This is a genomic window from Nucisporomicrobium flavum (assembly GCF_016464385.1).
In the GTDB taxonomy this organism is placed as follows: domain Bacteria; phylum Actinomycetota; class Actinomycetes; order Mycobacteriales; family Micromonosporaceae; genus Actinoplanes; species Actinoplanes flavus_A.
Window position 1 is genome coordinate 393,109 of sequence record NZ_JADMLH010000004.1, and the last position, 57,122, is coordinate 450,230.

Below are 57,122 nucleotides of genomic sequence, written 5' to 3' on the forward strand. Positions count from 1 at the left end.
GGGGGGGGCGCATGGACTCCCACCCGGTCCCGCCTTGCCCGCGGGTGGGATGGGCGCGCCGCCGGGGTGGGTCGGCGCGCCCTCAGAGGGGTACGGCCGGTGCTACGCGGTGAAGCGGATCCTGCGTCGGCGGGCGGTGATGAACAGCACCGCACCGGCGATCAGCAGCAGGGCCGCGCCACCCGCGATGCTCCCGGCCACCGGGCCGGTCACGGGCAGGCCGGGCTCGTCACTGTCGCCACCACCGGCGCCGCCGCCGTTGTCGCAGTCCAGCTTCTCGAGCGTCGCCTTGATCGGCTCGACGTCCAGGCCGGGGAACTCGACCGTCGCGTACGTCGCCTTGCCGGCGTCGAACGTGACCTTCTCCGACTTGCCGGCCGCCACGGTCACGGTCTCCGACTTCCCGCCGTACGTGATCTTCGCGGTCGCCGGGGTGACGCCCTCCGGGTTCTCGACCGTGATGGCCACGGTGTCGCAGTCGTTCTCGACGATGACCGTGGGCAGCGCGCAGTCCTCCGGCGCCTTCCAGTCGTACGTGACATCGTCCATGCCCTCGGCGCTCACCGTGACGGTGCCGGCGCCGGCCGGGACGGTGACGGTCTCGCCCTTGCCCGGCTTCACGGTGACGGTCTGAGAGAAGTCGCCGGCCTTGACGGTGAAGTCGACGGCGTAGCGGCTGATCTCGCCGGTGTTGCTGAGGTTGAGCTGCACGGTGCCGTCGCACTGCGACAGGGGCTCGACGGCCGGGGTCTGGCAGCCCTTGCCGCCGCCGTTGTACCAGCCCTGCGGGCCCTTCGAGCGGCCGCCGGGGCCGCCGTTGCTGCCGAGCTTCTTGTCGCCGTAGCGGGGGCCGCCCTCGGTGATCTCACCGATGATGTCGTCCTCGCCACCGAAGAAGAGGTCGACCTGCGTGTTGCAGTCGGGCACGTCGACGTTCAGCGTCACCGAGCGGTGCTCGTTGTCGATCGAGCCGGTCTCGCTGTCGTACTTGTACTGCGGCACGGCGAACTGCGGCTTGGGCGCGAAGTACGACACCAGCGTGACCGGCTCGCCCTCGCACAGCTTCACGCCGTCGTCGAGGCTCACGGTGGCCGTGGAGCCCTTCTCCGTCACGCCGAACCTGTGGTGGAAGCTCGCCTGGCCGGCCTCGACGCAGGGCGTCTCCGCGGGGGCGCACGGCTCGCTCAGGTCCACCTTGGCCGAATTGTCCTGGTCCTCGTACCCGTCGGAGGACCAGATGGACCGGAAGGAGATGGCGGCTTCCTTCGCGTCCCCGGTCACCTGCTGGGTGAGCGTGAGCTCACCGTTGCTGCGGCCCTGCGCGTGCGGGATGACGAGGTTGCCCTCGGCGGACTTCTCGACCTCGGTGGGCGTGGTCTTCAGGTCCGCCACGGTGGCGTCGGTGGGGTAGTCGTTGGTCAGCGTCCAGGTGACGATCCGCGTACCGGTGGCGGTGTCGCAGACGGCAGCGCCGCTGACGTTCGAGGCGTGGGCGCTGGCCGGAGCCGTGACGGCCGCGGCTCCACCGAGGCCGATGAGTGCGCCGGCGAGGACGGTCGCCGCGCGGCGGAGCGGGGAGTTCAACTTCACGCGTACTCCTGGGGGCGGTGTAGCAGAGGGGGAAACGACCAGGAAGACGGGACCGGCGCCGGGCGAGGGACGGGCCGGGGACGACGCCTCCCCAGGTCGTCGAGCCGATAGCGTTTCGTCGGCGGGCCTGACCTTAGCGATTGCTAGGGATCTGGGAAGAGGCTCAGAACGGCTTAAGGCTCTTGTTGCGTATCCGAGACCATCGCTGCACCGACGGCATCAGGGTCGATGCGCTGTGTTGTCATCCATCGAATCAACCGTCACCGGAACGAGCGAGGGGCGCGCCGACCGTGACGGTCCGCGCGCCCCTCGGGCGTCCTGCGATCAGGCGGTGGGGATCACCGCGATCAGGCGGTGAACTTCACCTTGCGACGGCGGGCGAAGAAGAACAGCGCCACACCCGCGGCGAGCAGAACGCCCGCGCCGGCGGCGATGCTGCCCGCGGCGGCGCCGGTCAGCGGCAGCGACGGCTCGTCGCTGCTACCGCCGCCACCGTTCGCGCAGCCCTCGGGGGCCTCCCAGGCGATGGTCTCGGCCTGGTCCTCGTAGCCCTCCAGGTAGATCTTCAGCTTGAAACCCTCGGAGGCCTTGAACGTCGCGGTCTTCTTCTCGCCCGGCTTGACGACGAGGGTCCGCTTCTCGCCCTTGCTGGGCTCGAGCACCAGCGGGATCTCGACGCCGTCGGCGGGGTTGTCCAGGCCCACGGTCATCGAGTCACAGGTGATCTCGAAGATCGGCTCGGCCTCGCCGTAGCTGGGCGTCGGCTCGGGGCTCGGGGCGGACGCGCTCGGCACCGGGGTGGACTCGCTGGGGGTCGACTCGCTCGGCGTCGGCTCGCTCGGGGTCGACTCGCTGGGCTCCGGCTCGGCGCTCGGGGTGGTGGAGGCGCTCGGCTGCGGGGCGGGGGCCGCGCAGCTCTCCGGCTTGGCGACCGAGGCGGTGGCGTCGCGGACGAAGTTGTCGTCCCACTTCAGCGAGACCTTGAGGCCGGCCGTGCCGTCCGAGGCCTCGAGGACGCTCGTGCCGACCAGCGGGTTGCTGTAGTTCGGGGCGACCCGCTCGCCGATCTTGATCGCGCCGTCCGGGGCGGCGGCGTTGGAGGTCTCCACCTCGCGGACCGTGGCCCAGACGCCGTAGTCGTTCGCGACGGACCAGTCGACCTTCCACTGGCCGTTGGCCTCGGCGCAGCTGACCGTGCCCTTGATGACGGGCGCGTGCGCGCTGGCCGGGCCGGTGAGGGCGACCGTGCCGGCGAGGCCGAGGAAGGCGCCGGCCACGATCGCGGTGGTGCGCCGGAACGGGGACTTAAGCAGGTTCACGCCTACTCCTGTGAAGGGGACCGGGGGGAACGGCACAGGGCAGGCTGAAGGCGGCCCGTCGCGCGGTCATGAGCGTCCGCGAGGGCCCGCGACGACGCCTCCCCGCATCGTCGAGCCGACAGCGTTTCGTCGGCGGCCGGTCGACCATAGCGACTGAGGCGAGTCTGAAAAACGTCCCAGGCTTCGCTAAGCGGGTTGATGCGCATTCGTGATCTTCCCTATACGGATCGCACCGAAGTGGATGCGATCAGTGTCGATCTGCCCGTTTCGGGAGGGGAAAAGTTCACTCCGCAGTGGTCGGTGCTTTGTGGTGGCGTAGCGTCACAGCGTGCTACTCGAACGTGTTCTCGTGGCGGATCCTCGGCGACGGGCGGCCGGATGACCCGGATCATCGCGGGTGCGCACGGCGGCCGCCGGCTCTCCGCACCGCCCGGTGCTCTGACCAGGCCCACCGCCGACCGGGTACGCGAGGCCTACTTCAGCGCCCTCGGCACCATGACCGACCTCGAGGGCGCCCGCGTCGCCGACCTGTACGCGGGCTCCGGCGCGATCGGCCTGGAGGCGCTGTCCCGGGGTGCGGCGTACGCGCTGCTGGTCGAGGCCGACGCCAAGGCCGCCCGGGTGATCCGGGACAACATCGTCACGCTGCGCGCCGGCAACGCCGCCCGGCTGATCACCGGCAAGGTGGCCCAGGTGCTCGCGTCCCCGCCCGAGGGTGGCCCGTACGACGTGGTGTTCGCCGATCCGCCGTACGCGGTGGCCGACGACGAGATCGACGAGGTGCAGCGCGCGCTGATCGACAACGGCTGGCTCGCCGAGGACGCGGTCGTGACCTTCGAGCGGTCCACCCGCACGGCGGTTCGCGGCGCGCCTCTGAACTGGGTGGACGGCATCACCGCCGAACGCAGCCGGCGCTACGGCGAGACCACACTTTGGTACGGTCGCCGATCATGAGACGAGCGGTCTGTCCCGGCTCCTTCGATCCGGTCACCAACGGCCACCTCGACATCGTCGGGCGGGCCAGCCGGCTCTTCGACGAGGTGATCGTCGGCGTGCTGATCAACCACTCCAAGACCGGCCTGTTCACGGTCGAGGAGCGCATCGAGATGCTGGGCCAGGCGACGGCCGCGTACGGCAACGTCCGGGTCGAGTCTTTCCACGGCCTGCTCGTCGACTTCTGCCGCGCCCAGGGCGCCGCCGTGGTCATCAAGGGCCTGCGCGCGGTCAGCGACTTCGACTACGAGTTGCAGATGGCGCAGATGAACATCGGGCTTTCCGGGGTGGAGACATTGTTCATGCCGACGAACCCGCTCTATTCCTTCCTCTCTTCCAGTCTGGTCAAGGACGTGGTCAAGTGGGGCGGGGACGCCTCGCCGTACGTCCCGGACTTCGTGGGGGAGCGACTCGTGACGAGGCTGCGGCAAAACTGACGGCGTGGCCTTCGCGGTCCCGTCGTCGGGTTCGGCAGTAACGTGATCGCACCACTCAGCGTGAGTGCGAGCTGACAGGAGTGAGGCGCCGGTGGATCCGCTCGACCGCATCGACGAGATCATCTCCATGGTGGAGCAGGCACGGTCCGTCCCGATGTCCCGGACGAACTTCATGTTCGACCGGGCCGAGATGGTCGCCCTGCTCGACGAACTGCGCTCCGAGCTCCCGGGCGACCTGCGCCGCGCCGTCGCCCTCCTGGAGGAGCGCGACAAGATCATCGATGCCGGCAAGCGCGAGGCGGACCGGATCATCAGCGAGGGCGAGACCGAGCACGCCCGCCTCGTCTCGGTGAACGAGATCACGGTCTCGGCGGAGCACGAGGGCGCCCGGATCATCGCGGAGGCCCGCGCGGAGGCGCAGCGCCTGCGCGAGGAGGTCGATGACTACGTCGACACGGCGCTGGCGAACTTCGAGCAGTTCCTCACCCGGGCGCTGGCGTCGATAGAGCGTGGCCGCGACAAGATGCACGCGCTGCGCGAGATCGGCACCTTCCAGGGCGAGGACAGCGAACGACCCCTGCCCTTCTGACGCGAGGGGGCGATTCGACGCTACGCCCCCTGCTCAGGTAACCTTTCCAGTCGGCCTTCCCAAGGCTGAGGATTCACGATGCCCAAGACCTTGCAGAACCACCTCGATCCCAGGCAGCCGCTGGTCGTCGACACGACGAAGCTCCCGCGCCAGCCTGGGGCGACGCGTGCCTTCAAACGGGTCGTCCCGGCGCCGGCGGACCTCGGCCTTGAGTTGATCTCGGCACCCGAGGGCTCCGACCTCGAGCTCGATCTGAGCCTGACGTCGGTCTCCGAGGGTGTGTACGTCAGCGGCACCGTCCGTGGCTCACTCTCCGGTGAGTGCGGGCGTTGTCTCAACGAGATCTCCGAGCCGTTCGAGGTCCCCCTCGCGGAGCTGTACGCCTACGCGGACAGCACCACCGAGGAGACCACGGACGAGGACGAGGTGGGCCGGATGCAGGGCGATCTGATCGACCTGGAGCCGGCGGTGCGGGACGCGGTGGTGCTGACACTGCCGACCAACCCGGTCTGCCGGCCGGACTGCCCAGGGTTGTGCCCCGAGTGCGGGGTGCACTTCGACGACCTCCCGGCCGATCACAGCCACGAGGAAGCCGACCCGCGCTGGGCCGCTTTGCGCAACCTGTCTCACCCCGAGCAGTCCGCGGCGGCTTCGCCGCAAAAACCGCAGAAAATGATCGAGGAGTAGGTACCGTGGCCGTCCCCAAGCGCAAGATGTCGCGCAGCAACACCCGGTCCCGCCGGGCGAACTGGAAGGCGACCGCGGTGCAGACCGTGGCGTGCCCCCAGTGCAAGTCGCCGCACCTGCCGCACACCGCCTGTGGGGTCTGCGGCACCTACAACGGCCGTCAGGTCCTCGAGGTCTGAGCTTCACTTAAGTGACGCGCCCGATCATCGGGCGGGTCGAGTCCGACCGGCATCCGTCCGGTGCCCGGAGCCACACGCAGGACGGCCGCGAGGCCGGTGCTGCCACGGAGCCGGGCACCGCGCGGATCGCCGTCGACCTCCTCGGCGGGGACCAAGCTCCCGCCGTCGTGGTTGACGGCGCTCTGCGCGCCTGTCAGGCCGATCCGGCCCTCTCACTCCTGCTCGTCGGCCCGACCGAAGCGGCCGACGCGGTTCTTGCTGCCCTGGGCCCCGAGTCCCGGCACCGCGTCCACGCCGTTGCCGCCCCGACCGGCCCGCACGGTCACGAGCGCGACATCAGCAGCGTCGAGTCCGGCGTACGGACGGCGGTGCTCGCCGTGGCGCAGGGCCGCGCCGACGCCGTGATCTCCGCGGGCAACACCGGCGCCACGGTCACCTCCGCCGCGCTGGGCCTCGGCCGCTGGCCGGGGATCCGCCGCCCGCCCCTGGCCGCCGTGCTGCCCAGCGCCGCCGGCCGCATCGTCCTTCTCGACGTGGGTTCCTCCGTCGATCCGGACGAGCACACCCTCGCCATGCACGCGCGGCTCGGTTCCGCGTACGCCTCGGTCGTGCACGGTGTTTCCGCCCCGCGCGTCGGCCTCCTGACCATCGGCACGGAACGCGGCAAGGGCGACCGCCTGCGCCGCGCCGCGCCCGCTGTCCTGGCCGGGCTCGAGCTGCCCGGCGGGGGACGCTACGTCGGCCTGGTCGAGGGCAACGACGTGGTCACCGGTGCCGCCGCCGACGTCGTGGTCACCGACGGTTTCACCGGGAACGTGCTGCTCAAGGGCCTGGAGACCGCGTACGCCCTGATCGGTTCCCCCGCGCCGCAGCCGCCCCTGCCGCGCGCGGCCGTCCTGCTCGGCGTGGCCGGCACCGTGGTCGTGTGCCACGGCGCCGCCTCGGGCGAGGACCTGGCCGCCGGCATCGGGTTCGCCGCTACGCTGCACCGCCGGGCCGCCGTCCCGGCCATCGCCGACTTCATCACCGGTCCCGCGGGCCGGACTCCCGAGGATCCGCTGAGCGCAAGAGGTGGTCATGAGCAGTAACGACAGGCGTCGGGTACGGCCCTCCACGGAGCCGCTCGAGGAGGCCTTCGGCGTCCCGCTGGAGCCGGAGCTGCTCGAGCGGGCGCTGACCCACCGCTCGTACGCGTACGAGAACGGCGGCCTGCCCACCAACGAGCGGCTCGAGTTCCTCGGCGACTCGGTGCTGGGCGTGGTGATCACGTCGGCGCTGTTCCACAACCACCCGGACCTGCCCGAGGGTCAGCTCGCCAAGCTCCGGGCCAGCGTGGTGAACATGCACGCGCTCGCCGACGTGGCCCGCACGCTGGGCCCGGGCGGCCTCGGCCCGCACCTGCTGCTGGGCAAGGGCGAGGAGACCACGGGCGGCCGGGACAAGGCGAGCATCCTGGCCGACACGCTGGAGGCGCTGCTCGGCGCCATCTACCTGGAACACGGCCTGGACACCGCCGGCGAGGTGATCCACCGGCTGTTCGACCCGCTGATGGCGGAGTCGGCCGGGCGCGGCGCGGCGCTGGACTGGAAGACCAGCCTCCAGGAGCTGACTGCGGCGTTGGGGCTGGGAGTGCCCGACTACGTCATCGACGATGCGGGCCCGGACCACGCCAAGACGTTCACCGCCTGGGTCGTCGTGGCCGGCGAGCGCTACGGCGGTTCCGACGGGCGCAGCAAGAAGCAGGCCGAGCAGCGCGCGGCCGCGGCGGCCTGGCGCACGCTGACCGAGCGCGCCGAGGAGAAGACACCGCCTCCGGCCGTCGCGGGCGGCGGCCACGCCGACCTCGAACAAGCGGACGCCACGAACGCGGCCGCCGCAGCCGACGCGAAGGACGCCGGCGCGGCCGACGTCACCGCGGCGGCCGACGCTGCCGCAGCCGCGGCGAAGAACGCAGCCGACGACAGAAGCGCCGCCGGCCGGTGAGCGTGACGGCGTCGGAGTCCGGCGGCGTGGCGCCGGTCATCGAGGAGTACGCGCCGCCCGGGCCCGGCGAGCGCCTGTGGGACGCCGCCGGCCGCTGGCACGGGGTCCTGATCGCCGCCGGCATCCTGGCCGCGACGCGCATCGTGCAGCTGGTCCTGCTCGTGTGGCTCGACCGGGCCACCGAGGAGCCGATGGGCCTGCGCAACAACCTGCTGATCTGGGACGGCGGCTGGTTCCGCCGGGTGGCGGAGGGCTACCCGCACGGATACACGTACGGGCAGACCGGCGCGCTGGAAGGCAACGAACTGGCCTTCTTCCCGCTGTACCCGATGCTCATCCGGGGCCTGTCCGCGCTCGGCCTCGACTCGGGCACCGCCGCGCTGACCGTCAGCTGGCTCGCCTCCGTCGCCGCGGCCGTCGCCCTGCACCTGCTCGGCACCAGCCTGTACGGCCGCCGCGCCGGCTGGGCCCTGGTCGCCATCTGCTGTTCGGCGCCCATGTCGGTGGTGCTGTCGATGGCGTATTCGGAGAGCCTCTTCCTGGCGCTGCTCGCCGGGATGTTCGTCGCCGCGCACCGCAAGGTGTGGTGGGCGGCGGGCCTGCTCGGCCTCGGCTGTGCCCTGACCCGCCCGACCGGCGCCGCGGCCGCGGTCGCCCTGGCTGTTGCCGCGGTCATCGCGGTCCGTCGTGACCCGGCCGCCCCCAAGTGGCCGCCGCTCGCCGCGGCCGGCCTGGCGCTGGCGGGCGTGCCGGCGTTCCTGTGGTGGGTCGGCCGGCGGGTCGGCGAGCCCGACGCCTGGTTCAAGATCCAGACGGCCGGCTGGGGCACGTCGTTCGACTACGGCCGCAGCACGCTCACGTTCCTGCACGACACGCTGACCGTCGGCGACGGCTGGGTCCCCATGAGCGTCGCGCTGATCCTGCTGGTCGCGGCCGCCGCGGCAGCCGTCGCCATGACCGGCCGCCCGTGGCTGCCGCTCGCCGTGTACGGCGTGGTCGCGATGGTGCTCGTGTACGGCCAGGCCGGCTATTACCACTCCAAGCCGCGGCTGCTGCTGCCCGTACTGTTGACTCTGCTCCCCGCGGTCGTCGCCGCCGCCCGTGCCCGCCCCCGCGTCGCGATCCTGGCCATCACCGCCTGGGCCGCGTTCGGGCTCTGGTACGGCGCCTACCTCGTGGCCGTCTGGCCGTACACCATTTAGGGTTGCACGATGCCCGAGCTTCCCGAGGTCGAGACCGTCCGGCAGGGCCTGGCCAAGTGGGTCGCCGGCCGCCGCATCGAGGCGGCCGAGGTGCGCCACCCCCGGGCGATCCGCCGGCACCTGCCGGGTGACGTGCACTTCGCGGCCGTCCTCGCCGGCCGCACCATCACGGACGTCTCCCGGCGCGGCAAGTATCTCTGGCTGCCGCTGGACTCCGGCGACGCGATCATCGCCCACCTCGGCATGAGCGGCCAGCTGCTGATGCAGCCCGCCGAGGCGCCCGACGAGACGCACCTGCGGGTCCGCTTCTCGTTCGCCGACGACGGGCCGGAGCTGCGCTTCGTCGACCAGCGCACGTTCGGCGGGCTGTCGGTCTCCGAGGGCGGCGCCGAGCTGCCGGCCGAGATTGCGCACATCGCGCGCGACCCGATGGACCCGCAATTCGACGACGAGGCGTTCGTCGCCGCGCTGCGCCGCAAGCGCACCGAGGTCAAGCGCGCGCTGCTCGACCAGACGCTGATCTCCGGCGTCGGCAACATCTACGCCGACGAGGCGCTGTGGCGTGCGCAGCTGCACGGCACCCGGCCGACCGACGCGTTGACCAGGCCGGTGGCACGTCGCCTGCTCGCGCACGTACGCGACGTCCTCGGCGAGGCGATCGTGGCCGGCGGCACGAGCTTCGACGCGCTGTACGTCAACGTGAACGGGGAGAGCGGCTACTTCGACCGGGCGCTGAACGCGTACGGCCGGGAGGGGCAGCCATGCCACCGCTGCGGCACGCCGATGCGCCGGGAGCAGTTCATGAACCGGTCGTCGTTCAGCTGCCCGCGCTGCCAGCCGCGCCCCCGGAAACCGCTCCGCTGACGTACGGCCCGGCGTCGGTGGCCAGCCCGAAACCCGCGCCGCGCCGGCCCATCAGCCGCCGGGCCGCCGTCAACAGCTCGGTCGGTACGCCGTGCACGAGGTGCCCGTCGCCGGGCAGCGTCCCGTCGCCGTCCCACCCCTGGTACGCCGACCACGGCCCGTCGAACGTGCAGATCCGCACGCCCAGCTCCCGGTAGAGCGGGTGGGTCGGCACGCCCGGGTTCAGCACGACCCGGTGCAGCCCGCGGCGGGCGGCCAGCCGTACGGTCAGCGCCACCGGCCCGACCCCGCCCGACCCGGCCGGCGCCCGGTCGAGGAAGAGCCCCTCGGCGCCGTCCTCACGCCACGTGTCCACATCGGCCAGCACGTCGGCGAGGGAGCGCCCGCCCCAGTCGAGGTCGACGCGGCCGAGGATCTGGTGTGCCGAGCCGCGCGGGCCGGGCCGCTCCTGCACGACCCAGGTGTCCGGGTCGGGCGCCAGCTCGGGCGACGGGTGCGCGTACGGCGGGAACAGGGTCTTCACGACGTCCTCCGGGAATCCGCGGTGGTCCGGGCGACGATGAGCAGCCCGGCGAGGTGGGCCGCCGCCAGCAGGGCGACGACCGTGGGCAACGGGTTCGGTGGCAGGGCCGGTACCACCGGGGTGGCCAGCGCGGCGAGCGGCGGGGCGACGGCGAGCAGCGCGGCGACCCCGGTACGCCCCCGCACGACGAGCAGCAGGGTGATCCCGAGGACCCCGCTGAGCAGCACGCCCCCGGCGAGCACGAGCACCCCGGCCGTGCTGGATCCGGCCGGGAGCCGGTACGCGGCCACGGCCAGCGCCACTCCGGCGGCCAGCGGCGGCAACAGCGCGGCCACGGTCACCACGGTCACGCCGCTGAGGTGCGTACGGAACTCCCGCCCGCTCTCCGCCGCGTCCAGCCCGGCCTGCACCTGCCGGCGATGCCAGCCGATCAGCGCCTCGAGCAGCGGCCCGGCGGCGAGCAGCGGCAGTACCACCGGCGAGGTGGCGGTCGGCGGCCCGGCCCGCCACAGCAGCGCCACGCAGGTCGCCTGCGCCGCACCGAGCAGCAGCCGTACGCCCCCCAGCCGCAGGTCCCGCGCGTCCAGCCGGCCGATCGGTGCGGCTTTGAACGCCGGGGCGAAGGCGCGCGCGGCGGCCAGCGCGATGGCGAAGGGCAGCAGCAGCGTCACGGGCACGCGTTGCGCGTACGTGTCCCCGACGGTCCCGGCGATGCCGACCGCGGCGAGCAGCCAGCACGGCAGGCTCCACCGGACCACCGTCGCCTCCGTACGGCTCACCAGCGCGGCGGTGACCGTACCCAGAGACAGCAGGCCGCACAGGCCGATCGCGACCGCGGCTGTCGTGTCCGGGCCGGTCAGGCCCGTCAGTGCCACCGCGGTCCAGAGCACGGCGGCCGCCGCGAAGCCCAGCCCGACCAGTCGCACGCCCGCGGCCGGCCCGGATCGGCGGGCGATCAGGGCGCCGAGGCCGGCGAGCGATTGGGCGGCGCCCCAGCCGAGCACCAGCGTCCCGGTGGGCGCCTGCCAGCCGGCGTGCCCGAGTGGACGCGCGGCCGCGACCGCGGCGCTGAGCGGGCCGAGATAGAGCGCGCAGCGCAGCAGAGTTCCGCCCAGGGCGGGCATGCGCAATGTGGAGCCCCGCAGGGCGAGATCGGCGGTCATCGGTCCTCCCCGGCTCCGGTGAGCCATCGCAGTGTGGCCGGGTGCGCTTCCCGCGGCGCCGGGACGGCGAGCGCCAGCTCGTAGGCGGGCGCGGGCGGCGGGCCGGCCAGGTCGGTGTAGAGCGCGCCGTAGACCCGGACGACCCGGTCGGCGGTGAAATAGGCAAGCGCGCGGCGTCGCGCCGCGTCGCCCAGGGCCCGCCGGCGGGCGGGCGTGATGAGCAGGTCGACGCAGGCGGCGGCGAGCGCTTCCGGATCTTTGTCGGGTACGACGACACCCGCGTCGCCGAGCGTCTCGGCGACCGGCCCGACATCCGCCCCGACGACCGCGCGGCCGGACATCATGGCCTCGATCAACCGGTACGGCGGATCGGACGGTCCCGGGACGTGCACGACGAGGTGACCTGTGGTGTACCGGTCGCTGGGGTCGGCGGGCAGTGGGTGCAACCGGATCGCGCGCCCGAGCCCCGTACGGTCCACCTGCTCGGCGCAGTGGTCCTCGTGGGCGCCGGTCACCCCGACCAGGTGCAGGACGGTCCCGGGTACGGCCGCGGCGATCCGCGTGAACGCCGCCAGCACCACCTGCAGACCGCTCTCCGGGCCACCGTTTCCGGCCCAGACGATCGCGGGCGGCGCCTCCGGTTCCGGCGCGGACGGGAAGTCCCGCGGGTCCACGCCCGCCGGCACCTGCACGAGCCGCCGCGGTTCCGCGCCGTGCCGCAGCGCCCACGCGTGGTGGTACTCGCTCAGCGGCGCGATCAGCCCGGCTTCGGCATAACCGGTCCGGGCCACGGCACGACGGAAGCGCCGCAGGACCGTACGCACCGCCGGCGACAGCCGTTCCTCGTGGGCGCGCAGCCGGGCCACGGGCGCGCGGGCCTCGGTGAGCAGCAGGGGCGTACCCGTGCGCCACCGGCCGGCCAGCGCCGCCAGCAGCGGTGTCGTCCCGCCCACGCAGTGCACGACATCGGCCGGCGGCAACGGTACGGCCAGCGCCCGCGCGGCGTGCCGCAGCAGGGTGACGGCGGTACGCGCGTCCCGCAGGCTGAGCCGCGGCAGCCGCTCGCCCTCTCCCGACGACCGCCCGGCCCGCCAGGCGTCCTGCAGCACGTCCGTGAGCGGTACGGCGTTCAGCGGCGACCCGCCGGCCACCGTACGGCCCTCGGCGAGCACGGCCAGCCCGAGCAGTCCCCGGGCGAACTCGTCGTCCCGCTCCGCCACCAGTCCCCGGCACAGCAGGACGGCCGCAGCCACCGCACGCTCGTCCTTGCCCTCGCGCCGCGGCGTCTCCCGGGGCATCGCGACGGCGCGGGCCGACCCCACGTGCCCCGGCAGCGCGTACGCCGGCCCGCCCGGCGGTTCCCGGTCGCAGATGCTGACGAGGTCGAAGCGGAACCGGCCGAGGCCGTCGACGAGCGTCCGGCACCAGCCGCCTAGCGCGTCGCGGCGGAACGGGTAGCCGCCCCCGGTGAGCAGACAGATGCGCATGCGGTCAGCACCGCGTACGGGCAGGGGGCGATATCACGATGGCTGCAACGACGCAGCGGCGAAAAGTAACGGGACGGTGTCACCTAGGCGACAGATGTTCGCACTATTTGTCTGATTTACCGCGTGCTTTGGTCACGAACGCCCGAAAAGCTGACCCCACACGATGGTGCCGTCGACGCCCTTGACCGCGCCCACCCCGATCGCCTTGAAGTCGCAGTTGAGGATGTTGGCGCGGTGCCCCTCGCTGTTCATCCACGAGGTCATGACGTCGGCCGCGTCGCGCTGTCCCCGGGCCACGTTCTCGCCGCCCGGCGCGTCGTACCCCTGCTCCTTCGCCCGCTGGACGAAGTCCCGCCCGTCATCGCTGACATGGCTGATGTACAGGTTCCCGTGCGTCCCGAGCTCCTTCACGTGCAGCCGGATCGCCGTACGCAACTTCGAGTTGAGCCGTACACCCCCACACCCCGCTCTGTCGCGCTCGACGTTGACCAGCCGGATGACCTCGTTCTCCTGGCCGGTGAGCCCGGCCGCCACCACGGTCCTGCGCGGCGTGGGCTTCTTCGTCGCCGGCCTGGTTGTCGGCTTGACTGTCCGCTTGGGCTGGGGCTTCGCCTTCGGGGGCGTGCTCGGCCCGGCCGGTGGCGTCGGTGCCGGGTTCGGTTCCGCCGTCGGCGTCCCGGCGCCGGGTGCCCCGCCACCGGCACCCGGCGCCAAGGCGGCGACGGCGGACCCGGGCCGCTCGGCGGCGGCGCCCGGCCCGGTGAGGCTCGACGGCAGCAGTGCGGCGCCCGCAGCGACGGCGGCGAGCAGCGCGGCGACCGGGAGGGCCAGCATGACCGGGGAGGGCATCGCCTGCCGCCCGCGGTGCCGGCCGGTGTCCTCGTTCAGCCGCCGGTCGGTCTGCTCCACTGGCCCGTGCACGTCCTGCCTCCGCGGTCCTCAGGGATCGAGAGGTTTCGACCCGGGTGACGGTAAGCAGTCGTACGGACACGCGGCAAACCAGCTAAGAAAGACATAAGCCAGCCTTCATCCAGCCCCGTACGGATCTTGACCACCGTCACCCAGGCGGGGAAATCGCTTGATCAAAGCTTCGTGACGTGCCAGGGTGGCGTGATTCACTGGTGAACAGGGGTCGGCGCGGTGCCCACGGCTTGACGGAGCCTGGTCATCGGCGCACCATAGAAGTGTCGCCAGTCGCGCCCATCTGTGCTCGGCTTAGCTTTGGTACATGCTCAGCTTTGAGTACAGGTAAATCTGCATCTCACGCAAGTCCTCGGGTGCAGATCTCTGTGCCTACGCGTGTCCGTGGGTGCAGTCGTGCGGTACCACAGGGCGCGCGTTTGGCCGGCCTTTCCGGCAGCGCTGACTAAAGAGACGCAGCTTTACAACGAGACGCGATGGTCTCACAAGGAGAAGTCATGGCGAAGGCCCTCTACGGCCACGTAGGTGCGGCGCCCGACCGGCGCCTGCTCGACGAGGTCACCCGACTGCGTTCCAGGGTGCAGGCTCTGGAGTTCGAGGTCACCCGCCTCCGGGCGGAGAATGATCGTCTGGCAGCCGCGGCATCGGCCGAGGCGGACGACATTCTGCGGCTGACCGAGCCGGCACTGACCTGAGTTCCGCCGGGTGCCGAGACCCGGGCGCCCGATCCCCTCGCAGCACGGAACGCACCCAGAAAAGCGCGCCTCCACACAGTGGCGGCGCGCATCTTTTTGCCCGGAGGCCACCGGGCGCCCGGTCGCCGATTCGCGCGGCGTGCCAACTTCTCCGCCCTCCGTCGCCGTCCGCGCCCGTCCCGTGGCGGTGGGCGCAGGTTCCGTCGGCGCTTGACCGGACAAAAGGCAGTAAAACGCACGGAGTGGTACGGACCGGGACGCGCGCCGTGCGCGGACATGGCTCGTACCTGCGGGTACCCTGCTGCCCAGAGCAAACCGCGACCCTCGGAGATCCGTGCACCTCAAGAGCCTGACGGTCAAGGGCTTCAAGTCCTTCGCCTCCGCTACGACGCTGCGGCTGGAGCCGGGCATCACCTGCGTGGTGGGCCCCAACGGCTCCGGCAAGTCCAACGTCGTCGACGCCATCGCCTGGGTCCTCGGTGAGCAGGGCGCCAAGGCGCTGCGCGGCGGCAAGATGGAGGACGTCATCTTCGCCGGCACCGCAGGGCGCGCCCCGCTGGGCCGTGCCGAGGTGACCCTCACGATCGACAACGGCGACGGCGCACTCCCGATCGACTACACCGAGGTGTCGATCACCCGGCGGATGTTCCGGTCCGGCGAGAGCGAGTACGAGATCAACGGCAGCTCCTGCCGCCTGCTCGACATCCAGGAGCTGCTGAGCGACTCCGGCATCGGCCGCGAGATGCACATCATCGTCGGCCAGGGCCGGCTCGACGCGATGCTGCACGCCAAGCCCGAGGACCGCCGCGCGTTCATCGAGGAGGCGGCCGGCGTCCTCAAGCATCGCAAGCGCAAAGAGAAGGCGATCCGCAAGCTCGACGCGATGCAGACCAACCTCAACCGGCTCAACGACCTCACCGCCGAACTGCGCCGCCAGCTCAAGCCGCTGGGCCGGCAGGCGGAGATCGCCCGGCGCGCCGCCGGCATCCAGGCCGACCTGCGCGACGCCCGGCTCCGGCTGCTCGCCGACGACCTGCACACGCTGCGGACGACGCTGGACAAGGAAATCGCTGACGAGTCGGCGATGCGCGTACGGCGCCAGCAGGTCGAGGACGAGAACCGGGAGGTCCAGCGCTGGCTCGCCGACCTCGAGGCCCAGCACGCCGAGGACGCGCCGCTGCTGCAGGCCGCCCAGGACACCTGGTACAAGCTGTCGACGCTGCAGGAACGGTTCCGCTCCACCGAGCAGCTCGCCTCCGAACGGCTGCGCCACCTCGCCGCCACCCCGGACGACGAGCGCACCGGACGCGACCCCGACCAGCTCGCTGCCGAGGCCGAACGCGTCCGCGAGCAGGAAGAGGAGCTGCGCGAGGCGCTCACCGAGGACCAGATGCGGCTGGCCGAGGCCGTCGAGCACCGGCAGGACCTCGAACGCCAGCTCGCCGCTGCCGAAGGCGCGCTGCGTACGGCCGCGAAAGCGATCGCCGACCGGCGTGAGGGCCTCGCCAAGCTGACCGGGCAGGTGAACGCGGCCCGGGCCCGTACGTCCAGCGCCGCGGAGGAGATCGAACGCCTCGCCGCCGCGCACAACGACGCGCTCATGCGGGCCGACGCCGCCCAGGCCGAGGTCGATGCGGTCTCCGCCGAGTCCACCGAGGCCGACCGGGACAACGCCGACCTCGACGCCCGGCACGCCGAAGCCGTGGCCGCGCACGACCGGGCCGCCGCCGTCGTCAAGGAGCTCTCCGACGCCGAGCGCGCCGCCGAGAAGGACGCCGCCAGCTGGAAGGCCCGCGAGGAGGCGCTCGCCCTCGGCCTCAAGCGCAAGGACGGCGCGGGCGCGCTGCTCGGCAAGGCGGACCAGGTCCCCGGGCTGCTCGGCAGCCTCGCGTCGATGCTCACGGTGCGGCCCGGCCACGAGGCCGCGCTCGCCGCCGCGCTGGGCGGACTCGCCGACGCGGTCGCCCTCACCGGGATCGACGAGGCCGTCGAGGCCATGCGTACGCTCAAGATCGCCGACGCGGGCCGGGCCTCGCTGGTGGTCGCGAGCCCCGCCGCGCCGGGCATGCAGGGGTCCCTCGACGCGCTCCGACCGGCCCTGCCGGACGGCGCCACCTGGGCGCCTGACGTCATCGACTGCCCGGACACCATCCGGCCCGCGCTCAACCGCGCGCTGCGCGACGTCGTGCTCGTGCCCGACCTCGCCGCCGCCACTCGGCTCGTGGCGCAGAACGCCGAACTGCGGGCGGTCACCCCGGACGGCGACGTGCTCGGCGCGCACGCCGCGGCCGGCGGCTCCGGCAAGGCCACCAGCTACATCGAGGTGCAGGCCGCCGTCGACGAGGCCCGCGCCAGGCGGGAGTCCGCCGAGGAGTCCATCGGGGAGCTCAAGGCCCAGCTCGCCGACGCCCGCGCCGAGGTCGCCGAGCGCAAGGAAGCCGTCAACGTCGCGGCCGCCGCCAAGCGCGCCGCCGAGGGCGAACGCAACGCCGCCGCCCGCCGCCTCGCCGAACTCGGCGCCGCCGCACGGTCCGCCAAGGCCGAATCGGAGCGGCTCGGCGCGTCCCGGCAGAAGGCCGAGGGGAACCGGGACCGCGACCTGGCCGGGCTGGCCGAACTCGAGGAACGCCTGCGCCTCGCCGAGGCCACTCCGCTCGACGAGGAGCCGTCCACCGAGGAGCGGGACCAGCTGGCTGCGCTCGTACCGCAGGCTCGGCAGAACGAGATGGAAGTGCGGCTCGCCGTGCGTACGGCGGAGGAACGGGTGTCGTCCATCGCCGGGCGCGCCGACTCGCTGCTGCGCCAGGCCAACGCCGAACGCCAGGCCCGGGAACGGGCGGCGGCCCGCCGGGCGGCCCGCGCCCGCGGCGCCGAGATCGCCAAGGCCGTCGCGCTGGGCGCCGCCTCCGCCCTCGCCCGCGTCGCCGTCTCGCTGGCCGCGGCCGCCGAGGCCCGCGACGAGCTCGCCCGGGCGCGTACGGCCCGCGAAGCCGAGCTGCAGGAGGTACGGGCCACCGCGAAGCGCCTGGTCGCCGAGCTCGAACGGCTCACCAGCGAGGTGCACCGGGACGAGGTCGCGCGGGCCGAGCAGCGGATGCGCATCGAACAACTCGAGGCGAAGGCGGCCGAGGACTTCTCCCTCGACGTCGACACGCTCGTCGCCGAGTACGGGCCTGACCAGCTCGTACCCCCGACGCAGGCCGAGGTGGCGCAGGCGGAGAAGGACGGGAAGCCCGTACCCGAGCCTGTGTCTTTCCATCGGCCCACCCAGGAGAAGCGGGCCAACAAGGCCGAGCGCGACCTGGCCCTCCTCGGCAAGGTCAACCCGCTCGCGCTGGAGGAGTTCGCGGCGCTCGAGGAACGCTTCAAGTTCCTGTCGGACCAGCTCGAGGACCTGAAAGCCACCCGCAAGGACCTGCTCACGGTCGTCAAGGACGTCGACGACCGCATCCTCGAGGTGTTCGCGTCGGCGTTCGAGGACACCGCGCGCGAGTTCCAGACGGTGTTCCAGGTGCTGTTCCCGGGCGGCGAGGGCCGGCTCGTGCTCACCGACCCCGAGGACATGCTGACCACGGGCGTCGAGGTCGAGGCCCGGCCGCCCGGCAAGAAGATCAAGCGGCTCTCGCTGCTCTCGGGCGGGGAGCGGTCGCTGACGGCGGTCGCGATGTTGTGCGCGATCTTCCGGGCCCGCCCCAGCCCCTTCTACATCATGGACGAGGTCGAGGCCGCCCTTGACGACGTCAACCTGGGCCGGCTGATCACGCTGTTCCAGCAGCTCCGGGAGAAGAGCCAGCTCCTGATCATCACCCACCAGAAGCGGACCATGGAGGTCGCCGACGCGCTGTACGGCGTGACGATGCGGTCCGGGGTGACGCAGGTGATCAGCCAGCGGCTGAACCGGGAGCAGGAGGACTGAGCCGGTCCGGCGCGGGGCTTCTAGGGGTCCTGTGCGGATCGGTGGTCCCGGCCTCGACGTAGGCTTGGCGGCGCGGATCCGGACTCTCCCGGTTCGCGCGGTCGACCCGTTGACGGCGCGGATCCGGGCCTTTTGGTTCGCGCGGTCGGCAGCCGACAGCGCGGATTCGGGGTTTTCCGGTTCGCGCAGCCGACAGCCGAGGAAGGACCGCGAACCGCATGCAGCGCCAACCCGCCCGGGCCATGCTCATCGATCTGGACGGCGTCGTGCGCCGCTGGGACCCCGCCGTACCGGCGGCGGTGGAGGCCGAACATTCGCTGCCGGCGGGCATCCTCATGCAGACCGCGTTCACCTGGGACCTGCTCCGCCCCGCCGTCGCCGGCGAGATCACCGACGCCGAGTGGATGCACCTGGTCGCGACCCGGCTCCCTCTGCCCGGGGACGAGGCGGCCGCGGCCGTCGCCGACTGGCAGAAACACCGCGGAACGGTCGACGAGGAGGTCCTCGCCCTCGTCCGCGACATCCGCGCCGCGGGCCGGCCCGTGGGCCTGGCGACCAATGCCACCGACCGCCTCCGCGACGACCTCGACCTACTCGGCCTGGCCGGCGAATTCGACGCCGTCATCAGCTCCACCGAACTGAAGATCCACAAGCCGGCCCCGGACTTCTTCGCCCGCGCCTGCGAAGCCCTCGACGTGGAAGCGCCATGGACCCTCTTCGTGGACGACGACGACCGCGTGATCCGCGGGGCGCGGGCGGCGAAGCTGCTGGCGTTCCGGTGGAGCGGGGGTCAGGACGTGCCGTACCTGCGGAAGGCCCTGGACGTCCCGGCCTGAGCGACCGGGCGGCCGGCGGCGCCGCGACGTGCATCGACGCTGATGAGGTGACGTCCGGCTGTGGTGCAGGCAGGGCGAGCGGCCGCGATGCGCATGGTGATGGCGCAGCCGCCGGTGGGGTGCGTGCGCGGTAGCGGCGGTGGCTGTGCGTGTCCGCGGTGATGGTGCCCGCGGCCGCGAGGGCGGGTGTCACGTGGCCGCGAGGGCGGGTGCCGCGTGGCCGCGAGGGCGGGTGCCACGTGGCCGCGACGGGCGGGTGCCACGTGGCCGCGACGGGCGGGTGTCACGCGGCCGCGGTGGTGGTGGGTGTGTGCGTCCGCGGTGGTGGGTCTACGTGGCCGGCGGAAGGCCGCGAAATGCGTGATGCGTGCCGCCACGGACTACGGACCACGCACCAACCACCGACGGCCGCCCACGGGGCCGGCGGTGGCTGCCGGTAGGTGCGTGGTGCGGCCGTTGCCAGTCGTCGGTAGGTGCGGGGTGCGGCCGTTGTCAGTCTCCCGTGGTGCCGTCGATGCGTTCGCGGAGGAGGTCTGCGTGGCCGTTGTGGCGGGCGTACTCCTCGATCATGTGGATGTAGACCCAGCGGAGGCTGATGGCGGCGGTTCGTTCGGTGGCGAACTCGTGGTCGAGCGGGAGGGCTGACGCGGCTGCGCGGGCGGCGTCGAGCTCTGACAGGTAGGCCGCGTAGTCGGCTTCCGCGTCGGCGTCGGCCACGTCGTCGAAGTCGCCGTCGCGGTTCTTGTCGTCGTCGCAGTAGAGGAACGGGAGCTCCTGGCCGGCCGCGTGGATGCGGAACCAGCCGCGCTCCACCTCGGACATGTGGCGCAGCAGGCCGAGCAGGGTCAGGTTGGACGGCTCCACCGCGGCCGTCTTGAGCTGCTCGGGGGTGAGCCCCGCGCACTTGGTCAACAGGGTCTGGCGATGCCAGTCGAGCCAGCCCTCGAGCATGACGCGCTCGTCACCGGTGTGGGGCTCTGTCACACGTTGCGCCGCGGGCGCGGTCCAGGAAGTCACGGGTGACATCCTGGACCGACCCTCCGACATTTTCAGCCCGTTTACGCGTCTTCCCCGGGGACGACGATGATTCGGTCCTCGGCGACCAGGCGTGCGGACTCGTCCGGTTCGGCCGTGAGGTAGACGGCGGTGTGCTCCAGCGTCGCCCAGACGGCGTGGGCCCGCGACAGGTCGCCGTGGGCGAAGGGCACCGTTTCCGCGGTGTGAAGGGCTGCGTCCGCATCGAGCGCGAGCACCTGGGTGCCCGGCAGATGGATCAGGACGCCGAGACGGGCCCGTGCGATCTTGTCGCCCAGGCAATGGGCGTAGGCGTCCAGGAGGGCTGTCGTGGGGATGCCGACGTAGGCACTCTCGTCTGCCACCTCGGTGATGACCTCTCCGACGTGGATGTGTCCCCGGGCGTAGGAACGAATCGCCGAGCTGTCGAGCACGGCACGGATGTCGGTCATGCCCGCTCCTCGTTGTCGGGCCAGCGGCCCGCCTCGAGCGCGTCGAGCCGCCGCCGGCTCTCCGCCCGCTGGGCCTCCGTCGGAGGTTGGAACTTGCCGCGCCACCGGGCGACTCCCTCATCGGTGATGGGGAAACCCGCCGCTTCGAGCATCGCTCTGGTGGTGGCGGTGCGGTGCATGCGGGCGCGCACCGCGTCGGTGACGACCGCGGAGCTGTTGGGGTGTTTGGCGAGGTAGTCGGCTACGTCGTCGGGAAGGCTCACGGTGATCCGCCTTGTCATACTCGAATCATACTGTGCCGGGATGACGGCATCTGCCGGATGGCGTGCCGTTGTTATGTAGGGACAGTACTACGTCGCAGAGATGACGGCCAATGGATCTTGACGGTTCAGTCGGTGAGGGGAAGCTTCGCCACCGTGAAGAGGTTGCCCTGTTTGGTCGTACCTTCGAGGGTGACGTGGGCTTCCGGGCCGTTGTGGCGCAACGTGCTGACCGCGTTGCCGAAGTAGGGGCCCGCGAGTCTCTTCCAGGTCACCGCGGGCCTTTCCACGCCCGCCGACCGGGCCAGGCCGCGCATTCCCCGGGCCGCCACGCGGGACCAGCTGAACCTCATCAGCGGCTTCAGCGGCGCCGGGACCTGGTTGTGGATGGGGGAGCAGGTCAGCTGGTGCACGGGCGTACGGACGTGCGGGCCGAGGAGCGCGCGGGCCACGTACGAGTGGTGCACGTCGCCCGAGAGAACGCTGATCGTGGCCGGGGCCGCGTACGCTCCGCCTGCGCCGACGCGATCGCCGCGGTCTCCCTCGCCGAGCCGGCGGAACAGTTCCGTGAGGGCGTCGAAGGAGCGGCGGAAGGCCGCCCAGTGTTCGAGGTCGAAGGCGCGGCGTACGGTTTCCGCGAAGGCTGCCCGGCGGGGTCCGGCCGAGTCCGCGACCTTCTCGTTCCAGGCCTCGACGTGGTGGATCGCCGGCGGCATCAGCCACGGGAGTGACGAGCCCACCACCAGGTGGTCGTAGTCGCCGTGGGCCTGGTCGAGGAACCAGCCCCATTCCGGCGCGGGCAGCATCTCGCGGCGGCGGGGGGTCAGGACGCGGTTGCAGCGGTTGTCGAGCATGACCAGGCGGGTGCGGCCGATGTCCAGGGCGAAACTCCACTGGTACGGGCCGTCCACGTTCTCCGCCGACGACGGCTCGTCCACCGAGCGGCCGAAGTCGTGCAGCAGGTCCGTGGCGTCCGGGACCGACTGGATCTTGGCCAGGAGCGGGTCGGCGGCGAGCTCGTCGGGGCTGAGGTTGCCCAGGTGCTGGTAGATCCAGTAGGTCACCAGGCCGCTCGCGATGCGTTCCCGCCACCAGGGCTGCGCCGACATGTCCGCGCGCCAGGACGCCGAGGTGTTCCAGTCGTCGATGATCTCGTGGTCGTCGAAGATCATGACGCTCGGCACCGTGGCCAGCAGCCAGCGGATCTCGGGATCACGCCACGACTCGAGGTAGAGCTTCGTGTACTCGTCGAAGGACACGACCTCGCGCGCCGGGCCGTCGTGGCCGGCCTCGCGGCGGCGGCGCAGGAAGCGCCGCACCTTCGCCGACGTCTTGTCGGCGTACACCTGGTCGCCGAGGAGCACGATCAGGTCCGGGCGCCGGTCCGGGTCGCCGGGGTCGGCCATCAACCGCCGGGCGTACGCGTCCAGCGCGTCGGGCGGCAGGCGGCGGCCGGTGGCGTGCGGGGTGGCCTCCCGGCAGGAGCCGAAGATCATGCTGACCGGGGCGGCGTCGTCGGCCGGGCGGGTCACGATCACGCTGGGCGGGTACGGCGAGTCGTCCTGCGGCCACACCTTCCGCTCGTCGAGGAACACGCGGTATTCCGACGCGGCGCCCGCGGGCAGGCCCTCGACCACCACGATCGCGTAGTGGTGCCCGTACGCGCAAAACGTGGACGTCGTGCCGGCGCCCCCGCCGGTGGCCTCGACCCGCACCTGCGTGGGGCTTGTCGTTTCCACCCAGATCGTTGCCTTGTCGCCCACGACGCGCCGCAGCACCGGGCCGATGAGCAGGTGTGCGCTCACCGAGGCGCCGTGGGGACAAGCGTGGGCGCCGTGGGGATAAGCATGTTTCCATCCTCCCCAGCCGTCCGGCTTTTTGCCAGGGCGCTATCTGGTACCGGCAGGTGACGCCGCGTGGCCGAACGGATGACCTGCGGCCTGACCGGGGCCGACAAGGGGGCGTGGCGGGGGACACGGACGGGTGGCACCACGCCCGCCCGGCTCATCTGTCAGGATTTCGTCCATGGAATACGTGGTCGCCTCCCTGATCCTGCTGGCGGTGCTGATCGTCGGGGCCGTGGGTCTCGTCGTGCCGCGCCTGCGCCGGCGTGAGCTGCCGCCGCGCGGGGAGAGCGGTGCGGGCACGACGACGCTCGAGCGGCCGCCCGCCGTGCCGTCCACCGACACGCTGCCGCCGCTCATCGAGCGCCCGGCCGAGCCCTCGGTCGTCGAGGAGCCGGTGGTCGAGGCGCCCGCCGTGGAGCGGCCCGAACCCACCGCGGGCCGGCTGGTGCGGCTGCGGGCGCGGCTCAGCCGGTCGCAGAGCGTCTTCGGGCGGGGGCTGCTCAGCGTGCTCTCCCGCGACCACCTCGACGAGGACGCGTGGGAGGAGATCGAGGACAGCCTGATCAGCGCCGACGTCGGCGTCGAGGCGACCCAGGTCCTCGTCGAGCGGCTGCGGGAGCGGGTGCGGGTGCTGGGGACCCGTACGGTCGCCGAGGTGCGCCAGCAGCTGGCCGAGGAGCTGACCGCGGCGCTGGACCCGGAGATGGACCGCAGCCTGCGGACCGCCCCGCACGACGGGCGCCCCGCGGTCGTGCTGGTCGTCGGCGTCAACGGGGCCGGCAAGACCACCACCTGCGGCAAGATCGGCCGGGTGCTGATCGCGGACGGGCGTACGGTGCTGTTCGGCGCCGCGGACACGTTCCGGGCGGCCGCCGCGGAGCAGCTGGCCACCTGGGGCGAGCGGGTCGGCGCGGAGACCGTACGCGGCCCGGAGGGCGGTGACCCGGCGAGCGTCGCGTTCGACGCCGTGAAGCGGGGCATCGACACCGGCATCGACACGGTGCTCGTCGACACCGCCGGCCGGCTGCAGAACAAGGTCGGCCTCATGGACGAGCTGGGCAAGGTCAAGCGGGTCGTGGAGAAGCACGGGCCGGTCGACGAGACGCTGCTCATCCTGGACGCCACCACCGGCCAGAACGGCCTGGAGCAGGCGCGGGTGTTCACCGAGGTGGTGGACGTGACCGGCGTCGTGCTGACCAAGCTGGACGGCACCGCGAAGGGCGGCATCGTCATCGCCGTGCAGCGCAAGCTGGGCATCCCGGTGAAGCTGGTGGGTCTGGGCGAGGGTCCTGACGATCTCGCACCGTTCGAGCCCGCCGCCTTCGTCGAGGCGTTGCTTGGCTCCGACGCGTAGTCTCGGGGACGGCAGGCCTGTGCATCAGCGCATTTCCAGGGGAGAGCGCATTTCCAGGGGAGGTCGTGGGTGACGCAAGAGCCCGTCCGCGAGATCCCTCTGCACGGCGGCAACGTCAGCACGGTCTCGCGGGTCGGCGACACCGTGCGCCGCAACGCCGGCCCATGGACGCCGGCCGTGCACTCGCTGCTCAACCACCTGCAGAGGGTCGGTTTCACCGGGTCGCCGCACGCCCTCGGGATGGACGAGAAGGGCCGCGAGGTCCTGTCGTACCTCGACGGCGAGTGCGGTGAGTATCCGCTCGCCCCGCACTGGACCACCGAGGAAGCGCTGGTCACGGTCGCCACGATGCTGCGGATGTTCCACGACGCGCAGTACGGCTTCCAGCCCCCGCCCAACGCGGTGTGGCGCAGCTTCGGCCCGCCGCCGCCCGACACCGAGGTGATCTGCCACCACGACGCCGCTCCGCACAACGTGGTGTGGCGTCCCGACGGCACCCTCGCGCTCATCGACTTCGACCTGGCCTCGCCGGGCGCGCGCATCTACGACGTGGCGTATGCGGCGTGGACGTGGGTGCCGCTGTTCAGCGACCGGGACTCGTACACGCTGGGATGGAAGCGGCCCAACCGGCCGCGGCGGCTGCGGCTGTTCGCGGACGCGTACGGCCTGATCCCGCGCGACCGGCACCGCCTGGTCCGGACCATCCGCAAGCGGATCGTGGACCACGTCGAGGGCATCCGGCGGATGGCCGCGGCCGGCGACCCCGCGTTCGTGCGGATCGTGCACAAGGGCCATCTGCGCCGGCCGATGCGCGACCTGCGGTTGCTCGACTACGAGCGGCACACGCTCGAGTACGCGCTCAGGTAACACTCCTCTCGGGGCTTTGGCCCCTGTTCACGCCGTTTTCGCCACGGGCCTGTGAGAGTTTCTTCACACGTACGAAACAACCGGTCACGCGCCGGAAACCGCGCGTAGACCGTGCGCGAAACAGCTGACCGGAAGGCTTCCCGCCACACCGGTCCTCCGGCGCGACGCTGCCCGGAAGGCCGATGAGCCCCGCTCTCGGTTGCGCCGCGGCGTGGGCATGGGAGACACCTAACCGAGAGGAGGCAGCGTGGAGATCAACACCGGCAATACCGCCTGGTTGCTCCTGTCGTCTGCGCTCGTTTTGCTCATGACACCCGGTCTGGCGCTGTTCTACGGCGGCCTCAACCGGTCCAAGGGCGTACTGAACATGATGATGATGAGCTTCTCGTGCATCGGGCTCGTCTCCATCCTGTGGGTTCTGTACGGCTTCACTCTGGCCTTCGGTGTCAACGGCAGCGCGGGCCTGAACAACATCATCGGTAACTTCTCGACCTACTTCGGTACGGGCACCGGCGCGATCACCGAGGAGTGGCTCTTCTTCGGCGCGAACACCGGCATCCCCACGTACGCCTTCATGGCCTTCCAGATGATGTTCGCCATCATCACGGTCGCGCTGATCAGCGGCGCGGTGTCGGACCGCATGAAGTTCGGCGGCTGGGTCATCTTCGCGCTGGCCTGGTTCACGCTGGTCTACGTCCCGGTCGCGCACTGGGTCTGGGGCGGCGGCTTCATCGGCGCCAAGATCCGCGCCCTCGACTTCGCCGGCGGTACGGCGGTCCACATCAACGCCGGTGCGGCCGCGCTGGCGCTGTGCCTCATCCTCGGTAAGCGCATCGGCTGGCCGCGGGAGAACATGCGCCCGCACAACGTGCCGTTCGTGGCGCTCGGCGCCGGCCTGCTGTGGTTCGGCTGGTTCGGCTTCAACGCGGGATCCGAGCTCACCGTCGACGGCACCACGGTCTTCGCGTTCATCAACACCCAGGTCGCCACGGCCGCCGCGCTGGTCGGCTGGGTCGTGGTGGAGTGGATCCGCGACGGCAAGCCGACCCTGGTCGGCGCGTCCTCCGGTGCGGTCGCCGGTCTGGTCGCCATCACCCCGGCGTGTGGCTTCGTCGCCCCGCTGCCGGCCGTGCTGATCGGCCTCATCGCCGGCGCTGTCTGCGCCCTTGCCGTCGGCCTGAAGTACCGCTTCGGCTACGACGACTCGCTCGACGTGGTCGGTGTCCACTTCGTCGGCGGCTGGATCGGCTCGCTGTCGATCGGCTTCTTCGCCACCGCGCAGGTCAACGCCGGCATCACCGACAGCAAGATCCTCAACGCGAGCGAGGGCCTGTTCTACGGCGGCGGCCTCACCCAGCTGGGCCGTCAGTTCCTGGGCAGCTTCGTCGTGACCCTCTACTCCTTCGCCATCGCCGCGGTGATCGCGCTGATCATCAAGGCCGCGAAGGGCCTGCGGGTCACCGAGGAGGCCGAGATCTCCGGCATCGACATCGCCGACCACGGCGAGACCGGCTACGACCTCACCCCGGCCGGCGGTTCCGGCGGCGGCGGCGCGTTCGCGATGGCCGGCCTCACCAACTCCCCGTCCATCGACGCTGACGGCAAGGCCGACGTCAGCCAGAAGGTCGCCGGTTAAGTTCTCTGACATGGAGGGACTGAGCATGAAGCTGGTGACCGCGGTCATCAAGCCGTACCAGCTCGACGCGGTGAAGGAGGCGCTGCACGCACTGGGCGTCGCCGGGCTGACGGTGAGCGAGGTACAGGGCTACGGACGGCAGAAGGGCCACACGGAGGTGTACCGGGGCGCCGAGTACACGGTGGAGTTCCTGCCCAAGATCAAGGTTGAGGTCGTCACGGACGAGATCGACGTCGAGAAGGTCGTCGACGCGGTCGTCACCTCCGCCCGGACCGGCAAGATCGGCGACGGCAAGGTGTGGGTCACGTCGGTCGACGACGTGGTCCGGGTCCGTACCGGCGAGCGCGGGCTCGACGCGCTCTGATTGTCGGACACGAGTGAATTACATGGTGAGTGAGCCGTCGGCGGTGCCTCGGGTGCCGTCCGGCGGCTCGCCCGCCGATCAGAGGACACACATCGGCGCCGCCGCCCGGGCTGACCGGGCCGCGGCGCTCGATGCGTGGCTGGCCCGGATGTTCCCCAGCCACCTGCCCGGCGTGAGCCTGATCGCCGTGGGCGGGCTGGGCCGGCGCGACTGCGCGCCGTACAGCGACCTGGACCTCGTGCTGCTGCACAACGGCACGGCCGGCATCGACCGGATCGCCTCCGCGCTCTGGTACCCGATCTGGGACGCCCGGCTGGGCCTCGACCACTCGGTGCGGACGCTCCCCGAGGCGCTGTCGGTGGCGCACGACGACGTGAAGGTCGCGCTGGGCCTGCTGGACGCGCGGCACCTCGCCGGCGACGCCGCGCTGTCCGCCGAGCTGATCGCCGCCAGTGGAGACCAGTGGCGACGCACCGCCGTACGCCTGCTCCCGCAGCTGAAGGAGATCACCGCGACGCGGTGGGCGACCCACGGCGAGCTCGCGTTCCTGCTGGAGGGCGATCTCAAGGAGGCCGCCGGCGGGCTGCGCGACATGACGATCCTGCGCGGCATCGGCCGGGCCGGGGTCGCCGACACGTTGCGCCCCGCGGTGCGCGCGGCCGACCTGCGCCTGCTGGACACGCGCGACGCCCTGCACCTGGCCGTGGGCCGCCGGGTCGACCGGCTCGTCGCGCAGGAACGCGGCACGGTCGCGGAGCTGCTGGAACTGGACGACGGGGACACGCTGCTGCGGCGCGTGGCGGGGGACGCCCGGACGATCGCGCACGCCCTGGACGACGCGTGGCGGGCCGCCGACCGGTTGCGCAGCGGACGCCGCCGCGGGGTGGCCCCGGGCCGCCCGGTCCGCCGCCCGGTGGCCCGCGACGTGGTCGAACAGGACGGCGAGCTGGTGCTCGCGCGTACCGCGATCGGCCCGGTCCCGGATCCGACGCTCTCGCTGCGGGTGGCCGCCGCGGCCGCGACCGTGCGGCTGCCCATCGCCCGGGCCACCTGCGAATGGCTCGCCGCCTTCTGCCCGCCGCTGCCGACGCCGTGGCCGGCCGCGGCCCGGGCAGCGCTGGTCTCGCTGCTGGGATCCGGTCCGGGCCTGCTGCCGGCCTGGGAGACCTGCGACCGGTACGGGCTGATCGACGCCTGGCTGCCGGAGTGGGCCCGGATGCGCAGCCTCCCGCAGCACCACCCGGTGCACCGGTTCACGCTGGACCGGCACCTGGTGCAGGCGGCGTACGAGGCCAGCGCGTACGCCCGCGACGTGGAACGTCCCGACCTGCTGTTGATCGGCGCGTTCCTGCACGACGTCGGCAAGGGGCTGCCCGGCGACCACAGCACCGTGGGCGCCCCGATCGCCGCCGACATCGCCACCCGGATCGGCCTGCCGCCCGCCGACGTGGCCACCGTGGAGAAGCTGGTCCGCCTGCACCTGTTGCTGCCCGACATCGCCACCCGGCGGGACCTGAGCGACCCGGTGACGATCTCGACGGTGGCCGAGGCGGTCGGCGACACCGGAACGCTGGACCTGCTGCACGCGCTGGCCCGGGCCGACTCGCACGCCACCGGCCCCGCGGCCTGGTCCGACTGGAAGGGACGGCTGATCGAGGAGCTCGTCCGCAGGGTCCACACCGCGCTCGACACGGGTGCCCTGCCCGCGCCGCCCCAGCCCGACCCGGAGTTGCTCGAGGGTGACCTGCCCGCCGTACACCTGGAGGGTGACCGGGTCGCTGTGGCCGCGGCCGACCGCCGGGGCCTGCTCGGCAGCGTGGCGGCGTGCCTGGCGTTGCACCGCCTCGACGTGATCGCCGCGGACGCGTGCTCGGTGGACGGCCGCGCCATCGTCGAGTTCACCACCCAGCCCCGGTACGGCTCCCCGGCCGACCCGGTGGCGCTCGCCGCGGACCTGCGCCGGGTGGCCGTCGGGGACGTGTCCGTGACCCAGCGGCTGCGCGCGCGGGCGAAGTCGGACCGGGGTGGCGCGGCGCCGCGCGTGGTGTGGCTGCGTGAGGCCGCTACCGACGCGGTCGTGCTGGAGCTGCGCGCACCCGACTCGTCGGGGCTGCTGTTCCGTGTCGCCACGGCGCTCGACGACGCGGGCGCCGAGGTGCGCGCCGCGCGGATCTCCACGCTGGGCGGTGACGTGGTGGACGCGTTCTACCTCGTCGGAGGCTGGGCGGACGAGGCGGAACGGGCCCGGGTCGAGGCCGCCGTGCTGGGCGTGGTCTGAGAACGTCGTCACCTCCCGCGGGTCGCAGGCGTTGCGCTCTATGTCATTTCAGGGCGTAGCGAAGAGGTCTGTTGCCGCATGGGGGATCCAGCCGGTCTGCTCGACGACTACCTGAGGGTCGCCCGGTACCACGTCCAGCGGTCCGTGCCGCCGGTCGCGATCCGGCTGCGGTCGCTGGAGATGCGGCGGCTGCTGGGGTACACGGCGCTGCGGGACACCGGGACCACGTACGAGGAGCTGCTGGCGGCCGCGCGCGGCGGTGACGCCGAGTGGCTGCGGCGGATCCGCGCCGACGTGCGCCCGTCCGTGATCGCCGGGCTGGCGCAGACGATCGCGTTGCAGGACATGCTGCCCGGCGACCGCGACGACGCGCTGGCCCTCTACGAGCTGGTCCGCACCGCGCTCGGCGCCCCGGCCGTCCCGGGCGCCCATCAGGGGCTGCACGCCCAGCTGACGTACACGTGGCGGGGCGCTGCCGCGGCGCGCGAGCTGCTGGCGGCGTACCCGGACATCAGCGCGGCCGTCCGCACGGACCTCGAGATGGACGTGGCCAACCCGTTGACCGGCGACGACGGCCTGCCCGTGGCGCCGTGGCTCGCCGCGTTCCAGCGGCTGATGCCGAGGCCGTACCCGGCGCTGGAGCCGGCGAACGGCCTGCCACCCTTCGACCGGCTGACCGCCGCCGCCGAGGCCGCGCCGGTCGAGGAGCCGCACCGGGTCTCCGTGATCGTCACCGCGTTCCACCCCGACGAGGGGCTGATCACCGCGGTCCGGTCGATCCTGGCCCAGTCCTGGCGCAACGTCGAGGTGATCATCGTGGACGACGCCTCGCCGCCGGAGTTCGACGAGGTGCTGCAGCGGGCCGTGGCGCTGGGGCCGCGGGTCCGGCTGGTGAAGCAGCCGTTCAACCAGGGCACGTACGCCGGCCGCAACGCCGGGCTCGACGCCGCCGAGGGCGAGTTCGTCGCGTTCCAGGACTCCGACGACTGGTCCCACCCGCGCCGCCTGGAGCTGCAGGTCCGCCCGCTGCTGGAGAACCCCCGCGTGGTCGCCACGACCAGCGACGGCCTGGCGGTCACTGAGCACCTCGTGCTGACCCGGCCGGCCGTACGCCGCGGCCGCTTCAACCCGTCGTCGCTGATGTTCCGCCGCCAGGTGGTGATGGACCGGATCGGCTACTTCGACCGGGTCCGCAAGGCCGCCGACTCCGAGTACATCGGCCGGATGCGCGCGGTCTACGGCGACCGGGCGGTACGCCACGTCGAGTCGGAACCGCTCGCGCTGATCCGGCTGTCCCAGGGCTCGCTGTCGCGGTCGGAGATCCGGGCGTACTGGATGCACCCGGCGCGGGTGGCGTACTCGTCGGCGTACCAGCAGTGGCACGGCCGGATCGCGGCCCGGGCGGCGAAGCCCCACCTGCCGCGGGACGGCGGCGAGCGGCCGTTCGCCGCGCCCGACCACCTCCGGTACGCCCGCGGCGAGGCCCCGCCCCGACCCGAGTACGACGTGGTGATGGCCGGCGACTGGCGGTTCCTGCAGGGCCCGCAGCTGTCCGCGATCGAGGAGCTGCGGGCGCTCACGGACCGGGGGCTGCGGGTCGCCGTGCTGCACCTCGAGTCGGGGCGGCCGTTCGCGCGGCGCCGGCACGCGCTGTGCGACCCGGTCCAGAAGATGATCAACACGGGCCGGGTGGGCCAGGTGCTCACCGGCGACGTCGCCGAGGCCGCGCTGCTGATCGTGCGGCACGCCGCCGTGCTGCAGTTCGCGCCGGGCGACGAGTGCCTGCTGCGGCCTCGCCAGGTGCTCGTCGTCGCCGACCAGGCCCCGGTACGCCGCGACGGCCTCGACCACCGCTACGAGCCGCAGGCGTGCACGCGTACGGCGGAGCGGCTGTTCGAGGCGCCGGTGCTGTGGTGCCCGCAGGATCCGGAGGTGCGCTCGGCGCTGCGCGCGGACGAGCCGTGGATCGAGCTGACGCCGTGGGACATGCCGACCGTCGTGGGCACCGAGCGCTGGGCGGCGGTCCGCGACGGCGCTACCCGGGACAGGCCCGTGGTCGGCACCGACCTGTGCGACCAGGGAGTGTGGCCGCGCGACGCTCGGGAGTCGCTGTACGTGTACGACGACCTGGCCCGGGTGGACGTGCGGCTGCGGCTGCCGGACTGGCCGCGTACGGACTTCAGCCTGGGCGGCCCCCGCGCGCACCTCGTCTACGAGGCCGGGGACCTGACCCTGCGGACGTTCCTGCACCAGCTGGACTTCTACCTGCACTTCCCGCATCCGGAGGCGGTGGAGACGTTCTCCCGGCCGGCCCTGGAGGCGGCCGCGCAGGGCTGCGTCGTGGTGACGCCCGAACGGCACGCGGCCGTGTTCGGTGACGCCGCCGTCTACTGTGCCCCGTCCGAGGTGTCCGGGCTGATCAAGCGCTACACCGCTGACCGGGTGCTCTTCGCCGAGCAGAGCCGCCGCGCGCGGGCTGTCGTGGCGAAGGCCCACCACGCCCAGCCGTACGTCGATCGCATCGCCGGCCTGGTGCACGCGCCGCGCACGGTCGCGCCCGCCCAGCGGCTGCCGGAACCCCAACCCGCATGACCCGGTCCGGGGCGTAACGGGCGGCGGCCGCTGCCGTTAGGGAACGTGTCGAAGACGGCGAACAACGGAGGTTTTGCGCAGATGAGTGGCCTGACCAGCGTCGGTGGCCGGCTGGCGGTCCGGCTGCGGAGCCTGACCCGCCCGCAGGCGGTTGTCCTCATGGTGGTGCTGGCGGTCGTCGCCGGTATCTGGGCCGCGGCCGCCACCGGGCACCAGGGCCTCGCCACGTCCCTGGTCGCCGTGCTGCTGCTGGGCGTGCTGCTCGGCATCCTGCACCTGTCGCGGTGGATGGGCGGGCTGCACCGGGCGAACCAGGCCGCGAACCGCGACCTGCGCGTGGTCGTCGAGCAGATGCAGCGCCGCGTCGTCGCCGCCGTGGAGAAGGAACGGCTCACCGCCGGCGACCGGCACCAGGAGCTGACCCGCAGCCTCACCCGCGGGCTGCGGCAGAACGGCCACGGCACCGACCTGCTGCTGCGCGCGCAGAGCCGCGAGATCGAGGCGATGTTCCAGCTGTTCGGCGAGTTCACGCCGCGCGCGCCGATGCCGTCGTCGGGCGACTTCGCGCTGAACCCGACGGAACTGCTGGACCTGCTGCACATCGTGCGGCTGCGCCGCCCGCAGCTGGTGGTCGAGCTGGGCAGCGGCACGTCCACGGTGTGGCTCGCGTACGCCCTGGAGAAGCTGGGCGGCCGGCTGGTGTCGCTCGACCACGATGCCGACTACGCCGGGCGTACCCGCGAGCAGTTGGACGCGCACGGGCTCTCGGGGGTGGCCGAGGTGCGTACCGCCCCGCTGAGCGACATCGTCGTGGACGGCAAGAGCTACCGCTGGTACGACGTGGAGAAGCTCGCCGACCTGCGCGACATCGACCTGCTGCTGATCGACGGCCCGCCGACGGCCACCGGGCCCGACGCGCGGTACCCGGCGATGCACGCGCTGGAGAGCCGCCTGGCGCCGGTGGCCACGGTGGTCCTCGACGACGCGAACCGCCCCGACGAGCAGGACGCCGTACGCCGCTGGACCGAGAACATCACCGGCCTCACCGCCGAACCGCAGCGGCTCGGACGGCACGTGGTCATGTCGTACTCGCGCAGCGGGGCGGCCGTACCCGCCTGACCACGAAAAGACGACCGGCCGGCATGCGGGGGCATGCCGGCCGGTCGCCTTTTTCGGGGGAGGGAAAGGCTTATCAGCGGGAACCGAAGTCCTGGGTGTAGTACGGGGTGCCGTTGGCCGAGTAGACGACACCGACGGCGAACGTACGGGCGCCACAGTCGAGCAGGTTGGCGCGGTGACCCGGCGAGCGCATCCACGCGTTGACGACCTCGGCGGCGCTGCGGTAGCCCCAGGCGATGTTCTCGCTGCGCGCGGCGGTGTAGCCGGCGGCGCGGGCCCGGGTGATGAACGTGGAGTTGCGGGCGCCGGTGTGGCTGAAGACGCCGGTCGTGGCCATGTACTTGCTGTGGCCGCGGGCGGCCCAGAGCAGGTCCGCGTTGACCCGCAGCGCCCGGCAGCCGGCCTTGACGCGCTGCTGGTTCGACAGGCTCACGATCTGGGTCTGCAGCGTCGAGGTGGAGACGACGGCGGCCTCGGCGGGCGCCGCAACCGTGACCAGGCCGATGAGCGCGGCGGCGGGGATCAGCGCGAGGGTGGCGAGGCGACGGACGAGGTTCTTCTGCACGGGACAACCTTTCGAGAACACCGCCCCGGCGCTTGTTCGCCAGGTACGCCATTCCCTTCGGAAGCCCGGTGGGGTGCGCTGATGCCGTTTCAGGTGCCTTGGTGTGAGGGGAGAGTTGCCGCCCGGGTGCCTGCCGTGCTCCCGTCACGACGGTGGTCGCCGGCGGGTTGCCGTACGGGTGCGAAGAGGCCCGGCGGATGACCGCCGGGCCTCGTCACGCGGGTGTTCGCAGGTGTCAGGACGATGCGAGCGCCGCACCCAGCTGCGGTGCCAGCAGCCGGCTGTACGCCGTGGTGATGTGGTGCTGGTCCCGGTAGACCAGGATGTCGCCGACGATCGGCGGGCACGTCGTCGCGGTGCAGAACCACGGCACCGGGTCGATGACCGTCGCCCCTTCGGCCCGCGCCGCCGCCGCGATGAGCTTGCGCCGGGCCGGCGCGGCCAGCGCGCCCACGCGGCTGCGCCCGCACTCCGCAGGGTGGTCCATGTGCGCCGACAGGCATTCCGGCGTGGGCCCGTTCTGCCACGGGGTGTCGCTGATGAAGTAGACGTCCGTGCCGGGCGCGGACATCGCGCGGATCGACCGCTTCCACGCGGCGACCCAGGCGTCGTCCTGTGAGCCGGTGACCCCGAGCAGTTCGTTGCTCGGGTACGTCGAGCCCATCACGACCTTCGCCGGGCGCAGGGAGCGGACGTACTCCCACGCGTCGTGGCGCCACTGGACGCACTCGGTGAACTGGCGCTTGAGCTGCGGCAGGTAGATCATGCCGTCCGCCGCGGTGCACGCGCTCTTGGTCACCACGACGAGCTTCCAGTGCCGCTGCAGCGAGGCCGCCTCCAGCGCCGGGAACCAGTGTCCCGCGTGGGAGTCGCCGAACAGCACCACCGTGGTGGGGGAGTTGAGGTCGCCGTACGCGCAGGGCTTCTTGACCGTCGCGTCGTCGAAGGCCTGGGAGCAGCCCTCGCTGTAGTAGCGCGGCTTGTCCTTCATCGCCTTGTCCAGCGGGGGCGTCAGGTTCGCGGGCACCGCGGGGGCGCTCACGCTCGCCGCGATCGCGGCGGTCAGCTCGCCGGGGTCGAACGTCGCGGGATTCAGCGCGGCGGCGCGGTAGTTGCTCGTCCCGCCGAAGTGCGTGGCGGACGCCGTGATGGCGAAGCAGAGCCCGGCGGCGAGCAGCGAGAGCCCGAGGCCCACGCCGATGCCGCGCCACGGCCGGTTCTGCAGGGCGGCAAGGTGGCGTACGGGGTTCTCCACGAGCGCGTACGTGAGCGCCGCCAGCACCAGGGCGCCGATCGCGGCCAGCACGTTCTCCCACGTGGCCAGCGGGCGGCCCACCGCGTACGGCGCGATCAGCAGCACCGGCCAGTGCCAGAGGTACCACGAGTACGAGAGCCGACCGATCGCCTGGAGCGCCGGCAGGCCCAGCACTACCGCGGGACGGCCGGTGCCCCCGGCGATGACCGCGGCGGCGCCGAGCACGGGCAGCACGGCCGCGTACCCGGGGAACGGCGTCTCCGCGGTGTACAGCACGGCCGAGATGGCGATGGCGACGAGCCCGGCCGGGACGAACCAGCGCGGCAGCTTCACGGCGCTGACCGCGAGCAGCGCGCCGACGCCGAGCTCCCAGGCGCGGGTGTGCGCCCCGAAGTACGCCCACCCCGCGTTGTGCTGTGTCTGCCACACCGAGAGGGCCAGCGAGCCCACGGTCAGCACCGACAGCACCGTACCGAGCCGGCGCGCGCGGCCACTGCGGACGAACAGCAGGATCAGCAGCGGCCAGACGAGGTAGAATTGCTCCTCCACCGCCAGCGACCAGAAATGCTGCAACGGCGACGGTTCCGCGTCGGCGTTCAGGTAGTCGGTGCCCACGGCCGCGAGCCGGTAGTTCATCGCGTACATCGTGGTGTGCAGCGCGTCGGACAGGATCGAGCCCAGCCGCAGCGGCGGCAGCCAGAGCGCGGCCGCCGCCACCGTGGCGACCACCACGACCGTCGAGGCGGGCAGCAGTCGCAGCGCCCGGCGGGCGTAGAAGCGAGGGATGGACACCGTGCCCTTGTCACGCGCCTCGCGCAGCAGCAGCCCGGTGATCAGGAAGCCGGAGATGACGAAGAAGACGTCGACGCCGACATAGCCACCCGAGATGACGGGCAGGCCGCAGTGGTACGCGACCACGAGGAGCACCGCGACCGCGCGCAGCCCCTCGATGTCGCGGCGGTGCCGTGAGCCGGGGTGGAAGAACGCCGACCGTTCGCGTGCCGCGTGCTTGCCGGGGCGATGTTGCGGGGGATGAGGGGGCGCCTTGGGCGCGAGGCTCGTCTCGATCACAGGCGGTGCGCCTCTCGGCTGGTGGTGACGCCGCGGGTGTCGAAGAAGCGCTTGGCGATGCCCGCCAGGTGGTCGGCGTCGTACTCGCGGTGGTGCTGCACGAGGATCACCAGGTCGGCGGCCGCGGCGGCGCCCTCCAGGTCGTCGGTACGCGGCACGCTCCACTCGGTGACGTACGGGTCGTGGAACGTCAGCACCGCGCCCAGCGAGGCGAGCTGACGGGCCAGCGGCGTGGCCGGCGACTCGCGCTGGTCGGCGATGTTCGGCTTGTACGTGACCCCGAGCAGCAGGATCTTCGCGCCGTGCACGGCCACCCCGTCGGCGTTGAGCAGGTTCTGCGCGCGGCGGGCCACGTACGCCGGCATCGTGGCGTTGATCTCCTGCGCGAGCTCGACGAAGCGGAACGGGTAGCCGAGCTTGCTGCGCACGTTGTGGCTCAGGTAGTTCGGGTCGATCGGGATGCAGTGGCCGCCGACGCCCGGGCCCGGGTAGAAAGCCTGGAAGCCGAACGGCTTGGTGGACGCGGCGTGGATGACGTCCCACAGGTCGATGCCCAGCTCGTGGCAGAACCGGGCCATCTCGTTGACCAGCGCGATGTTCACGTGCCGGTACGTGTTCTCCAGCAGCTTCGCCGTCTCCGCCTCGCGGGTGCCGCGGGTGCGCACGACGGTCTGGATGAACCGCCCGTAGAACGCCTCCACCTTGTCGGTGCACGCCGAGGTGTAGCCGCCGACGACCTTCGGGGTGTTGTGCGCGCCGAACCGCTCGTTGCCCGGGTCGATGCGCTCGGGGGAGAACGCCACGTGGAAGTCGACGCCGGCGGTCAGCCCGGACAGCTTCTCCAGCAGCGGGCGGACGACGTCGTCGGTCGTACCCGGGTAGGTCGTGGACTCCAGCACGACCAGCATGCCGGGCCGCAGGTTGCGGCCGACCGCCTCGGTGGCGCCGGTGACGGCCCGCAGGTCCGGCCCGTCGCCCTCGGCCAGCGGCGTCGGCACGCAGATGACCGCGGTGCCCGCCTCGGCGATCCGGGTCTCGTCGGTGGTGGTGCGGAACCCGCCGGCCACCATCTCGGCCACGTCGGCGTCGGACAGGTCGTCGACGTGCGACCGGCCGGCGCCGAGCGCCTCGACCACGGCCGGGTTGACGTCGAAGCCGAGCACGGACATGCCGGCCCGGGTGGCCTGCTGCGCGAGCGGCAGCCCCACGTACCCGAGGCCGAGGATGACGACGTCGAAGCTCACGAGAGAAGTTCTCCTTTGCAGGGCCCGTCAGGCGACGGGCGAATTGGTGGCGGCCGGACCGCCGGCCGGCTGGGCCGGCACGGCGATCTCCGGCGCCCGCTCGGATGCGAGAGCCGGGCCACGGTCGACCTGGGTCAGGACGGCGGCGGGCGCGCGGCGCGGGCCGGTCAGCTCGTACGGCGACGCGAACGGCAGGTACGCGGGCAGGAACTCGTTGAGCAGCGCCGCCTGCTCGGCCGCGATGGCCGCGTCGGAGTCGGTGTCGTTGAGGCAGAACGCGTCGAGGTCGCGGTGGCGCAACATGCCGGCGAGCCGGAACGGGGTCGCCGGGCTGGCCAGGTTCGCGTACGCGTACGCGATGGTCCCCGGCGCCGCCCGCCCCGTCAGGTACGCGTAGTACTGCTGCAGCGACGACAGCAGCGAGATGTCGTCGGGGTGGCGGAACTGGTGCGAGGCGGTCGCCTCGACGTACTCGCCGAAGCGCTGTTCGATCTCGGCGATGACGCTGCGCCGCGACGGGTGCGGGGTGTGCATCATCTTGCGGGTCAGCACCCGGCCGAACGCCGTACGGATGAGCTCCCGGTTGTTCTTGCCGGCCGAGTCCGCCGGCGGGTCGTCCGGGCGGCGCGGGGCCGAGTCGACCTGGGCGTTCGACGGGAAGAAGCGGGTCAGCCCGCCCGGGGTGAAGAAGAGGTCCGGCGCGACCGGCCGGCCCAGGAACACGTCGTCGTTGAGGTAGAGGAAGTGCTCGCTCAGGCCCGGGATGCGATGCAGCCGCGACTCGATCGCCTGGGAGTTGAAGGTGGGCAGCCGGCCGGTGTCGCCGAAGATCTCCCGGTGGCTGACCAGGGTGATCCCCGGGTGCGAGGTGTCCAGCCACTCCGGCACCTGATCGTCGGTGACCAGGTAGATGTGGTTCACCCAGGGCGCAAAGCAGTGCAGCGACCGCAGCGAGTAGCGCAGCTCGTCCCGGGAGGTGTACCGGGAGTCGTTGCAGGCGAGCTTGCTCGCCTCGTCCAGCCACCCGTTCTCCGTGAGCGCGGCGGCCTTGCGGGCCTGCCACTGCGGGTCGCCGCCGTCGACCCAGGTGTAGACCACGTCGATCGGGAAGCCGATCCGGTCCGGGCTGGGCAGCGTGAAGATCTGCCGGGTCCGGTACGGGGTCCGGTCGGCGGGGGAGCTGAACGGGCCGAACGCCGGCTCCGGGGCGTTCACCACCGGCTCCTCGAGCGCGATGACGTCGGCGATCGGGTTGCGGCGCGGCCCGGCGAGCATGCCGTCCCGCTCGACCCAGAACTCGATCTCGCACCCCAGCTCGGCGCCGAGCAGGAGGCTGCCGTCCGGGTCGGTGACCGGCCACGACGCCTTCACCACGTCGGCGGCACCCGGCTTGGCCCGGCGCGGTTTCACGACGTCGAGCCGGCCGTCGGTGGTGGCGGTCAGGTCCCCGAGCAGCCGGGCCACGGCGGGGCGGTCGGTGGCGCGTACGGCCACCGCGGTGGTGCGCAACGCCCGGGTGGGGATGCGGAACCACTCGATGCCGGCCTCGTCGAGCGCGGCGACGACCCGGTCGAGGTTCTGCCGGCGTACGCCCACCGGGCTGGCCGCCGGGTCACGCCGGGCCGTCACGCGGCCCCGGGCCGTACGGACGCGCATGGTCGGCCCGTCGTCCCGCCGGCGGCTGAACGGCAGCCGCGGTGGCGGGGAGAGCAGGACGAGCCGGCGCGCCACGCTGAGGCGCCGTTCTTCGGCGACTCGGGGGAGCACCCGGTACTGCATGCTGCGCAGGACGCGGGAGCGGACCTCCCAGGGCGCCATTCGCAGGATCCGCCGTAGAGGCACGAGGTCGTCCTTCCGCCGGATGTCGTTCGGGGCCGATCGGTCAGCCGCCCGGTTCCTGAGCCTCAACGGAGGTATCTGCCGGTTGGTTGCGGTCGATGTGGGCTTTCCGGACATCTGTGCTATGCCGAGTAACGCCTGATATCAGCGGTATACCGCGGTTCACCGGCGTGGCGCGGCGGAACGGCCGGGTCCCACCCCTACGGGGCCGCCCTGATGCGCCGGCTTGCGCGCGGGGCGCATGGTGGACAACGGGCACCCCGAGGAGGACGACATGGGCAAGGCAGTGGCATATCTGGTGGCGATGATCGCCGGAGTGATCGTCGTGGGCTGGGTCGCGATAGCGCTCCTGCACGTGCTGGTCGGCGCGCTCTCGTACCTGATCGTGGGCGCGATCGTGGTCGGCGGCGGCGTCTACCTGTACGGCAGGGCGAAGAAGGGGCTCGCCCCGGGAACGCGGACCCAGCGGCGGATCGAGGCGGCGGCGAAGACGTACCGGATGCGCAACCGGTGAGGGTTCCGGCGGGCGGCTAGGCTTGCTGGCATCTCCTCCCTACCGACCAACGGGAAGTTGTGCCGTGTTTGACACCTTGAGCGACCGCCTCTCCGGGATCTTCACCAAGCTCCGGGGCAAGGGGCGGCTCACCGACGCCGACATCGACGCCACCGCGCGCGAGATCCGTCTCGCGCTGCTCGAGGCGGACGTCGCGCTGCCGGTGGTCAAGGCGTTCATCGCCAACCTCAAGGAGCGCGCCCGCGGGGCGGAGGTCTCCCAGGCGCTCAACCCCGCCCAGCAGATCATCAAGATCGTTCACGAGGAGCTCATCGGCATCCTCGGCGGCGAGGGCCGGCGGCTGCAGTTCGCCAAGCAGCCGCCGACCGTGATCATGCTGGCCGGCCTGCAGGGTTCCGGTAAGACCACGCTCGCCGGCAAGCTCTCGCGCTGGCTCAAGGGCCAGGGCCACCAGCCGCTGCTGGTCGCGGCCGACCTGCAGCGGCCCAACGCGGTCAACCAGCTCCAGGTCCTGGCCGGCCGGGCCGGCGTCGACGTGTACGCCCCCGAGCCCGGCAACGGCGTCGGCAACCCGGTGCAGGTGGCCCGCGACTCGATCGAGCACGCCCGGCGCACCGCCAAGGACATCGTCATCGTCGACACCGCCGGCCGCCTCGGCATCGACGCCGAGATGATGCAGCAGGCCCGCGACATCCGCGACGCGGTCGACCCCGACGAGGTCGTCTTCGTCATCGACGCGATGGTCGGCCAGGACGCGGTCACCACGGCCGAGGCCTTCCGCGACGGCGTCGGCATCACCGGCGTGGTCCTGTCGAAGCTCGACGGCGACGCCCGCGGCGGCGCGGCCCTGTCGGTGCGCCACGTCACCGGCCAGCCGATCCTCTTCGCGTCCACGGGCGAGAAGCTCGAGGACTTCGACGTCTTCCACCCCGACCGGATGGCCAGCCGCATCCTCGGCATGGGCGACGTGCTGACCCTCATCGAGCAGGCCGAGCAGGCCTTCGACGAGGATCAGAAGGAGAAGATGACCTCCAAGCTGCTCGGTGGCGAGCAGTTCACCCTGGAGGACTTCCTCGACCAGCTCATCGCCGTGCGCCGGATGGGCCCGATCGCCAACATCCTCGGCATGATGCCGGGCATGGGCCAGATGAAGGACCAGCTGGCCGAGCTCGACGACAGCCACTTCGACCGGGTCACCGCGATCATCCGCTCGATGACCCCCGCCGAGCGCACCAACCCGAAGATCATCAACGGCTCCCGCCGCGCCCGCATCGCCAACGGCTCCGGCGTGACGGTCATGGACGTCAACCAGCTGCTCAACCGCTTCGCCGACGCGCAGAAGATGATGAAGCAGATGGGCGGCATGATGGGCCTGCCCGGCGCCGGGCGGCGCAAGGCCACCAAGAGCCCGAAGAACAAGCGCAAGGGCACCAAGGGCGGCAACCGGCCCCGCGTGGGTGGCGCCGGCATGCCGGCGGGCTTCCCGGGCGGCATGCCGCAGCTGCCGCCGGGCATGGACCCGAGCGCGCTGGCGGGCGGCCAGGGGATGCCGCCGGGCTTCAAGCTCCCGAAGCTCGACTTCAACAAACTCTCCAACCCCAAGCGCGACGACGACAAGCGCTGATAGTCAGGCGACGAGTAGTCTCATGTCTAGTAGGCTGCGTTTCCGGTGACCCTCGATCTGCCCGCGCTGACCGCCCGGCGGCAGGCCCTGCTGGAGCGGTCCCGCGAGCGGGAGTGACCGCTCATCCGGTAGGACTGACGCATGGCTTTGCATGTGCGCGGCGTCGTTCTGCCCGAGGGTGAGCTCCGGGATCTGTGGCTGGTCGGCGACCGGGTGACGTACGAGCCGGTCGCCGGGGCGCAGACCGTCGCCGCCGAGGGGTGGATCGTGCCCGGTCTCGTGGACGCGCACTGCCACCTCGGCATCCGGTACGGCGCCACGCCCATCGAGAGCGTCGGCGAGGCCCGGGAGCTGGCCGCCAAGGATCGGGACTCCGGGGTGCTGGCGCTGCGGGACGCCGGGTCGCCGTACCCGTATCCGGAGCTGGACGACGAGCCGGAGATCCCGCGTCTGGTGCGGGCCGGCCGGCACGTCGCGCCGACCCGGCGCTATCTGCGCGACATCGGCATCGAGGTGGACGCCGCCGAGGTGGTGGACACCGTCACCGCGCAGGCGAAGGCCGGCACCGGGTGGGTGAAGCTCGTCGGCGACTGGATCGACCGGTCCGTCGGTGACCTGGCGCCCTCGTGGGACGCCGCGACGATGGCCGCCGCGGTGGAGGCCGCGCACGCCGCCGGGGCGCGGGCCGCCGTGCACACGTTCTCCGAGGAGGCCGTGGCGCAGATGGTGCGGGCGGGCGTCGACTCGGTGGAGCACGGCACCGGGCTGTCGCTGGACCTGATCGACGAGATGGCCCGGCGGGGGACCGCGCTGGTGCCCACGATGATCAACATCCGGACGTTCGGCGGCATCGCCGATCAGGCCCGGGCCAAGTTCCCCGGGTACGCCGACCACATGATCTCCCTGCGTGACCGGTTCCCGTCGGTGGTGGCCGCCGCGCACGAGGCCGGGGTGCCGATCTACGTGGGCACCGACGCGGGCGGGAGCATCCGGCACGGCCTCGCCGCCGAGGAGATGCTGCTGCTGCACGAGGCCGGCATCCCCGCCGAGGACGTCCTCGCGGCGGCCTCGTGGCGAGCCCGGGAATGGCTCGGGTTCCCCGGGCTGGTCGAGGGCGGGCTCGCCGACCTGGTCGTCTACGCCGAGGACCCGCGCGCCGACCTGCGCGTGGTCCGCGCCCCGCAGCGGATCGTCCTGAAGGGCTGTGTCGTCCGCTAGCCCGGCAGCTCCCACAGCCGCAGGCTCGTCGGGGTCGCGCAGGCCAGCCGGTCGGCCGTACGCGCACACGTCGCCGGATCGACCGGAACACCGCCCATCACCCGTGCCCGCCCGTCGGTGGCCGAGACAGCGCTCAGCACCCCGTCGACCGGCAGGGTGATCAGCTTGTCGTCGGTGAGCCAGCCGGCCGGCGCCAGGTCGCGCCACACCCGCGTGCCCTGCGCGTCGTGCAGGGCGTACCCGCCCTCGCCGCCGCCGACCAGGATCCGGCCGTCCCGCGCCTCGATCGTCTGGGCATGGTGGGGTGCGGCCATCCGCCAGGCCTTGCGCCCGTCCGGAACGGACAGGGCGGTGAGCGCGGTGTTCGTGCCGTCCGGGAGGAACGGTTCACCGCCGGCGTCCGAGTCGTCGAGCAGGCACAGCCGCGCCGGGCCGCACATCGCCATGCTGGTCACCCGGCGCTGCTCCGGGCCCGTGAAGATGGTCCGGGACGGCGATTCGCGGGTCACGTCCGTGGCCCGGATGACGTACGAGGCGCCCTCGTCGTTCTCCGCGCTGTAGAGCGTGCCGCCGGACGCGACCAGATAGGCCTCCGGGGACGGTGCGCCTTCCAACTCCCGGAGCACCCGGCCCGTGCGCAGGTCCCGGACCAGCAGTTGCCGTGCCTCGGTGACCTGGACCAGGAAGTCGTCGGGGGTGGGCATGGCGGCCGTGCGGACGATCCGGTCGGTTGCGGGCGCCGCCGTCCAGAGGCGTGCGCCGGTGACCCAGTCGAACGCCTGGGTCAGGCCGGTCTGCCCCGACACCGTGACGAGCCCCGCGCCGGTGTAGAGGAACTCGTCGGCGGCGGTGGACGCGACGTGCCAGCGTTCCCGGCCCGACGCCGGGTCGAGGACGTACGCCGACCGCTTCCCGGTGAGGTCACCGCCGTGCTCCACCGTCACCACCAGGGCCTGCGGGACCGCGACCAGCGCTCCGAGCCCCGCGAACCGGCCCAGGGACCGCTCGGGCCAGGCCGTGGCCCCGGTGTGCAGCTCCGCGGCGACCACGTGGATCCCGCCGGTGTGGTCCTCCCAGGCCGCGTACGCGCGGTCGGCGTCGGCAGCGGACAGGGTGATGCGTGCCTCGGACTCGTACGCGATGGGTGAACCGACCTCGGCGAGCGGGCCGCCGTGGCTCACCGCGGGAGGCGTCGGCGCGTCCCGTACCGCCGAGATGCCGGCACTGGCTCCCATCACGGCGACCAACGCGACCGCGGCCCCCAGCACCCGCGTGCGGCTGCGCTGGACGCCGCGGCGCCGCGCGGCATCCGGAGCCGCCAGCGGCACGGCGTCGGCGTCCCGGCCGAGCGCCGCGAACATCTGATCCAGGTCAGCGGGCATTGCGCGCTCCTTCGGGTACGGCGGGTGCGGCCCCGAGCGCGACGGCGAGGCCGGCCCGGCCACGGGCCAGCCACGACTTCACCGTGCCCGTCGACGCCCCGGTCTCGGCGGCGATGTCGGCGACCGAGCGGTCGAGCAGGTAGTGCAGAGCGAGCGCGCGCCGGTGCGCCGCGGGCAGTGTGCGCATGGCGCGGACGAGCAGCACGGTGTCCTCCGACGGCGGGGCCACCGGCGCCGGTGCGGTCGCCGCATGGGTACGCCGTACGCCCAGCCGTCGCCACCGGTCCGTCGACAGCCGGTTCACCACGAGCCGCAGCCACGCCTCCGGGTCCTCGTACGCCGCCAGCCGCCGCCAGCGCTGCCACGCCCGCGCGTACGCCTCCTGCACCAGATCCTGGGCTTCGGCGGGGTCACCGGTCAGGCCGTACGCGTATCGCAGCAGGCGCCGGGACGTGTCGCGGTAGAACGCGTCGAACGCGTCCCCCGTTCCTGGTGTCATGAGCACCGCCTCTCATCCACAGGACACGGGATGCCCGCCCGGATGGTTGCGGGGGACGCGGCTAGGATGCTGCCTCATGGCTCGCGTGCTCACTCCCCGTGCGGAGGACTTCCCCCGCTGGTACCAGGACCTGATCTCCAAGGCCCGGATGGCCGACAACGGCCCGGTCCGCGGCACGATGGTGATCCGCCCGGCGGCGTACGCGATCTGGGAGCGCATGCAGGCCGAGATGGACGCCCGGATCAAGGAAGCCGACGCGCAGAACGCGTACTTCCCGCTGTTCATCCCGGAGAGCTACCTGAGCCGTGAGGCGCAGCACGTCGAGGGCTTCTCGCCGGAGCTCGCGGTGGTCACCCACGCCGGCGGCAAGGAGCTGGCCGAGCCGATCGTGGTGCGCCCCACCAGCGAGACGATCTTCGGCGAGTTCATGGCCAAGTGGATCGACTCGTACCGGGACCTGCCGCTGCTGCTCAACCAGTGGGCCAACGTGGTGCGCTGGGAGCTGCGGCCGCGCACGTTCCTGCGCACGACCGAGTTCCTCTGGCAGGAGGGGCACACCGCGCACGCCACCGAGCAGGACGCCCGCGACTACGCGCGCCGCATCCTGCACTCGGTCTACGAGGACTTCATGGTCAACCTGCTGGCCATCCCGGTCGTCCCGGGCCGCAAGACCAAGGGCGAGCGCTTCGCCGGCGCCACCAACACCATGACCCTCGAAGCCATGATGGGCGACGGCAAGGCCCTGCAGATGGGCACCTCGCACGAGCTCGGGCAGAACTTCGCCAAGGCGTTCGACATCACGTACACGTCGCAGGCCGGCGCCGTCGAGCACGCCTGGACCACCTCGTGGGGCAGCACCACCCGCATGATCGGCGGCCTGATCATGGTGCACGGCGACGACAGCGGGCTGCGGCTGCCGCCCCGGCTGGCGCCGGTGCAGGCCCAGATCATGGTGGTCAAGGCCGGCGAGGGCGTCACCGAGGCGGCGGTCAAGCTGCGTGACGAGCTCAAGGCCGCGGGCGTACGGGTGAAGCTCGACGACCGCGCCGACGTGCCGTTCGGGCGCCGGGCGGTCGACGCCGAGCTGCAGGGCATCCCGGTGCGCATCGAGGTCGGCCCCCGCGACCTGGCCGCGGGCAACGCCGTGGTGGCCCGGCGCGTCGACGGCACCAAGACCCCGGTGGCGCTGGCCGAGGTGGCCGGCCTGGTGACCCGGGCCCTCGACGAGGACCAGCAGCGGCTGTTCGACGCCGCGCTGGCGCACCGCGAGGAGCGCACGGTCGACGTGAAGACCCTGGGTGAGGCCATCGAGGCCGCGCAGACCGGCTGGGCTCGGGTGCCGTGGTCCGCGGTCGGCACCGAGGGCGAGGCCGAGGCGAACGGCAAGGCGGTCACCGTCCGCTGCCTGCTGCGCCCGGACGGCTCCGTGCCCGAGTCCGACGAAGAGCCGGACGTGCAGGCGATCCTGGCGCGCGCGTACTGATGTTCGCCCCGGGCCGCACGGTCCTCTACCGCAACGTCGACGGGCCGCGGCTCGCGTCCGTACGCCCCTGCCGGGTGATCTCCGACGACGAGCGCGGGCTGCTGCTCTGGCTGGCCCGCGGCTCGGCGGTGGTCGTCGAGGTGGCCACCGACGGCCGTGGCATCCGCGACATGCCGTTCGAAGAGTGGATCGGGCTGAGCTACCGCGTGGTCCCGGCCACCTGGCAGGGCCCGAGCCTGCTCAAGTTCATCCCGCGGGACGCCGACCACTCGGTCTGGTTCTTCCGCGACGACGAGGACCGCTTCAAGAACTGGTACGTGAACCTGGAGGAGCGCGCCCTGCGCTGGGACGACGGCCACCTCGCCGGCGTGGACGTCATCGATCAGGACCTCGACATCGTGGTACGCCCGGACCGCACCTGGGAGTGGAAGGACGAGGACGAGTTCGCCGAGCGCCTCGCCTTCCCCGCCCACTACTGGGTCCACGACGAGGCCGCCGTACGCGCCGAGGGCCTGCGCGTGATCAAGCTGATCGAGGCGGGGGAGTTCCCGTTCGACGGGACGTGGACGGACTTCCGCCCGGACCCGTCGTGGCCCGTGCCCACGGTGGTGCCCGAGGGCTGGGACCGCCCGCCCGTTCCCCGCGCCTGAAACGGGACAGCGTCACCCGCCCAAGATCCGTACGCTGCCCCGGTGACCGCACCATCCCCCGTTGCCGCGGACGTGCTGGCCGGCTGGGACCCGATCTCGCGCCCGCCCCGCCGTACCCTCTCCTGGCTCGCCCTGCTTCCCCTGCTCGCCGGTGTGGCGTACGCCTACCAGGCCGGCCGCGGCCTGGCCGAGGCCCGCTACCCGGCGCTCGCCGGCGACATCTGCCCCGCGGTGGACGTCCAGCCGATCTTCACGGCGCTGCCGGGACCGATCGATCCGCCCACGGACCGTCCCTTCGAGGGTGAGACCCCCGGTGAGGGAGTCCAGCGCCGCTGCCGGTTCGCCATCACCGGCGCTGACGGCGTCACCCAGCGCGCGATGGGTGAGATGACCGTCACGCGGTACCCCTATGCGCCCGTGGCGCAGCTGTATTTCTCGATGGACCGCAGCCAGGCCTCCGGGTCCTATTTCGCGCCGAAGGACGTCCGGGACGTGGCGAGCCTCGGCGAAGAGGCCTTCGCGGTCCAGGACGGCGACGGTTCCTTCCAGGTCGCGGCCCGGGACTCCAACCTGACCATCGACCTGCAGCTCGTCGTGGCCGACGACCTCGCCGCCGACCTGGCCCTGCGCGCTCTCGGCGACGGCGTGCGCAGCTCGCTGCGGCGGCTGGGCTGAGCGTTTCCGGCCCGATTGGGAGCGCGGACGGGTCGTCTGGCAGAATGGCTAGCTGGTATCCGGCACGCGTGAGGCGCCCTCTAACCCTGATCGCGTTGCCAGTCCACGAACCTAACCAGTTCAGAGACATCGGTCCCGCATCCCCACGTGGGTTCCGTCGGCTCACCCACGTAATCATCAGGAGCGAAACAACCGTGGCCGTAAAGATCCGGCTCCTGCGGATGGGCAAGATCCGCAACCCGCAGTACCGCATCGTCGTCGCGGACTCGCGCACCAAGCGCGACGGCCGTGCCATCGAGTACGTGGGCATCTACCAGCCCAAGCATGACCCGTCGGTCATCGAGGTCAAGAGCGAGCGCGTGCAGTACTGGCTCTCGGTCGGCGCCCAGCCGAGCGAGGCCGTGCAGCGCATCCTCGAGAAGACCGGCGACTGGCAGCAGTTCAAGGGCCTCCCGGCCCCGCCGCCGCTGCTCGTCGCGCCGGAGAAGGCCAACCGCCAGGCCGCGTACGAGGCAGAGGCCAAGGCCGCCGCCGGCGTCGCCGACACCCCGGCCGCCAAGCCCGCCAAGAAGGCCACCAAGGTCGCCGCCGCGCCCGAGGCCGCCGAGGCCAAGCCGGCGCAGACCAAGGCCGTCGACCCGGCCGAGCCCAACCGCGAGGCCGTCGCCGAGACCGCAGAGGACCCGGCCGGTGCCGGCGCCGACGCGAGCTGACGGGGCGCTCCGGCCCGCGCTGGAGCACCTCGTCAAGGGCATCGTCGACAACCCGGACGACGTCCGGGTGCGGCTGGTCGACTCGCGCCGCGGCAAGCGGCTCGAGGTCCGTGTGCACCCCGAGGACCTGGGAACGGTCATCGGGCGTGGCGGGCGGACGGCCAAGGCGCTGCGTCAGGTCATCGGGTCGATCGGTGGGCGCGGCATCCGCGTCGACATCGTCGACGCGTACTGATCGTCGTCCGCGATGCTGCTGGTAGTCGGTCAGATCGGTAAGCCCCACGGCATCCGTGGGGAGGTCCTCGTGACCGTCCGGACCGATGATCCAGAGGCGAGATTCGTCGCTGGAGCGGTGTTCACGACCGAGGTCCCCCGGGACCGCCGGGTGAGCACCGGTCCGGCGACCGCCGCCCCGCAGGGGGCGCGTTACCAGGTGCCGGACAAGCTGACCCTCGAGTCGCTGCGCTGGCACCAGGGCCGGGTCATCGCCCAGTTCGAGGGCGTGCACGACCGCAACGTCGCCGAGGAGCTGCGCGGCGTTCTGCTGCAGGTCGACAGCGCCGACGTCGAGCCCCCGGACGACCCGGACGAGTTCAACGACCACCAGCTCATCGGGCTGTCGGTGGTCTCCGTCGACGGCGCCGAGCTCGGCGTGGTCGACCGCATCGACCACGCGCCCGCCTCCGACCTCATCGTCCTGAAGAAGGCCGCCGGCGGCACCGCGCTCATCCCGTTCGTCAGCCAGATCGTGCCGACCGTCGACCTGGCCGGCGGCCGCGTCGTCGTCGACCTGCCCGAGGGCCTGCTCGACCTCTAAGAGGGTTCCCCGCCGTGCGCGTCGACGTCATCTCCATCTTCCCGGAATACTTCTCGCCGCTGGACCTGTCGCTGATCGGCAAGGCCCGCGGCGCCGGGATCCTCGACCTGTCCGTGCACGATCTGCGGACGTGGACCTCCGACGTGCATCGCACCGTCGACGACACCCCGTACGGTGGCGGCCCCGGCATGGTCATGCGCCCCGAGCCGTGGGCCGCGGCGCTCTCCTCCGTGGCGTCGCCGTCCGCGACGCTCGTGGTGCCCTCTCCGGTGGGCCGCCCGTTCACCCAGGCGGACGCGCACGACCTCGCGGCGCTCGACCACCTCGTCTTCGCGTGCGGCCGTTACGAGGGCATCGATCAGCGGGTCATCGACGACGCTGCCACCCGCATGCCGGTCCGCGAGGTGTCCCTAGGCGACTACGTGCTCTTCGGCGGCGAGGTCGCGGTCATCGTGATCCTGGAGGCGGTCACCCGGCTGCTGCCCGGGGTGCTCGGCAACGCCGATTCGCTCACCGAGGAGTCGCATGCGGCCGGGCTGCTGGAGGCGCCCGTCTACACGAAGCCGGCGTCGTGGCGGGGCCTGGACGTGCCTGAGGTGCTGCGCTCCGGCGACCACGGGCGGATCGCCCGGTGGCGGCGCGAGCAGTCGCTGCTGCGTACGGCCTCCCGGCGGCCCGACCTGTTCGAGGCCTATCCCGCGGAGAAGCTCGACAAGAAGGACCGGGCCGCGCTCGAGGAGGGCGGATTTCGGATCCCGGGGCCGGGTGTGGCAAAGTAGTGAGGTTGCCGTTCGTCCCCACGCCGTGGCGGACGGACGAGGATCCTCCTCGCAGTCAGGAAAGACAACCCGGGGAAGATCAGAATCACCCATTCGCGCATCGAACTCCCGGTGCGCATTGAGTAGCACGAGGATGCAGCGATGAACACGCTGGACGATCTCGACCTCCAGTCGCAGCGCACCGACATTCCCGACTTCCGCGCCGGTGACACGCTGCGCGTGCACGCCCGGGTCGTCGAAGGTAACCGTTCCCGCGTCCAGGTCTTCCAGGGCGTCGTGATCAGCCGCCAGGGTGGTGGCCTGCGGGAGACCTTCAAGGTTCGCAAGATCAGCTTCGGTGTCGGCGTCGAGCGTACGTACCCGCTCCACAGCCCGCAGATCGACCGCATCGAGGTCGTGACCCGCGGTGACGTGCGTCGCGCGAAGCTCTACTACCTGCGCGAGCTCCGCGGCAAGAAGGCCAAGATCAAGGAGCTCCGCGAGAAGCAGACCGTCAGCTGAACCCCGTACCGGTCCGGGCCGTATTCACTCGGACTGACGTTTGCTGCGCGGGCGAACTACGCTTGCGCCAGTGACGGATGGGATCAGCGCCGGCACGGCGATCGCCGCGCCGGTAGGCCATTCGCACTACCGCCCGACAGCGCCCCGCAAGGCGCCGGCCGGGCGGTAGTGCTGTATCCGGGGCGGGTCGGCCCGGACGGCGGCGGGAGAAACGTAGCGTGGAACCGATGCAGGGGTACCGGGGCGCCTCCTCCGGGCGGCGCCGCGGGCGGGTGATCCGGCGCAAGGAGATGCCGTTGTGGCAGGAGCTCCCGCTGCTGCTCGTGGTGGCGTTCTGCCTGGCCGTGCTCATCCGTACCTTCCTGGTCCAGGCGTTCTTCATCCCGTCCGGCTCGATGGAGAACACGCTCCTCGTCGGCGACCGGGTCCTGGTCAACAAGGTCGTCTACGACATGCGCGACCCGATCCGCGGCGAGATCGTGGTGTTCCGCGGCACCGACAACTGGGCCCCCGAGCAGCCCACGCAGCCCATCAGCAACACCTTCGGCGCCAAGCTCGGCCGCACGATCGGCGACCTCGTCGGCGTCAGCCGCCCGGGTGAACGCGACTTCATCAAGCGGGTCATCGGGCTTCCCGGCGACAAGGTGGCGTGCTGCGACGACAAGGGCCGCATCACCGTCAACGGCGAGCCGATCGACGAGCCGTACGTCGAGGAGAACTCCCCGCTCGACCAGCCGCCGAACCCGCGTCAGTGCAGCAGCCGGCGTTTCGCCGAGGTCACCGTCCCCGCGGGTGAGATGTTCGTCATGGGCGACCACCGGCTCGTCTCCCAGGACGCGCGGTGCCAGGGCCCGGTGCCGATCGACAACGTGATCGGGCGCGCGTTCGTCGTCGTGTGGCCCACCAGCCGCTTCACCAGCCTCACCGTCCCCGACAACTGGAAGGCGTACGCGTCCGCGCATCCCGTGGGGGCCCCTCCGCTCGGCGCCGAACCGGCCCGTGGGCCCGATCCGGTCACCACGACGGCAATGCTGCCGTTCCTCTTAAGTGTCGGCGTATCCGCGCGTTCCGGACTGTGGTTACGGCCGCGGCGACGTAGGCTCCGTTCGTGATTGACGAGCAGACCGGCGAGAAGCGCCGTGGGTCCTTCTGGCGCGAGCTGCCCATCCTGCTGGGCGTGGCGATCCTCGTCGCCTTTCTGGTACGCGCCTTCGTCCTGCAGACCTTCTACATCCCGTCGCCGTCGATGGAGCACACGCTCAACATCTGGGACCGGGTGCTGGTCAACAAGCTCGTGTACGACTTCCGCGACCCCCGCCGCGGCGAGATCATCGTCTTCAAGGCGCCGACCGACTGGCAGAGCGGCACCGAGGGCGAGGACTTCATCAAGCGCATCATCGGCGTCGGCGGCGACCACCTGGTCTGCTGCGACGCCCAGCAGCGGCTGATGATCAACGGCCACTCGCTCGACGAGCCGTACATCCACAAGGACGAGCAGGGCAACCAGGACCCCGCCGCCGACGAGCCGTTCGACATCACCGTGCCGAAGGGCCGGCTGTGGGTGATGGGCGACCACCGCTCCGCCTCCGGCGACTCCCTGGAGCACTGGGAGCAGACGGAGAACATCGAGGAGGCCACGATCAAGGCCGACTCCGTGGTCGGGCGCGCCTTCACCATCTTCTGGCCGGTCAACCGCGCCACCTGGCTGCCGGTACCCGACCAGTTCGACGCCATCCCGGACGCGGCGCCCGCCAAGTAGCCACCCGCGCCCGGACCCCGGCTCAAGATCGACGTCCGGCGCAATAGGCTGGGCGGGTGACGTACATCGAGCGGCGCGCCGCGCGGGTGCTCCTGATCGACGCCGCCGGGCGCACGCTGCTGCTCCACGGCGGCGACCCGGCCCAGCCCGGACGGCACTGGTGGCTCACCCCCGGCGGCGGCCTCGACGACGGCGAGACACCCGCTCAGGGGGCCGCCCGGGAGCTGTTCGAGGAGACCGGCCTGCGCGTGGACCCCGCCGACCTCGGCGAGCCGGTGCACAGCGAGGTGACCGAGTTCAGCTTCAACGCGCGGCTGTACCGGCAGGCACAGGACTTCTTCGCGTACCGGCCGCCCGAATGGACCATCGACGACGCCGGTCTCGACGCCGACGAGCGCCTCAGCATCATCGGGCACCGCTGGTGGACCATCGCCGAGATCGAGACCTCGGACGAGGAGATCTACCCGGCCGGGCTCGCGGGCCTGCTGCGGCGGTGCGCGGCTCAGGGCGTACCGTCGGGAGGCCTCTGATGCTCGCTCCGCCGCGCACCGTCGTCCGCCGCGAAGGCGGCCTCTACGCCCTCGAGCGGGCGCTGCAGCGCCGCGGTTTCCGCAACGTGGCCGGCGCCGACGAGGCCGGCCGCGGCGCCTGCGCCGGGCCGCTCGTGGCCGGCGCGGTCATCCTGCCCGAGGGCCGGCGCGGCGAGATCGACGAGCTCGCCGACTCCAAGCTCCTCACCCCGGCCGCCCGCGAACGCGTCTACGACGAGGTCGTCAAGCGCGCCCTGACCTGGTCCGTCGTGATCGTCCCGCCGGCCGAGGTCGACGCCCGCGGCCTGCACGTCTGCAACCTGGCCGCGATGCGCCGCGCGCTGGCCTCGCTGACCACCACCCCGGATTACGTGCTCACCGACGGCTTCCCGGTCGACGGCCTCGGCGCCCCCGGCCTCGCGGTCTGGAAGGGCGACCGCGTCGCGGCGTGCGTCGCGGCGGCGAGCGTGCTGGCCAAGGTCACCAGGGACCGGCTGATGGTCGAGCTGGACGGGCAGTTCCCGCACTACGGGTTCGCGGTGCACAAGGGCTACATCACCGACGAGCACAGCGCTGCTCTGAGCACCCACGGGCCGTGCGTGGAGCACCGGTTCTCGTATGTGAACGTGGCGACGGCTTCCGGGCGGGTGAACCGTCCGCCGCGGGCTCGGCGGCCCGCTTCCGTTCCGGCTGTGCCGTCGCTCTTCGACGCCCCGCTCGTCGGCGCTGTGCCCCTCGACGCTTCGCTGGGGGGCGCTTCGCTTGGGGGTGCGGGTGGTGCTTCCGCCGAGCCGCTGATGCTGGAGGCCGCGCTGGAGGGTACCGTCGGCGTGGCGTCGGGCGAGCAGCCTCGGCCGCCGGTGCCGGTGGGGGAAGATGAGGCCATGGAGGGCGAGAAGCGATGAGCGCAGAGGATCTCGAGAAGTACGAGACCGAGATGGAGCTGCAGCTCTACCGGGAGTACCGCGACATCGTCCGCCAGTTCTCGTACGTGGTGGAGACGGAACGCCGCTTCTACCTGGCCAACCAGGTGGATCTGCACGTGCGTAACTCGGACGGCGAGGTCTACTTCGAGGTGGAGATGCACGACGCCTGGGTCTGGGACATGTACCGTCCCGCCCGCTTCGTGAAGAACGTCCGCGTGATGACCTTCAAGGACGTCAACGTCGAGGAGCTGGAGAAGCCCGACATCTCCCTGCCGGACGACGCCGGCTTCGGCGGCTAGGGGTTATCCACAGGCCTCCTGCCGCCGGGGTTTTCCACAGGCCTTCCGCGGCTGGGGGTTGTCCACAGGCCCCCCGCCGCCGGGGTTTTCCACAGGCCTCCCGCGGCGTCCGGCCGGATCCGGCACGATGCCGGGCATGGCTTTCCTGCTGTCGATCCTGCTGTCCCTGACCGCCACGTGGCCGGTCGCCGACCCCCAGGTGACCCGCCGTTTCGACCCCCCGCCGCACCCGTGGCAGGCCGGTCACCGCGGCGTCGACCTGGCGGCGCCGCCGGGCACCCCGGTCCGGGCCGCGGCGGCGGGCACGGTCGTCTTCGTCGGCAGGATCGCCGGGCGGGGAGTGGTGAGCGTCGCCCACCCCGGTGGGCTGCGCACCACGTACGAGCCGGTGTCGACCGGGCCACTGCACGTCGGCGATGTGGTCTCCGCGGGGCAGCAACTGGGCACGCTCGCGCCGGGCCATCCGGGATGCCCGTCGCACGCCTGCCTGCACTGGGGTCTGCGGCGCGGTGACGACTACCTCGACCCGCTGACCCTGCTCGGCGCCGGGCGGGTCCGCCTGCTCCCGCTGTGATCCGCCTACTCGTCGGCGAGCAGCTCGGGCAGGCGTTCCGCGAGGCGGTCGTATTCCTCCGCGCGGTTGTAGACCTGGGCGCTCAGCCGCAGCCACCCGCGGCCGCCCCACGCGTTCACCGCCACCTCGGTTGCCAGCTTCTCCGCGATGCGCTGGCGCAGCAGATGCGCCTCCGGCTGCGTCGTCGCGGTGCCGGCCGGCAGCGGCAGGATCCGCATCGAGGCCTCCGCCGCGCCCGGGTCCGGCAGGTCGGAGGGCGCGAGGCCGAGCGCCTCGCCGACAACCCGCTGACCGTACGCCGCCAGCGCCGCATTGTGCCGTCGCACGGCCTCCACGCCCAGCGTGCGCATCGTGAAGAGTCCCGTGGGGGCGGCGAGCCACGGGCTGTAGTCCACCGTGCCCTGATATTCCACCGACAGCGGGAAGCCGGCGTCCTGCTCCCACGACACCACCAGCGGCTCCACGCGCCGGCGCCAGGCCGGCGCCACGACCAGCAGCGCAGTGCCGCGCGGCGCGTACGCCCACTTGTGCAGGTTGCCCACCCAGAAGTCGGCGCCGATCCGGTCCACCTCGACCGGCAGCATGCCCGGCACGTGCGCGGCGTCGACGAACACCGGGATCTCGTGCACGCGGGCGGCCGCCGCGATCTCCGCCACCGGCAGCACCTTCGCGGTCGGCGACGTCACCTGGTCGACCATCAGCAGCTTCGTCTTCCCAGGCCGCAACGCCCCCCGGATCCGGGCCACGATCTCGGCGTCGCCGGCGTCCACGGGCAACGCCACGGTCCGCGCGGTGGCGCCGTCCCGCCGGCACTGCCGCCGGGTGGCCAGGGCGTTCGAGCCGTACCCGTGATCGGTGAGCAGCACCTCGTCGCCCGGCTGCAGCCTCAGCGACTGCAGCACCAGCGAGACGCCCGCGGTGGTGTTCGGCACGAGCGCGCTGCCCTCCGGATCCGCGCCCATGAACTGCGCCAGATGACGTCGGGTGTGGACGATCCGCTCGATGATCCCCGGCGCGGCGAAGAACGACATCGGGTTGCGTTCGACCTCGTCGCGCAGCCGCTGCTGGGCCCGCTGCACGCCGATCGGCACGGCCCCGAACGAGCCGTGGTTGAGATAGGCGGTGCCCGGATCGATGGAGAAGAGGAGCCGCGCTCCCGGAATGGGCGGGGGCGGATCTCCGGCGCTCACGCTGCGATCGTACGCGACGAAGCGGCTGACCTCGCGAATCTTTCTCTTTTCACCGGCGCGCGGTCACGCCCGCGGGTGGGCCTGCTCGAACGCCGCCCGCAGCCGTTCCGTCGACACGTGCGTGTAGATCTGCGTGCTCGACAGCGAGGAATGCCCCAGCAGATCCTGGACGGCCCGCAGATCTGCGCCGCCGTCCAGCAGGTGCGTGGCCGCCGAGTGGCGCAGGTCGTGCGGGCTGGTGTGCGGCAGCCCCGCGGCCAAGGCGGCGGCGCGCACGATCCGGCGTACGACGGTCTGCTGCAGGCGGCCACCGCGCGCGCCGAGGAACAGGGCGCCGCCGCTGGTCCCGTGCGCCAGCTTCGGGCGGCCGTGCGCGAGCCAATCGTCCAGGGCGCGCTGGGCCGGCACGCCGTACGGGACCGCCCGCTCCTTGGCGCCCTTGCCGAACACGCGGATCACCCGGCGCGCCTCGTCGACGTCGGCGATGTCCAGGCCACAGAGCTCGCTCACCCGTACGCCCGTCGCGTAGAGCAGCTCGAGGACCGCTCTGTCCCGTACGCCATGCGGGTCGGCAGCGGAGACGACCAGCTCGGCCGCCTGCTCGGCGCGCAACACCGACGGCAGATCGCGATGCCCCTTCGGGCTGGCCAGCAGCGCCCCCACATCGGCGGCCGCCAACCCCCGCCGATGCGCCCAGCCGGTGAAGACCCGAGCGGCCGCGGCCCGCCGAGCCTGCGACGTCCGCGCGGCACCGCCGGCCATCCGCTCGGCCAGCCACCCCCGCAGCACGGCGATGTCAAGCTCACCGGGCGTGCCACACCCGGCCCGAACGGCATGATCGAGCAGCGACACCACATCCCCGACGTACGCCCGGACGGTGTGGGCGGACCGGTTCTCGACGCGCGCCAGGTGCAGCCCGAACTCGTCCACGGCCTCCCGCATGACGGGCGGCAGCGCCTCGTGGGTCGCCCGGGTGCTCACCGCGCCCCCACCGATCGCTGGCGGATTCCCGGCGCCTTCACCGATCGCCCAGGGGCCTCCGGCGTCGCAACCGATTCCCTGCGGCCCTCGGGAGCTCTTACCGATTGCCGGCGGGCCTCCGGCGGTCTCGCCGATTGCCGGCGGGCCTCCGGCGGTCTCGCCGATCGCGCGCGAGCCTCCGGCGCTCTTGGCGATTGCCGGCAGGGCTCCGGCGCCCTGCCGGTGGGGTGGGTGCTCGCTGTGGCCTCGTGTGCGGGGCGTGATTGCCTGCGGCTTTGCGCGCCGCGAAGCCTCGCGCGCCGCGCGGGGTCGCGCGGCGTCGCCAATGCTGCGCGGGTGGTCATCGGCGTTGCTCCACGTGCCTATGATTCCCCATCAGGCCCGTTCTTTCGCTCCGGCGTCGCCGGGTCCGGGCAGTTCAGCGCCCGGACGAACGGGTCACCGGGGGGAGCGACATGGCAACGACCGCGGGCCGGGCGACGGCGTGCCCACCGACGTCGGACCCTACGGCGGCGCATCCCCCTTCGTCGGGCCCTACGGCGGCGCGCCCCCCTTCGTTGGACCCGCTGACGGCGCGCTCACCTTCGTCGGACCGGCTGACCCCGCGTCCGCTGATGGGGCGTCCGCCGGCGGCGCGCCTACGGGCGGCGGGTGTCACGCCCGGCGTCCGGCGGCTCGCCCTCACTGCCTCGGTCGTGCTGGTTGCCGCGCTGGTCGCCTGCTCAGGCCCTTCCGACACCCGCAACGACGACGCTGCGACGCCGACCGTCGCCTCCAACGACGGCCTGGGCGATGCCCCGGCAGCGAACGACTCCCCGGGCCCCACCGACACCTCACCGCGACCCGGCCCTTCCACGGCGACCGCGG

General features: G+C 72.3%; 55 protein-coding genes (1 of these 55 running past the window's edge). 37 read left to right on the top strand and 18 right to left on the bottom strand.

The window, feature by feature from the left end; all coding sequences use genetic code 11:
- Positions 1-102: 102 nt before the first annotated feature.
- Both IT780_RS13465 and IT780_RS13470 read right to left on the bottom strand, forming a co-directional pair.
- Positions 103-1,590 carry a cell wall anchor protein gene (locus IT780_RS13465; protein ID WP_199511822.1) on the bottom strand — a complete coding sequence of 496 codons (1,488 nt, stop codon included), beginning with the start codon at positions 1,588-1,590 and terminating at the stop codon, positions 103-105.
- A gap of 347 nt (positions 1,591-1,937) precedes the next feature.
- Entirely contained in the window at positions 1,938-2,909 is a 972-nt protein-coding gene (locus IT780_RS13470; RefSeq protein ID WP_199511823.1) for an LPXTG cell wall anchor domain-containing protein, read from the bottom strand.
- A gap of 378 nt (positions 2,910-3,287) precedes the next feature.
- Here IT780_RS13470 and rsmD point away from each other — a divergent pair, with 378 nt between their 5' ends.
- From rsmD to mutM, 9 genes are all read left to right on the top strand, one after another.
- Entirely contained in the window at positions 3,288-3,863 is a 576-nt protein-coding gene (rsmD, locus tag IT780_RS13475; RefSeq protein ID WP_199511824.1) for a 16S rRNA (guanine(966)-N(2))-methyltransferase RsmD, read from the top strand.
- Complete coding sequence (gene coaD, locus IT780_RS13480) at positions 3,860-4,339, top strand: pantetheine-phosphate adenylyltransferase (protein ID WP_199511825.1); 480 nt, start codon at positions 3,860-3,862, stop codon at positions 4,337-4,339. Before rsmD ends, coaD begins: the two co-directional genes overlap by 4 nt.
- A 91-nt stretch (positions 4,340-4,430) precedes the next feature.
- On the top strand, positions 4,431-4,928 hold the full coding sequence (locus IT780_RS13485; protein ID WP_071805703.1) for an ATP synthase subunit B family protein: 498 nt from the start codon (positions 4,431-4,433) through the stop codon (positions 4,926-4,928).
- Between the two features lie 78 nt (positions 4,929-5,006).
- Positions 5,007-5,615 (top strand): YceD family protein, encoded by a 609-nt coding sequence (locus IT780_RS13490; RefSeq protein ID WP_199511826.1) that lies wholly within the window; start codon positions 5,007-5,009, stop codon positions 5,613-5,615.
- A 5-nt stretch (positions 5,616-5,620) separates the two neighbouring features.
- Positions 5,621-5,794, top strand: a complete 174-nt coding sequence (gene rpmF, locus IT780_RS13495) for a 50S ribosomal protein L32 (protein WP_097318372.1) — start codon at positions 5,621-5,623, stop codon at positions 5,792-5,794.
- Positions 5,795-5,919: 125 nt separating this feature from the next.
- Positions 5,920-6,882 (top strand): phosphate acyltransferase PlsX, encoded by a 963-nt coding sequence (locus tag IT780_RS13500; protein WP_307831178.1) that lies wholly within the window; start codon positions 5,920-5,922, stop codon positions 6,880-6,882.
- Positions 6,872-7,777: a ribonuclease III gene (rnc, locus tag IT780_RS13505; RefSeq protein WP_199511828.1), complete on the top strand. Its 906-nt coding sequence runs from the start codon at positions 6,872-6,874 to the stop codon at positions 7,775-7,777. The genes IT780_RS13500 and rnc overlap by 11 nt, the downstream gene beginning before the upstream one ends.
- A complete protein-coding gene (locus IT780_RS13510; RefSeq protein WP_307831169.1) occupies positions 7,774-8,979 on the top strand; it encodes a mannosyltransferase family protein in 1,206 nt (401 codons plus the stop codon). The genes rnc and IT780_RS13510 overlap by 4 nt, the downstream gene beginning before the upstream one ends.
- A 9-nt stretch (positions 8,980-8,988) precedes the next feature.
- The gene (gene mutM, locus IT780_RS13515) at positions 8,989-9,843 is read left to right on the top strand and encodes a bifunctional DNA-formamidopyrimidine glycosylase/DNA-(apurinic or apyrimidinic site) lyase (protein ID WP_199511829.1); all 855 of its coding nucleotides are present in this window, start codon (positions 8,989-8,991) and stop codon (positions 9,841-9,843) included.
- Here the strand turns inward: mutM and IT780_RS13520 are convergent.
- The 4 genes from IT780_RS13520 to IT780_RS42665 all read right to left on the bottom strand — a co-directional run bounded on the left by IT780_RS13520 (position 9,797) and on the right by IT780_RS42665 (position 13,937).
- Positions 9,797-10,366, bottom strand: a complete 570-nt coding sequence (locus tag IT780_RS13520) for a putative glycoside hydrolase (protein ID WP_199511830.1) — start codon at positions 10,364-10,366, stop codon at positions 9,797-9,799. The two genes, mutM and IT780_RS13520, sit on opposite strands and share 47 nt — an antisense overlap.
- Positions 10,363-11,529: a hypothetical protein gene (locus tag IT780_RS13525; RefSeq protein WP_233412731.1), complete on the bottom strand. Its 1,167-nt coding sequence runs from the start codon at positions 11,527-11,529 to the stop codon at positions 10,363-10,365. The genes IT780_RS13520 and IT780_RS13525 overlap by 4 nt, the downstream gene beginning before the upstream one ends.
- The gene (locus IT780_RS13530) at positions 11,526-13,016 is read right to left on the bottom strand and encodes a DUF3492 domain-containing protein (protein ID WP_199511831.1); all 1,491 of its coding nucleotides are present in this window, start codon (positions 13,014-13,016) and stop codon (positions 11,526-11,528) included. Before IT780_RS13530 ends, IT780_RS13525 begins: the two co-directional genes overlap by 4 nt.
- 132 nt (positions 13,017-13,148) lie before the next feature.
- Positions 13,149-13,937, bottom strand: a complete 789-nt coding sequence (locus tag IT780_RS42665; RefSeq protein ID WP_199511832.1) for a CAP domain-containing protein — start codon at positions 13,935-13,937, stop codon at positions 13,149-13,151.
- A 497-nt stretch (positions 13,938-14,434) separates the two neighbouring features.
- Here IT780_RS42665 and IT780_RS13540 point away from each other — a divergent pair, with 497 nt between their 5' ends.
- From IT780_RS13540 to IT780_RS13550, 3 genes are all read left to right on the top strand, one after another.
- A complete protein-coding gene (locus IT780_RS13540; protein ID WP_199511833.1) occupies positions 14,435-14,632 on the top strand; it encodes a hypothetical protein in 198 nt (65 codons plus the stop codon).
- A 334-nt stretch (positions 14,633-14,966) separates the two neighbouring features.
- Complete coding sequence (gene smc / locus IT780_RS13545) at positions 14,967-18,548, top strand: chromosome segregation protein SMC (protein WP_199511834.1); 3,582 nt, start codon at positions 14,967-14,969, stop codon at positions 18,546-18,548.
- 218 nt (positions 18,549-18,766) lie between these two features.
- Complete coding sequence (locus tag IT780_RS13550; RefSeq protein WP_199511835.1) at positions 18,767-19,384, top strand: HAD family hydrolase; 618 nt, start codon at positions 18,767-18,769, stop codon at positions 19,382-19,384.
- Positions 19,385-19,876: 492 nt separating this feature from the next.
- On the opposite strand, the gene IT780_RS13555 is transcribed toward IT780_RS13550, so the two are convergent.
- The 4 genes from IT780_RS13555 to IT780_RS13570 form a co-directional block, all read right to left on the bottom strand.
- Positions 19,877-20,335: a DinB family protein gene (locus tag IT780_RS13555; RefSeq protein WP_199511963.1), complete on the bottom strand. Its 459-nt coding sequence runs from the start codon at positions 20,333-20,335 to the stop codon at positions 19,877-19,879.
- Between the two features lie 107 nt (positions 20,336-20,442).
- Positions 20,443-20,850, bottom strand: coding sequence for a hypothetical protein (locus tag IT780_RS13560; protein ID WP_199511836.1), 408 nt, complete (start codon positions 20,848-20,850; stop codon positions 20,443-20,445).
- Entirely contained in the window at positions 20,847-21,131 is a 285-nt protein-coding gene (locus IT780_RS13565) for a hypothetical protein (protein ID WP_199511837.1), read from the bottom strand. The genes IT780_RS13560 and IT780_RS13565 overlap by 4 nt, the downstream gene beginning before the upstream one ends.
- Positions 21,132-21,238: 107 nt before the next feature.
- A complete protein-coding gene (locus IT780_RS13570) occupies positions 21,239-22,915 on the bottom strand; it encodes an alkaline phosphatase D family protein (RefSeq protein WP_199511838.1) in 1,677 nt (558 codons plus the stop codon).
- A 220-nt stretch (positions 22,916-23,135) separates the two neighbouring features.
- Here IT780_RS13570 and ftsY point away from each other — a divergent pair, with 220 nt between their 5' ends.
- The 7 genes from ftsY to IT780_RS13605 all read left to right on the top strand — a co-directional run bounded on the left by ftsY (position 23,136) and on the right by IT780_RS13605 (position 33,167).
- Positions 23,136-24,311 (top strand): signal recognition particle-docking protein FtsY, encoded by a 1,176-nt coding sequence (gene ftsY, locus IT780_RS13575; RefSeq protein WP_199511839.1) that lies wholly within the window; start codon positions 23,136-23,138, stop codon positions 24,309-24,311.
- 69 nt (positions 24,312-24,380) lie between these two features.
- Positions 24,381-25,178, top strand: a complete 798-nt coding sequence (locus IT780_RS13580; protein WP_199511840.1) for a phosphotransferase — start codon at positions 24,381-24,383, stop codon at positions 25,176-25,178.
- A gap of 247 nt (positions 25,179-25,425) precedes the next feature.
- A complete protein-coding gene (locus IT780_RS13585) occupies positions 25,426-26,814 on the top strand; it encodes an ammonium transporter (protein WP_199511841.1) in 1,389 nt (462 codons plus the stop codon).
- Positions 26,815-26,839: 25 nt separating this feature from the next.
- The gene (locus IT780_RS13590; protein WP_170148593.1) at positions 26,840-27,178 is read left to right on the top strand and encodes a P-II family nitrogen regulator; all 339 of its coding nucleotides are present in this window, start codon (positions 26,840-26,842) and stop codon (positions 27,176-27,178) included.
- 22 nt (positions 27,179-27,200) lie between these two features.
- A complete protein-coding gene (locus tag IT780_RS13595; protein ID WP_199511842.1) occupies positions 27,201-29,456 on the top strand; it encodes a [protein-PII] uridylyltransferase in 2,256 nt (751 codons plus the stop codon).
- 78 nt (positions 29,457-29,534) lie between these two features.
- Positions 29,535-32,048: a glycosyltransferase family A protein gene (locus IT780_RS13600; RefSeq protein ID WP_199511843.1), complete on the top strand. Its 2,514-nt coding sequence runs from the start codon at positions 29,535-29,537 to the stop codon at positions 32,046-32,048.
- Between the two features lie 81 nt (positions 32,049-32,129).
- The gene (locus IT780_RS13605; RefSeq protein ID WP_199511844.1) at positions 32,130-33,167 is read left to right on the top strand and encodes an O-methyltransferase; all 1,038 of its coding nucleotides are present in this window, start codon (positions 32,130-32,132) and stop codon (positions 33,165-33,167) included.
- 73 nt (positions 33,168-33,240) lie between these two features.
- Here IT780_RS13605 and IT780_RS13610 read toward each other — a convergent pair whose 3' ends face one another.
- The 4 genes from IT780_RS13610 to IT780_RS13625 form a co-directional block, all read right to left on the bottom strand.
- Positions 33,241-33,732, bottom strand: a complete 492-nt coding sequence (locus tag IT780_RS13610) for a CAP domain-containing protein (protein ID WP_199511845.1) — start codon at positions 33,730-33,732, stop codon at positions 33,241-33,243.
- A 235-nt stretch (positions 33,733-33,967) separates the two neighbouring features.
- On the bottom strand, positions 33,968-36,058 hold the full coding sequence (locus IT780_RS43090; RefSeq protein ID WP_307831170.1) for an acyltransferase family protein: 2,091 nt from the start codon (positions 36,056-36,058) through the stop codon (positions 33,968-33,970).
- Positions 36,055-37,302: a nucleotide sugar dehydrogenase gene (locus tag IT780_RS13620; protein WP_199511846.1), complete on the bottom strand. Its 1,248-nt coding sequence runs from the start codon at positions 37,300-37,302 to the stop codon at positions 36,055-36,057. Before IT780_RS13620 ends, IT780_RS43090 begins: the two co-directional genes overlap by 4 nt.
- 27 nt (positions 37,303-37,329) lie before the next feature.
- Positions 37,330-39,144 carry a stealth family protein gene (locus IT780_RS13625; protein WP_307831171.1) on the bottom strand — a complete coding sequence of 605 codons (1,815 nt, stop codon included), beginning with the start codon at positions 39,142-39,144 and terminating at the stop codon, positions 37,330-37,332.
- Positions 39,145-39,415: 271 nt separating this feature from the next.
- Between IT780_RS13625 and IT780_RS13630 the strand changes: the two genes are divergently transcribed.
- The 3 genes from IT780_RS13630 to IT780_RS13640 all read left to right on the top strand — a co-directional run bounded on the left by IT780_RS13630 (position 39,416) and on the right by IT780_RS13640 (position 42,497).
- Positions 39,416-39,655, top strand: a complete 240-nt coding sequence (locus IT780_RS13630; RefSeq protein ID WP_199511847.1) for a hypothetical protein — start codon at positions 39,416-39,418, stop codon at positions 39,653-39,655.
- A gap of 64 nt (positions 39,656-39,719) precedes the next feature.
- Positions 39,720-41,279 (top strand): signal recognition particle protein, encoded by a 1,560-nt coding sequence (ffh, locus tag IT780_RS13635; protein ID WP_199511848.1) that lies wholly within the window; start codon positions 39,720-39,722, stop codon positions 41,277-41,279.
- A gap of 141 nt (positions 41,280-41,420) precedes the next feature.
- Entirely contained in the window at positions 41,421-42,497 is a 1,077-nt protein-coding gene (locus tag IT780_RS13640; RefSeq protein WP_199511849.1) for an amidohydrolase family protein, read from the top strand.
- Here IT780_RS13640 and IT780_RS13645 read toward each other — a convergent pair.
- Complete coding sequence (locus tag IT780_RS13645; protein ID WP_199511850.1) at positions 42,494-43,879, bottom strand: outer membrane protein assembly factor BamB family protein; 1,386 nt, start codon at positions 43,877-43,879, stop codon at positions 42,494-42,496. The genes IT780_RS13640 and IT780_RS13645 overlap by 4 nt on opposite strands.
- Complete coding sequence (locus tag IT780_RS13650; RefSeq protein ID WP_199511851.1) at positions 43,869-44,378, bottom strand: SigE family RNA polymerase sigma factor; 510 nt, start codon at positions 44,376-44,378, stop codon at positions 43,869-43,871. Before IT780_RS13650 ends, IT780_RS13645 begins: the two co-directional genes overlap by 11 nt.
- Positions 44,379-44,454: 76 nt before the next feature.
- On the opposite strand from IT780_RS13650, the gene proS reads away from it, so the two are divergent.
- The 14 genes from proS to IT780_RS13720 all read left to right on the top strand — a co-directional run bounded on the left by proS (position 44,455) and on the right by IT780_RS13720 (position 54,084).
- Positions 44,455-45,861 carry a proline--tRNA ligase gene (gene proS, locus IT780_RS13655; RefSeq protein ID WP_199511852.1) on the top strand — a complete coding sequence of 469 codons (1,407 nt, stop codon included), beginning with the start codon at positions 44,455-44,457 and terminating at the stop codon, positions 45,859-45,861.
- The gene (locus IT780_RS13660) at positions 45,858-46,511 is read left to right on the top strand and encodes a ribonuclease FAU-1 family protein (RefSeq protein ID WP_199511966.1); all 654 of its coding nucleotides are present in this window, start codon (positions 45,858-45,860) and stop codon (positions 46,509-46,511) included. Before proS ends, IT780_RS13660 begins: the two co-directional genes overlap by 4 nt.
- Before the next feature lie 42 nt (positions 46,512-46,553).
- Positions 46,554-47,186: a hypothetical protein gene (locus IT780_RS13665; RefSeq protein WP_199511853.1), complete on the top strand. Its 633-nt coding sequence runs from the start codon at positions 46,554-46,556 to the stop codon at positions 47,184-47,186.
- Positions 47,187-47,380: 194 nt separating this feature from the next.
- Complete coding sequence (rpsP, locus tag IT780_RS13670; protein ID WP_199511854.1) at positions 47,381-47,899, top strand: 30S ribosomal protein S16; 519 nt, start codon at positions 47,381-47,383, stop codon at positions 47,897-47,899.
- Positions 47,877-48,134: an RNA-binding protein gene (locus IT780_RS13675; RefSeq protein ID WP_014447131.1), complete on the top strand. Its 258-nt coding sequence runs from the start codon at positions 47,877-47,879 to the stop codon at positions 48,132-48,134. Before rpsP ends, IT780_RS13675 begins: the two co-directional genes overlap by 23 nt.
- Positions 48,135-48,149: 15 nt before the next feature.
- On the top strand, positions 48,150-48,716 hold the full coding sequence (gene rimM / locus IT780_RS13680) for a ribosome maturation factor RimM (protein ID WP_199511967.1): 567 nt from the start codon (positions 48,150-48,152) through the stop codon (positions 48,714-48,716).
- A 14-nt stretch (positions 48,717-48,730) separates the two neighbouring features.
- The gene (trmD, locus tag IT780_RS13685; RefSeq protein WP_199511855.1) at positions 48,731-49,495 is read left to right on the top strand and encodes a tRNA (guanosine(37)-N1)-methyltransferase TrmD; all 765 of its coding nucleotides are present in this window, start codon (positions 48,731-48,733) and stop codon (positions 49,493-49,495) included.
- A gap of 141 nt (positions 49,496-49,636) precedes the next feature.
- Entirely contained in the window at positions 49,637-49,996 is a 360-nt protein-coding gene (rplS, locus tag IT780_RS13690; RefSeq protein ID WP_199511856.1) for a 50S ribosomal protein L19, read from the top strand.
- A gap of 227 nt (positions 49,997-50,223) precedes the next feature.
- A complete protein-coding gene (gene lepB / locus IT780_RS13695) occupies positions 50,224-51,108 on the top strand; it encodes a signal peptidase I (RefSeq protein WP_199511857.1) in 885 nt (294 codons plus the stop codon).
- Entirely contained in the window at positions 51,105-51,755 is a 651-nt protein-coding gene (lepB, locus tag IT780_RS13700; protein WP_199511858.1) for a signal peptidase I, read from the top strand. Before lepB (IT780_RS13695) ends, lepB (IT780_RS13700) begins: the two co-directional genes overlap by 4 nt.
- 56 nt (positions 51,756-51,811) lie before the next feature.
- The gene (locus IT780_RS13705; RefSeq protein ID WP_199511859.1) at positions 51,812-52,285 is read left to right on the top strand and encodes an NUDIX hydrolase; all 474 of its coding nucleotides are present in this window, start codon (positions 51,812-51,814) and stop codon (positions 52,283-52,285) included.
- On the top strand, positions 52,285-53,190 hold the full coding sequence (locus tag IT780_RS13710; RefSeq protein ID WP_199511860.1) for a ribonuclease HII: 906 nt from the start codon (positions 52,285-52,287) through the stop codon (positions 53,188-53,190). Before IT780_RS13705 ends, IT780_RS13710 begins: the two co-directional genes overlap by 1 nt.
- A complete protein-coding gene (locus IT780_RS13715; protein WP_014447123.1) occupies positions 53,187-53,510 on the top strand; it encodes a DUF2469 domain-containing protein in 324 nt (107 codons plus the stop codon). Before IT780_RS13710 ends, IT780_RS13715 begins: the two co-directional genes overlap by 4 nt.
- Positions 53,511-53,568: 58 nt before the next feature.
- Positions 53,569-54,084 carry a M23 family metallopeptidase gene (locus IT780_RS13720; protein WP_372443688.1) on the top strand — a complete coding sequence of 172 codons (516 nt, stop codon included), beginning with the start codon at positions 53,569-53,571 and terminating at the stop codon, positions 54,082-54,084.
- Between the two features lie 5 nt (positions 54,085-54,089).
- Here the strand turns inward: IT780_RS13720 and IT780_RS13725 are convergent, their stop codons facing one another.
- Both IT780_RS13725 and IT780_RS13730 read right to left on the bottom strand, forming a co-directional pair.
- Entirely contained in the window at positions 54,090-55,274 is a 1,185-nt protein-coding gene (locus IT780_RS13725) for an aminotransferase class V-fold PLP-dependent enzyme (RefSeq protein WP_199511862.1), read from the bottom strand.
- A gap of 63 nt (positions 55,275-55,337) precedes the next feature.
- Positions 55,338-56,216, bottom strand: a complete 879-nt coding sequence (locus IT780_RS13730; protein ID WP_199511968.1) for a tyrosine recombinase XerC — start codon at positions 56,214-56,216, stop codon at positions 55,338-55,340.
- A 653-nt stretch (positions 56,217-56,869) separates the two neighbouring features.
- Between IT780_RS13730 and IT780_RS13735 the strand changes: the two genes are divergently transcribed.
- A protein-coding gene (locus IT780_RS13735) for a DUF6636 domain-containing protein (RefSeq protein WP_199511863.1) crosses the window boundary here: on the top strand, positions 56,870-57,122 show its start. It continues 353 nt past the right edge of the window; 253 of the gene's 606 nt are visible here — the first part of the coding sequence; the start codon lies at positions 56,870-56,872; its stop codon lies off the right edge, out of view.

Bases quoted from the DNA above. Each gene is read 5' to 3' on its own strand.
- rsmD (WP_199511824.1), top strand. From the start codon at position 3,288: ATGACCCGGATCATCGCGGGTGCGCACGGCGGCCGCCGGCTCTCCGCA.
- coaD (WP_199511825.1), top strand. From the start codon at position 3,860: ATGAGACGAGCGGTCTGTCCCGGCTCCTTCGATCCGGTCACCAACGGC.
- IT780_RS13490 (WP_199511826.1), top strand. From the start codon at position 5,007: ATGCCCAAGACCTTGCAGAACCACCTCGATCCCAGGCAGCCGCTGGTC.
- rnc (WP_199511828.1), top strand. From the start codon at position 6,872: ATGAGCAGTAACGACAGGCGTCGGGTACGGCCCTCCACGGAGCCGCTC.
- mutM (WP_199511829.1), top strand. From the start codon at position 8,989: ATGCCCGAGCTTCCCGAGGTCGAGACCGTCCGGCAGGGCCTGGCCAAG.
- IT780_RS13525 (WP_233412731.1), bottom strand. From the start codon at position 11,529: ATGACCGCCGATCTCGCCCTGCGGGGCTCCACATTGCGCATGCCCGCC.
- IT780_RS13530 (WP_199511831.1), bottom strand. From the start codon at position 13,016: ATGCGCATCTGTCTGCTCACCGGGGGCGGCTACCCGTTCCGCCGCGAC.
- IT780_RS13540 (WP_199511833.1), top strand. From the start codon at position 14,435: ATGGCGAAGGCCCTCTACGGCCACGTAGGTGCGGCGCCCGACCGGCGC.
- IT780_RS13550 (WP_199511835.1), top strand. From the start codon at position 18,767: ATGCAGCGCCAACCCGCCCGGGCCATGCTCATCGATCTGGACGGCGTC.
- IT780_RS13555 (WP_199511963.1), bottom strand. From the start codon at position 20,335: ATGCTCGAGGGCTGGCTCGACTGGCATCGCCAGACCCTGTTGACCAAG.
- IT780_RS13560 (WP_199511836.1), bottom strand. From the start codon at position 20,850: ATGACCGACATCCGTGCCGTGCTCGACAGCTCGGCGATTCGTTCCTAC.
- IT780_RS13565 (WP_199511837.1), bottom strand. From the start codon at position 21,131: ATGACAAGGCGGATCACCGTGAGCCTTCCCGACGACGTAGCCGACTAC.
- ftsY (WP_199511839.1), top strand. From the start codon at position 23,136: ATGGAATACGTGGTCGCCTCCCTGATCCTGCTGGCGGTGCTGATCGTC.
- IT780_RS13590 (WP_170148593.1), top strand. From the start codon at position 26,840: ATGAAGCTGGTGACCGCGGTCATCAAGCCGTACCAGCTCGACGCGGTG.
- IT780_RS13595 (WP_199511842.1), top strand. From the start codon at position 27,201: ATGGTGAGTGAGCCGTCGGCGGTGCCTCGGGTGCCGTCCGGCGGCTCG.
- IT780_RS13600 (WP_199511843.1), top strand. From the start codon at position 29,535: ATGGGGGATCCAGCCGGTCTGCTCGACGACTACCTGAGGGTCGCCCGG.
- IT780_RS13605 (WP_199511844.1), top strand. From the start codon at position 32,130: ATGAGTGGCCTGACCAGCGTCGGTGGCCGGCTGGCGGTCCGGCTGCGG.
- IT780_RS13630 (WP_199511847.1), top strand. From the start codon at position 39,416: ATGGGCAAGGCAGTGGCATATCTGGTGGCGATGATCGCCGGAGTGATC.
- IT780_RS13640 (WP_199511849.1), top strand. From the start codon at position 41,421: ATGGCTTTGCATGTGCGCGGCGTCGTTCTGCCCGAGGGTGAGCTCCGG.
- IT780_RS13645 (WP_199511850.1), bottom strand. From the start codon at position 43,879: ATGCCCGCTGACCTGGATCAGATGTTCGCGGCGCTCGGCCGGGACGCC.
- IT780_RS13650 (WP_199511851.1), bottom strand. From the start codon at position 44,378: ATGACACCAGGAACGGGGGACGCGTTCGACGCGTTCTACCGCGACACG.
- proS (WP_199511852.1), top strand. From the start codon at position 44,455: ATGGCTCGCGTGCTCACTCCCCGTGCGGAGGACTTCCCCCGCTGGTAC.
- rplS (WP_199511856.1), top strand. From the start codon at position 49,637: ATGAACACGCTGGACGATCTCGACCTCCAGTCGCAGCGCACCGACATT.
- lepB (WP_199511857.1), top strand. From the start codon at position 50,224: ATGCAGGGGTACCGGGGCGCCTCCTCCGGGCGGCGCCGCGGGCGGGTG.
- IT780_RS13710 (WP_199511860.1), top strand. From the start codon at position 52,285: ATGCTCGCTCCGCCGCGCACCGTCGTCCGCCGCGAAGGCGGCCTCTAC.
- IT780_RS13715 (WP_014447123.1), top strand. From the start codon at position 53,187: ATGAGCGCAGAGGATCTCGAGAAGTACGAGACCGAGATGGAGCTGCAG.
- IT780_RS13730 (WP_199511968.1), bottom strand. From the start codon at position 56,216: ATGCGGGAGGCCGTGGACGAGTTCGGGCTGCACCTGGCGCGCGTCGAG.